This window comes from Dyella flava, assembly GCF_016904955.1.
In the GTDB taxonomy this organism is placed as follows: Bacteria; Pseudomonadota; Gammaproteobacteria; order Xanthomonadales; family Rhodanobacteraceae; genus Dyella_B; species Dyella_B flava.
The window spans coordinates 115,344-172,813 of sequence record NZ_JADIKE010000027.1; the positions used below are offsets into that span (position 1 = coordinate 115,344).

Annotated in this window: 52 protein-coding genes; 17 read left to right on the plus strand and 35 right to left on the minus strand. The window is 59.2% G+C overall.

Annotated features, from left to right (window positions below; genetic code table 11):
• Positions 1 to 532 precede the first annotated feature (532 nt).
• Positions 533 to 1,804, minus strand: a complete 1,272-nt coding sequence (locus tag ISP19_RS03935) for an epoxide hydrolase family protein (RefSeq protein WP_204680037.1) — start codon at positions 1,802 to 1,804, stop codon at positions 533 to 535.
• Between the two features lie 218 nt (positions 1,805 to 2,022).
• On the minus strand, positions 2,023 to 2,520 hold the full coding sequence (locus ISP19_RS03940) for a universal stress protein (RefSeq protein WP_204680038.1): 498 nt from the start codon (positions 2,518 to 2,520) through the stop codon (positions 2,023 to 2,025).
• A gap of 372 nt (positions 2,521 to 2,892) precedes the next feature.
• Between ISP19_RS03940 and ISP19_RS03945 the strand changes: the two genes are divergently transcribed.
• On the plus strand, positions 2,893 to 3,906 hold the full coding sequence (locus ISP19_RS03945; RefSeq protein WP_204680039.1) for an alpha/beta fold hydrolase: 1,014 nt from the start codon (positions 2,893 to 2,895) through the stop codon (positions 3,904 to 3,906).
• Positions 3,907 to 3,916: 10 nt separating this feature from the next.
• Here ISP19_RS03945 and ISP19_RS03950 read toward each other — a convergent pair whose 3' ends face one another.
• The 17 genes from ISP19_RS03950 to ISP19_RS04030 form a co-directional block, all read right to left on the minus strand.
• Positions 3,917 to 4,591, minus strand: a complete 675-nt coding sequence (locus tag ISP19_RS03950) for a response regulator transcription factor (protein ID WP_204680040.1) — start codon at positions 4,589 to 4,591, stop codon at positions 3,917 to 3,919.
• Between the two features lie 108 nt (positions 4,592 to 4,699).
• Entirely contained in the window at positions 4,700 to 6,064 is a 1,365-nt protein-coding gene (locus ISP19_RS03955) for a sensor histidine kinase (protein ID WP_204680041.1), read from the minus strand.
• Between the two features lie 81 nt (positions 6,065 to 6,145).
• Positions 6,146 to 7,045 carry a BMP family ABC transporter substrate-binding protein gene (locus ISP19_RS03960; RefSeq protein ID WP_204680042.1) on the minus strand — a complete coding sequence of 300 codons (900 nt, stop codon included), beginning with the start codon at positions 7,043 to 7,045 and terminating at the stop codon, positions 6,146 to 6,148.
• A gap of 244 nt (positions 7,046 to 7,289) precedes the next feature.
• Positions 7,290 to 7,898 (minus strand): hypothetical protein, encoded by a 609-nt coding sequence (locus ISP19_RS03965; protein ID WP_204680043.1) that lies wholly within the window; start codon positions 7,896 to 7,898, stop codon positions 7,290 to 7,292.
• A 176-nt stretch (positions 7,899 to 8,074) separates the two neighbouring features.
• A complete protein-coding gene (locus ISP19_RS03970; RefSeq protein ID WP_204680044.1) occupies positions 8,075 to 8,377 on the minus strand; it encodes a GCG_CRPN prefix-to-repeats domain-containing protein in 303 nt (100 codons plus the stop codon).
• 404 nt (positions 8,378 to 8,781) lie between these two features.
• Complete coding sequence (locus ISP19_RS03975) at positions 8,782 to 9,828, minus strand: alpha/beta hydrolase (protein ID WP_204680045.1); 1,047 nt, start codon at positions 9,826 to 9,828, stop codon at positions 8,782 to 8,784.
• A 28-nt stretch (positions 9,829 to 9,856) separates the two neighbouring features.
• Positions 9,857 to 12,871, minus strand: a complete 3,015-nt coding sequence (locus ISP19_RS03980) for a sensor histidine kinase (protein ID WP_204680046.1) — start codon at positions 12,869 to 12,871, stop codon at positions 9,857 to 9,859.
• Positions 12,872 to 12,966: 95 nt separating this feature from the next.
• A complete protein-coding gene (locus ISP19_RS03985) occupies positions 12,967 to 13,917 on the minus strand; it encodes a D-2-hydroxyacid dehydrogenase family protein (RefSeq protein ID WP_204680047.1) in 951 nt (316 codons plus the stop codon).
• A gap of 72 nt (positions 13,918 to 13,989) precedes the next feature.
• Positions 13,990 to 15,111, minus strand: a complete 1,122-nt coding sequence (locus ISP19_RS03990; protein ID WP_204680048.1) for an HlyD family secretion protein — start codon at positions 15,109 to 15,111, stop codon at positions 13,990 to 13,992.
• Entirely contained in the window at positions 15,108 to 16,712 is a 1,605-nt protein-coding gene (locus ISP19_RS03995) for an MFS transporter (protein WP_204680049.1), read from the minus strand. Before ISP19_RS03995 ends, ISP19_RS03990 begins: the two co-directional genes overlap by 4 nt.
• A 129-nt stretch (positions 16,713 to 16,841) precedes the next feature.
• Complete coding sequence (locus tag ISP19_RS04000; protein ID WP_204680050.1) at positions 16,842 to 18,290, minus strand: efflux transporter outer membrane subunit; 1,449 nt, start codon at positions 18,288 to 18,290, stop codon at positions 16,842 to 16,844.
• A gap of 3 nt (positions 18,291 to 18,293) precedes the next feature.
• Positions 18,294 to 19,697: an alginate export family protein gene (locus ISP19_RS04005; RefSeq protein WP_204680051.1), complete on the minus strand. Its 1,404-nt coding sequence runs from the start codon at positions 19,695 to 19,697 to the stop codon at positions 18,294 to 18,296.
• A gap of 58 nt (positions 19,698 to 19,755) precedes the next feature.
• Positions 19,756 to 20,676, minus strand: coding sequence for a VOC family protein (locus ISP19_RS04010; protein ID WP_239556480.1), 921 nt, complete (start codon positions 20,674 to 20,676; stop codon positions 19,756 to 19,758).
• 64 nt (positions 20,677 to 20,740) lie between these two features.
• Entirely contained in the window at positions 20,741 to 21,190 is a 450-nt protein-coding gene (locus tag ISP19_RS04015) for a DoxX family protein (protein WP_204680052.1), read from the minus strand.
• A 2-nt stretch (positions 21,191 to 21,192) separates the two neighbouring features.
• A complete protein-coding gene (locus tag ISP19_RS04020) occupies positions 21,193 to 23,070 on the minus strand; it encodes an amidohydrolase (protein ID WP_204680053.1) in 1,878 nt (625 codons plus the stop codon).
• Positions 23,067 to 23,348, minus strand: coding sequence for a DUF1427 family protein (locus ISP19_RS04025; RefSeq protein ID WP_204680054.1), 282 nt, complete (start codon positions 23,346 to 23,348; stop codon positions 23,067 to 23,069). Before ISP19_RS04025 ends, ISP19_RS04020 begins: the two co-directional genes overlap by 4 nt.
• A gap of 63 nt (positions 23,349 to 23,411) precedes the next feature.
• Positions 23,412 to 24,065, minus strand: coding sequence for a hydrolase (locus ISP19_RS04030; RefSeq protein ID WP_204680055.1), 654 nt, complete (start codon positions 24,063 to 24,065; stop codon positions 23,412 to 23,414).
• A gap of 460 nt (positions 24,066 to 24,525) precedes the next feature.
• Between ISP19_RS04030 and ISP19_RS04035 the strand changes: the two genes are divergently transcribed.
• Entirely contained in the window at positions 24,526 to 25,179 is a 654-nt protein-coding gene (locus ISP19_RS04035) for a response regulator (protein ID WP_239556482.1), read from the plus strand.
• Here ISP19_RS04035 and ISP19_RS04040 read toward each other — a convergent pair.
• On the minus strand, positions 25,172 to 25,996 hold the full coding sequence (locus ISP19_RS04040; protein WP_204680056.1) for a sensor histidine kinase: 825 nt from the start codon (positions 25,994 to 25,996) through the stop codon (positions 25,172 to 25,174). The two genes, ISP19_RS04035 and ISP19_RS04040, sit on opposite strands and share 8 nt — an antisense overlap.
• Before the next feature lie 408 nt (positions 25,997 to 26,404).
• Here ISP19_RS04040 and tehA point away from each other — a divergent pair, with 408 nt between their 5' ends.
• A complete protein-coding gene (gene tehA, locus ISP19_RS04045) occupies positions 26,405 to 27,382 on the plus strand; it encodes a dicarboxylate transporter/tellurite-resistance protein TehA (RefSeq protein WP_204680057.1) in 978 nt (325 codons plus the stop codon).
• Between the two features lie 95 nt (positions 27,383 to 27,477).
• On the opposite strand, the gene ISP19_RS04050 is transcribed toward tehA, so the two are convergent.
• Positions 27,478 to 29,988 (minus strand): TonB-dependent receptor, encoded by a 2,511-nt coding sequence (locus tag ISP19_RS04050; protein WP_204680058.1) that lies wholly within the window; start codon positions 29,986 to 29,988, stop codon positions 27,478 to 27,480.
• A 255-nt stretch (positions 29,989 to 30,243) separates the two neighbouring features.
• Here ISP19_RS04050 and ISP19_RS04055 point away from each other — a divergent pair, with 255 nt between their 5' ends.
• Positions 30,244 to 30,876 (plus strand): Pr6Pr family membrane protein, encoded by a 633-nt coding sequence (locus ISP19_RS04055; RefSeq protein ID WP_204680059.1) that lies wholly within the window; start codon positions 30,244 to 30,246, stop codon positions 30,874 to 30,876.
• A gap of 36 nt (positions 30,877 to 30,912) precedes the next feature.
• On the opposite strand, the gene ISP19_RS04060 is transcribed toward ISP19_RS04055, so the two are convergent.
• A complete protein-coding gene (locus tag ISP19_RS04060) occupies positions 30,913 to 31,515 on the minus strand; it encodes a LysR family substrate-binding domain-containing protein (protein ID WP_204680060.1) in 603 nt (200 codons plus the stop codon).
• Positions 31,512 to 31,823, minus strand: coding sequence for a LysR family transcriptional regulator (locus ISP19_RS04065; RefSeq protein ID WP_204680061.1), 312 nt, complete (start codon positions 31,821 to 31,823; stop codon positions 31,512 to 31,514). Before ISP19_RS04065 ends, ISP19_RS04060 begins: the two co-directional genes overlap by 4 nt.
• Before the next feature lie 105 nt (positions 31,824 to 31,928).
• Between ISP19_RS04065 and glaH the strand changes: the two genes are divergently transcribed.
• The 6 genes from glaH (at position 31,929) to ISP19_RS04095 (ending at position 36,667) form a co-directional block, all read left to right on the plus strand.
• The gene (gene glaH / locus ISP19_RS04070; RefSeq protein ID WP_204680062.1) at positions 31,929 to 32,852 is read left to right on the plus strand and encodes a glutarate dioxygenase GlaH; all 924 of its coding nucleotides are present in this window, start codon (positions 31,929 to 31,931) and stop codon (positions 32,850 to 32,852) included.
• The gene (gene lhgO, locus ISP19_RS04075) at positions 32,849 to 34,129 is read left to right on the plus strand and encodes an L-2-hydroxyglutarate oxidase (protein WP_204680063.1); all 1,281 of its coding nucleotides are present in this window, start codon (positions 32,849 to 32,851) and stop codon (positions 34,127 to 34,129) included. Before glaH ends, lhgO begins: the two co-directional genes overlap by 4 nt.
• Before the next feature lie 73 nt (positions 34,130 to 34,202).
• A complete protein-coding gene (locus ISP19_RS04080; RefSeq protein WP_204680064.1) occupies positions 34,203 to 34,988 on the plus strand; it encodes a hypothetical protein in 786 nt (261 codons plus the stop codon).
• A complete protein-coding gene (locus ISP19_RS04085) occupies positions 34,972 to 35,337 on the plus strand; it encodes a hypothetical protein (protein ID WP_204680065.1) in 366 nt (121 codons plus the stop codon). The genes ISP19_RS04080 and ISP19_RS04085 overlap by 17 nt, the downstream gene beginning before the upstream one ends.
• A 54-nt stretch (positions 35,338 to 35,391) precedes the next feature.
• Positions 35,392 to 35,835, plus strand: coding sequence for a hypothetical protein (locus ISP19_RS04090; protein WP_204680066.1), 444 nt, complete (start codon positions 35,392 to 35,394; stop codon positions 35,833 to 35,835).
• The gene (locus tag ISP19_RS04095) at positions 35,753 to 36,667 is read left to right on the plus strand and encodes an MFS transporter (RefSeq protein WP_284385142.1); all 915 of its coding nucleotides are present in this window, start codon (positions 35,753 to 35,755) and stop codon (positions 36,665 to 36,667) included. Before ISP19_RS04090 ends, ISP19_RS04095 begins: the two co-directional genes overlap by 83 nt.
• 62 nt (positions 36,668 to 36,729) lie before the next feature.
• Here the strand turns inward: ISP19_RS04095 and ISP19_RS04100 are convergent, their stop codons facing one another.
• From ISP19_RS04100 to ISP19_RS04120, 5 genes are all read right to left on the minus strand, one after another.
• The gene (locus ISP19_RS04100) at positions 36,730 to 38,112 is read right to left on the minus strand and encodes an FAD-containing oxidoreductase (RefSeq protein ID WP_204680067.1); all 1,383 of its coding nucleotides are present in this window, start codon (positions 38,110 to 38,112) and stop codon (positions 36,730 to 36,732) included.
• Between the two features lie 60 nt (positions 38,113 to 38,172).
• Positions 38,173 to 39,054 (minus strand): hypothetical protein, encoded by an 882-nt coding sequence (locus tag ISP19_RS04105; RefSeq protein WP_204680068.1) that lies wholly within the window; start codon positions 39,052 to 39,054, stop codon positions 38,173 to 38,175.
• A gap of 134 nt (positions 39,055 to 39,188) precedes the next feature.
• Positions 39,189 to 39,566 (minus strand): hypothetical protein, encoded by a 378-nt coding sequence (locus tag ISP19_RS04110; protein ID WP_204680069.1) that lies wholly within the window; start codon positions 39,564 to 39,566, stop codon positions 39,189 to 39,191.
• Positions 39,567 to 39,573: 7 nt separating this feature from the next.
• On the minus strand, positions 39,574 to 41,007 hold the full coding sequence (locus tag ISP19_RS04115; protein WP_204680070.1) for a hypothetical protein: 1,434 nt from the start codon (positions 41,005 to 41,007) through the stop codon (positions 39,574 to 39,576).
• Positions 41,008 to 41,860: 853 nt separating this feature from the next.
• Complete coding sequence (locus tag ISP19_RS04120) at positions 41,861 to 42,760, minus strand: LysR substrate-binding domain-containing protein (RefSeq protein WP_204680071.1); 900 nt, start codon at positions 42,758 to 42,760, stop codon at positions 41,861 to 41,863.
• A 182-nt stretch (positions 42,761 to 42,942) separates the two neighbouring features.
• On the opposite strand from ISP19_RS04120, the gene ISP19_RS04125 reads away from it, so the two are divergent.
• The 3 genes from ISP19_RS04125 (at position 42,943) to ISP19_RS04135 (ending at position 45,040) form a co-directional block, all read left to right on the plus strand.
• On the plus strand, positions 42,943 to 43,791 hold the full coding sequence (locus tag ISP19_RS04125; protein ID WP_204680072.1) for an alpha/beta fold hydrolase: 849 nt from the start codon (positions 42,943 to 42,945) through the stop codon (positions 43,789 to 43,791).
• A gap of 84 nt (positions 43,792 to 43,875) precedes the next feature.
• Positions 43,876 to 44,262, plus strand: a complete 387-nt coding sequence (locus ISP19_RS04130) for a DUF427 domain-containing protein (protein WP_284385331.1) — start codon at positions 43,876 to 43,878, stop codon at positions 44,260 to 44,262.
• Between the two features lie 31 nt (positions 44,263 to 44,293).
• A complete protein-coding gene (locus ISP19_RS04135; RefSeq protein WP_204680073.1) occupies positions 44,294 to 45,040 on the plus strand; it encodes an SDR family NAD(P)-dependent oxidoreductase in 747 nt (248 codons plus the stop codon).
• Between the two features lie 102 nt (positions 45,041 to 45,142).
• Here ISP19_RS04135 and ISP19_RS04140 read toward each other — a convergent pair whose 3' ends face one another.
• Positions 45,143 to 45,994: a helix-turn-helix transcriptional regulator gene (locus ISP19_RS04140; RefSeq protein WP_204680074.1), complete on the minus strand. Its 852-nt coding sequence runs from the start codon at positions 45,992 to 45,994 to the stop codon at positions 45,143 to 45,145.
• A gap of 99 nt (positions 45,995 to 46,093) precedes the next feature.
• Between ISP19_RS04140 and ISP19_RS04145 the strand changes: the two genes are divergently transcribed.
• Positions 46,094 to 46,996, plus strand: a complete 903-nt coding sequence (locus tag ISP19_RS04145; protein WP_204680075.1) for an SDR family oxidoreductase — start codon at positions 46,094 to 46,096, stop codon at positions 46,994 to 46,996.
• A 195-nt stretch (positions 46,997 to 47,191) separates the two neighbouring features.
• On the opposite strand, the gene ISP19_RS04150 is transcribed toward ISP19_RS04145, so the two are convergent.
• Positions 47,192 to 47,431, minus strand: coding sequence for a hypothetical protein (locus ISP19_RS04150; RefSeq protein ID WP_204680076.1), 240 nt, complete (start codon positions 47,429 to 47,431; stop codon positions 47,192 to 47,194).
• A 507-nt stretch (positions 47,432 to 47,938) separates the two neighbouring features.
• Between ISP19_RS04150 and ISP19_RS04155 the strand changes: the two genes are divergently transcribed.
• Together ISP19_RS04155 and ISP19_RS04160 are read left to right on the plus strand one after the other, a co-directional pair.
• Positions 47,939 to 48,760 carry a ferritin-like domain-containing protein gene (locus ISP19_RS04155; RefSeq protein ID WP_204680077.1) on the plus strand — a complete coding sequence of 274 codons (822 nt, stop codon included), beginning with the start codon at positions 47,939 to 47,941 and terminating at the stop codon, positions 48,758 to 48,760.
• A 489-nt stretch (positions 48,761 to 49,249) separates the two neighbouring features.
• Positions 49,250 to 49,798, plus strand: a complete 549-nt coding sequence (locus tag ISP19_RS04160) for a class I SAM-dependent methyltransferase (protein ID WP_239556485.1) — start codon at positions 49,250 to 49,252, stop codon at positions 49,796 to 49,798.
• A gap of 315 nt (positions 49,799 to 50,113) precedes the next feature.
• Here ISP19_RS04160 and ISP19_RS04165 read toward each other — a convergent pair whose 3' ends face one another.
• The gene (locus tag ISP19_RS04165; protein ID WP_204680079.1) at positions 50,114 to 50,395 is read right to left on the minus strand and encodes a hypothetical protein; all 282 of its coding nucleotides are present in this window, start codon (positions 50,393 to 50,395) and stop codon (positions 50,114 to 50,116) included.
• Between the two features lie 121 nt (positions 50,396 to 50,516).
• Between ISP19_RS04165 and ISP19_RS04170 the strand changes: the two genes are divergently transcribed.
• On the plus strand, positions 50,517 to 50,792 hold the full coding sequence (locus ISP19_RS04170) for a hypothetical protein (RefSeq protein WP_204680080.1): 276 nt from the start codon (positions 50,517 to 50,519) through the stop codon (positions 50,790 to 50,792).
• A gap of 912 nt (positions 50,793 to 51,704) precedes the next feature.
• On the opposite strand, the gene ISP19_RS04180 is transcribed toward ISP19_RS04170, so the two are convergent.
• The 4 genes from ISP19_RS04180 to ISP19_RS04195 all read right to left on the minus strand — a co-directional run.
• Complete coding sequence (locus ISP19_RS04180; protein ID WP_204680082.1) at positions 51,705 to 52,139, minus strand: hypothetical protein; 435 nt, start codon at positions 52,137 to 52,139, stop codon at positions 51,705 to 51,707.
• Between the two features lie 2 nt (positions 52,140 to 52,141).
• Positions 52,142 to 53,452 carry a hypothetical protein gene (locus ISP19_RS04185; protein WP_204680083.1) on the minus strand — a complete coding sequence of 437 codons (1,311 nt, stop codon included), beginning with the start codon at positions 53,450 to 53,452 and terminating at the stop codon, positions 52,142 to 52,144.
• A complete protein-coding gene (locus tag ISP19_RS04190; protein WP_204680084.1) occupies positions 53,440 to 53,874 on the minus strand; it encodes a hypothetical protein in 435 nt (144 codons plus the stop codon). Before ISP19_RS04190 ends, ISP19_RS04185 begins: the two co-directional genes overlap by 13 nt.
• 51 nt (positions 53,875 to 53,925) lie before the next feature.
• On the minus strand, positions 53,926 to 57,470 hold a 3,545-nt coding region (locus tag ISP19_RS04195), incomplete at its 5' end, for a hemagglutinin repeat-containing protein (protein ID WP_204680085.1).

A 57,470-nucleotide genomic window follows, 5' to 3' on the forward strand; every position in this document is an offset into this window, starting at 1 on the left:
CGTTGGTTGGCGACAACGTGCCGCTTTTTCGGGATGGCAAACCACTCCACATGCAATACGCAGGCTGGGTTAGCGCAGCGTAACCCAGCGAATCATCCATCCCGAAAAGCAAAAATCACACACCAACACCGCACGTCGTAAAACCGCCCCACCCAGCACCGGATCCTTCGACCATATGGAAACCGCCGTCGATTCGCTGGGTTACGCTGCGCTAACCCAGCCTACGACCATCGTCATTATCGCCAGCCACTCAAGGCGACACTTGCAAAGCAAAAAGTCAGACACGAATGCTCTTGGCAAAACGACGCAGTTGCGTAGGCTGGGTTAGCGCAGCGTAACCCAGCGAACCCCCATCCCGAAAAGCAAAAATCACACACCAACACCGCACGTCGTAAAACCGCTCCGCCCAGCACCGGATCCTTCGGCCATATGGAAACCGGCGTCGCTTCGCTGGGTTACGCTGCGCTAACCCAGCCTACGGCAGTCGTCGTTATTGCTTGCCATTCAAGGCGACTGACTTGCAAAGCAAAAGTCAGACACGAATGCTCTTGGCGAATTGGCGAAGTTCTTGAGCATACGCATCGGGCGCCTCCCAGGCCGGGAAATGCCCGCCATGCGCCTGCATGGAATACTGCTGCACGTTGTAAAAACGCTCCGCCCATTCCCTGGGTGCTTTCACCAGATCCTTGGGCCACATGGAAACCGCCGTGGGAACCGTCACATGGTCAGTCGCCTTGAGCGGCTGGCGATAATGACGGCTGTCGTAGTAGTAACGCACGGATGAACCGATGGTGCCGGTCGCCCAATAGATCATCACGTTGTCGATGAGCACATCCATCGGAAATGCCTTGAGCAGGTCACCGCCGTTGTCGCTCCAGAAGTAGAACTTCTCCACAATCCAGCTCGCAAGGCCCGCTGGTGAATCGGCCAGGCCGAATGCCAGGGTCTGTGGCCGGGTGGACTGCAGGTGTTCGTAGGCACCCTCATCCACTTCCCATTTCGCGAGGTCGGCCTGATACGCCTTTTCGGCATCGGTCAGCGGACGCGCGTTTGCAGGCAGCGGCATATCCACCACGGTCGAGACATGAATACCTTTCACGCTGGCGGGATATTTCAACGCGAGCCGTGTGGCGACGCCCGCCCCGATATCCGTTCCCGACGCGATATATCCGCGATAACCTAGCTTCTCGGTCATCAAGCGGTGGAACAGGTCTTCCGTAATCACTTGATACGGCCGCGTGGGCCGTTCCGACAGGCCAAAGCCCGGCAGCGTGGGGATGACAACATCGAATGCATCGTCCGCCGATCCACCGAATGCCGCAGGATCGGCCAGCCTGGGGGCGAGCATGCGGTACTCCGCAAAGCTGGACGGCCACCCGTTCATCAGCAGCAGCGGCTTGGGATGGGGGCCGCGACCGCGCAAATGGATGTAGCTGATACCGAAGCCTTGAATTTCAGCGCGCTGATGCGGCAACTCATTCAAGCGCTTTTCGGCCGCGTCGAAATCGTAAGTCGTGCACCAGTACTGGATGAGCGCCTTCAGGAAGGATTCGTTCATGCCATAGCGCCAGTCGTCGCTGACGGCATCGTTCCAGCGGGTGGCGGACAGGCGGCGCAGAAGGTCCTGTCTGAGCGTGATATCGAACTGGATGCCGGAGCTATCGCCAGGGGTGATGTTGGAACCCGTCATCGTGGCCTTACCGTCCGCGGCTGACTCATTGAGCAAGGTGCGAGCACGCAATGAGTTTGCACCAAACAGCGCCAGGGCGCCGCCTAGCCGACTCAGGAACTGGCGTCGAAGCATTCTTGGAGCCTCCCGGTGGCGCGAAAGCACGTTTCAATCTGCGTAGAGCCATCGATGGCAACCTGCATCGATATTAGCCGGCCCGCGCGGCTCAAGGTTTGCCCTGAAAGCCGGCGCCAAGCCTTCTGCTGACAGCGTATGTCAGCAGCCTCTCTACAACCAGATCCGCGCCCTAGCCCCTGGCCCCATCGATCAACCGGCGGCCGTGGCGAGCCGGCTTACTGCGACACCGCCAGCCGGGCAAACGGCCGCCAGATGGACCGGACAGCACGCTTGGCGTTGGATCCGGTGACATGCAGCGGCGTCACGGCATGCTGGCGGACTTCCGAGGAAACATCCTCCTGAAACCAGCGCCAGAAGCTGGACCTGGTCTGGCCAAGCACGATCAGGTCGGCGTCCACCTTGCGGGCAAAGCTGGCAATCGCCTTGCCAACGGTGAATTCCTGGACGGACAGCGTGATCATGTGCGCTTCGCCGCGGCAGCCGCTTTCATTGAGCTTCTGCGTAACCTCGGCAACCACTTCACGACCCTGCTCTTCCAGGCAGTTGATCAGCGCGCCAAAGTCCTGCGATTCGGCCAGGATAAAGCGCGGCATCCAATCGACCACATGGACGACCGAAATATGTGCGTTGTTTTCACGTGCCAGTTTGATGGCCGATTGAAGTGCCTGGCAGTTGGCGTCGTGACCGACGGCGACGAGAATGTGCTTGATCATTTTGAATTCCTCCCGGTGATATGAAGTGTGGTCAGGCACACCCCGATGTGCCTGCGATGGTGAAATCTTGAGGCACGAGAATTAGGGAAGAATGAGCAGGCTGGTGAAGGGGCGACTGGAGGAAATCCGGCCAAAAATGGCGCTCCGGGGCGCGATTTGCGAGGGGTGAGCCTATAGGCACCGCCGTGTTTTCCGAGGAATTCCCGCGTTTCCTGAGCCGTCATCCCCGCTTTCGCGGGGATGACGGCTCTGAATTTGCGGGGATGACGGCCACGCAAGATTGGCCTCTTTTAACGCAGGCCGCACCGACGTAATTTTCGGCTAATAAACCGGAATTAGCGTCCCGGCATCACGATCCAGAGATTCCAGGCGATGTTTAGGCGTTCGACACTGACAACTTCTCTTATTCGCCGCCGCACGAAGCACAGCGCGATCACCTCGGTTGCGAAGGCGCTTGCCTGCGCCGGATGGCTGGTCTGGCAGGCACTTCCCGTTGCCCAGGCCACGCCGGTCGTCTATCGCGAGGAGATGTTATGCGGCAGCGACCCATTGCGTCCGGATCGCCACATCGCACTGCAAGAGCAGGTGCTGACGACATCCACCGGCTCGATTGGCTATTTCAGGTTCGGCCAAGGCAGCCCTATCGTGCTGATCACCGGCTACCGTGCCAGCATGGCCGAATGGAACGCGTACTTCCTCGAAGCCTTGGCGAAGCACCACGAAGTCATCATTTTCGATAACCGCGGCATCGGCCTTTCGCAGACACGCGCCGCGGCTTACGGCATCAAGGATCTGGCGAACGATACGGCCTCGTTGATCAGGGCACTCCAGCTCAAGGACGTCACCGTCCTGGGCTGGTCGATGGGCGGCATGATTGCGCAGCAACTGGCCATCGATCAGCCTTCGCTCGTCAGTCGACTCGTGCTTATGTCTTCCATGCCACCGGGGAAACTCGCGTTGCCCGTGCCTGCAAGCGTTGACCGCACCCTTTCCGGTAGCGGCGACGAACACTTCAATCGGGTTATGGCGGTGCTGTTCCCCGTACCGGTGCAACAGCAGGCGATTCGCTGCTTTGTTGGCGATATGTTCACGCCGCAAGGATATGCCGGACCATCCATTTCCCCGGCCGTCACCCTTGCACAAAGCAAGCTGCTTCAGCGCTGGGAACAGGACGATCAGGCTTTCCGCGCGCTAAGTCGCGTAACGATGCCAGTGCTGGTCATGACGGGCATGGATGATGAGGTGCTGACACCTCGAAATTCGATGCTGCTGAGCCGAAGCTTGCCGCACGCGGAGTTGGTGGAAGTCGCATCGGGCGGTCACGCGATGATGTACCAGTATCCCTATCGCCTGGCCGATCGCATTAGCGCATTTATCGGCAAGTGAACCTGACGGCTCAATCCTTGCCTGATTCACTGGCGGACACCGTCCAGCCGAGACCGCGCACATTACGGATCACGGAGGTACCGAATTTCTTGCGCACCGAATGGATAAGGACATCGACGGCGTTGCTCTCCACTTCCCTGCCCCAGCCATACAGCTTGTCCTCCAGCTGTTCGCGCGAAAGGATCGTGCCCGGGCGTTCGAGAAAGGCATGCATGAGCGCGAATTCACGCGCGGATAAAACGGATGACACGCCGTGACAGGTCAGTGTGCGCTTGTCCAGATCGAGACTGATCGCTTCATTACCCAGGCACGACACCGCATGTCCCGCCTTGCGCCGCAGAACAGCACGAATGCGCGCCAACAGCTCGGGCACCTGGAAGGGTTTGAGCAGATAGTCGTCCGCGCCGATATCCAGTCCCTGCACCCGGGCCTCAAGATCATCACGCGCAGTCAGGATCAGCACCGGCACCTGATTACCCGACGTACGTGCCTGTCTGAGCAGTTCCAGGCCGCCCATCTTGGGCAAGCCAAGATCGAGCAGGACGACGGTGTATTCGGCGGCGGCGATCGCGCGCCATCCCGCGGCGCCATCGCGCACCCAGTCCACGCTGTAATTGGCATCCTTCAGCGCGTGCAGCAGGCTCTGGCCAATCTGCAAGTCGTCTTCAACCAATAGCACCCGCATGGTCGCATCCCCCGACAAATGCCACGCTTTCGATCGCTGTTACCCCGCAACAGTAGCGCGTCGCCTTCACGATGATAACCGCCCTGCCCATCCTGCCCGGGCGAGGGCCTACACCTCCCCGGCCACAGTCTCCTCACGTTCCGCCTTTTGCGCGACCTCGATGCCGGGCAACACGATCGTCGCCTTGAGTCCGCTCACGCCATCGGTCCGGTTCTCTAGGGTAACCGTCCCCTGGTACTTCTCGATCACCGACTTGACGATCGAAAGCCCCAGGCCACTTCCTTCGACATGGTCGGACTGCAGCCGATAAAAACGATCAAACACGCGCTCGATCGATGCTTCCGGAATACCGGGACCGGTGTCGGTGACGCGCACAACGACGTTGCCGGCCTGCTGGAACACATCGATGTCGATGGTGCCCCCATCCGGCGTATAACGCAGCGCGTTTTCCACCAGGTTGCGCACCGCCATGCGTAGCTCGCCCTCGCGGGCTTGTACAAACGCCGGCTCGAATTGCTTGACGCCAAGATCGACCGCACGGGAATCGGCCACCGGCCAGAGATCGGCCACCAGTTTCTGGATCAGCTGACGAACATCGACCGACTCGGTAGCTCCAGGCTCAAACTGTGCGTCGGCACGCGCGAGTGCGAGCAGTTGCCGGATCATGGTGGAGCTGCGCACGATGGCCTCGCGCAGCTCCTGCTCCCGTTCCGCCCGGGTCGCCGCATCTGGCGCGTTCGCCATGTTGTCCACCCGCAATTGCAATGCCGCGATCGGCGTGCGCAGTTCATGCGCGGCATCGGCGATGAACCGTTTTTCGGCATCAATGCCAACCTGGAGCCGCGCGATCATTCGGTTGATCGAATCGGCAAAAGGCTTAACTTCCTGTGGTGCGTTCGATACATCGATGGGTTGCAAGCGCCCGACGCCTACCTTCTCTGCCCGCATGGCTGCACGTGATAGCGGCGCAAAGGCGGTATTGACCACCAGCGGAATCGTCAGCCAAATCAAGCCAAGCCGAAGCAGGGTTGGCAGCAGGCTTTCCAGGCCCGCCTGTTTGGCGGTGTCCTCGCGAAATGCCACGGGCTGGCCCACCTGGTAAACCATTTCGCCCTGATCCTTGCGCAAGGTGTAGACCCGATAGGGCTGCCCGTTGATGTTCTGCACCGAATAGCCTTGCTGGGCCTGGCGATTGAAGATCACTTCCGGATCGGTGTTGTCGGTCGGGTCGGCGAGGCCTCGCACCCATATCTGTCCCACAAAGCCATCGAGCGAATGTTGCGGCGGTCCATGCGAGCCGATCGCACCGACCTTGCCGGCGGACAGCCACACGGCTGCACCTTGCAGATGCGTATCGAGCAACTCGTCAATGTGCTTGCGCGCAAGCCAATAGGATGAAAACGCATCGATGGTGATGCCGATCACCCACAATACCGTCAGCCATACGATGATTCGTGTCTTCAGTGATTTCATGCCACCCGACCTGCACATGACCGGCCTAATGGCCAGGGTTTCGTCGCATTGCCGCAGAAACGCATCGCAGCTACGGCAGCCTTAGTAAGACTGCTGCGGCCACACAATCACCCAAACCTTGTCCGCTTCGTCGACCGCGTAATTGCCGCCTTTGAATTGGCCCGACGCCACGGCATCGATAAAGCGTCGAAAAACGACATCGGTATGGATTATCACGCAGGCTGCGACGTTTTTGTATTGACGCGAAGCATCGGTCATCCAGCTGATCACTTTAACGCGCGGATAACGACCGGCAGCAGCCAGCACCGCAACGTTGGCATCGCCGACCACCACATCGGCGCCTGCCGCTATCTGCTGATCCGTCAATTGCTCGGCCCGTTGACGATCGGACCAGTTGCCGGTCCAGTCGACAAGCACCTTCGCATCGGGTGCTTCGCGTAGAACGGTCTGCTTGAAGCGGTCTGCTTCGCCCCCGTCGACTGGCATGACGCCCCCGACAAAGCCGACGACCTTCGATTGAGATAGCCGCACGGCCGCCTGACCGGCGAGCAAACCGCCGATCTGCCGACAATCCAGGCAATAGTTGATCACGTTCGCGCCGCTGGCGTTGCCCGACAAGGTGGCGAAATAGGCGTCCGGGTGTCGTTTGGCTGCCGCGGTGGCCAGTGCACTCATTTCGGCGCCGGCCAGAATGAAGCGGCGTACACCCATCGTGTAATGGCGATCGATGATCGCCAGCATCTCCGGCGCGCTCCGTTGCGCGGCATCCTGGATCACACTGATCGCGTAGCCCTCTTCGCGCAAGCGTTCATAGCCACGGTACGCCGCTTCGCTGAAAGAAAGATCGTCGCCGCGGTAGGGAATGAACAACAATGTGCTGCCGGGGCGTGCAGATATCGCATGCGCATGGCTAACGGACGAAAGCGCCAAGAGCGCAAGTAGCGCAAAGCGCCAATGCCGGAAAAAGGTGCGCAGCCTCATATCATCAAACTCGTATCCTGTAACGTGACAGAGCAACAAGTTCTTTGGCGTTGCGTGACGCCTTGCCGAACCGCACATTTGAAACGACGAAGACACTCGTGAAAGAACCCGCGCACTCACACGATGATGGAGGCGCGGGCAAGATTTGTCTTCATAGGTCTACGGGCGAGCTTAATGGATTCAGTGGAGCCGTCAATCGTCGCGCCCACGATCCGTGTTGTACCAACCGTGCTGCTCAAGAACCTCAGCGAGCGCGCTTCGGGTCCAGCGAAACGGCCAGCGCTTCCACATAGGTGACGCGTACCAGATCGCCCACCTTGAGCTGGGCAAAATCATCGCGCTTGTCCAGGTCGCGGACATCGATGATCCGCGTGTGCCCGTCGGCGCTCGTCAACGTCACCGTATCGTGGCTCATGTCGATGGCCGACAAGGTCGTCGTTACGGTCTCGCTGTAGTGCGATTGAACGACGGAATCATCCGCGTCGCCCGAAGCCGTCGTGCTCCCCGCATATTCAATACCCGGCTGATCGCTGCTGGCCGGCAGAATCTGCAGGGCGGTGGCGCGAAGGTAGTGTGCATCCACCTGATCGCCTGGCTTGAGGTTATCCAGTTTGCGCGCGGCAGCGCCCACGTGGATGGTCTCTTCCTGCCCCTCGGGGCTCCTGATGGTGACCGTGTTCTTGACCGGATCCACATTCAGGATGGTGGTTTCAAGGGCGATTTCCTGCCGATCCAGCCCGTAGGCAGTCACGGATACGCCCGGCAGATCCGTGACGTCGAGACTGGGGGCCGCCCAGGCGGTGCTGATCGACAACAACGCCAGGCCGGCGATGGCTATAAGAGTGCGTTTCATGATCTTTCCTCGTGATGTTGAATCATTAGGGCCCGCGACACGCGCGCCGCGTCGAATTTCAAAAGACCCATCAGAAGGAATGAGGGGTGATGCCGGCCGCTGACGGATGACCAGGCTCACTTTCGATCGATGACTTCGTAGCGCCTGGCGCTACGCCCTCCCCCTTCCAGTCCGGCTTACTGCCATTCACCGTTCGGCAGGCGGCCGTGGTACGGGGTATCGCGGCAATGACCCCAAGGGCCATACCAGTAGCCGGCGGGGCACGATGGCACGGCGGCGACCGGTGTACCGGTGTAGACCACCTGAGGCGCTGCGGTCACGACGACCGGCGGCACGTACTGAACATAGGGGTGCACGAAGTGGCAGTGACCCCAGGTGCCGCGCCAGCCGTTCGGGCCGCAGCCATCGGCTGCGTAGGCGGCTCCAACCGAAAGAGCACTCGCCGCCACCAGGGCGACAGTCAGAATGCAGCGTGACATGGACATGGTCTTTTCTCCTCCACAAAAGATTTAGTAGTCGACAGGGCTTGTTCTGCCGTGGAGAAAAGTATGGAAGTCGAAAATTAGGCGAGTATGAGCACCCCAGATCCTTCGGCCGCATGGGCGCCGCTGCCGATATGATTGGCAGTTGCGTAAGGATGGGTAGGTTGGGTTAGCGCAGCGTAACCCAACGGAATTCCATCGAAGCGACAAACACCGTTGGGTTACGCTGCGCTAACCCAACCTACCCATCCGATTACGCCTGTTGCACGCGTTACCCATCTGCCCAGTCCGTACGGCGGCGTAACCCAACGAATCAACCCCAAAGCATCCATCTTCAAACACGAGCACTCTCAGCAAACCGGTGCAACTCCAGCGCATAAGCATCTGGCGCCCCCGGGGCCCTATTCCTCTGTCATGTGGCCGCTCAGCCATGCATCGAGGAAGGCCGCGATATCCAGGCTGTTTTCTTCCAGCATCAGCATGTGGCCATTGCCGGTGATGCCTACGTCCTGCAGACGAATAAATTGGACGGAAACGCCAGCCTGACTCAGGTAGCGGGCCGTGCAATGATCAAACATCGCGTGATACGAAGCTTCAGCGGTGAGCACGAGTACCGGAACATTTGCCAGATTCACCAGACGCCGGGGCGTACCTTTTTGCAACCAGCATCGAGCCAGTTCCGGCGCATCAGGCTCGGCCTGCTGTTCGAATTGCAGCGGCGATGCAACCGATACCGGCGGGTCATAGGTGAGCGGTTCCGTCGTGAGCCCAGAGATTCTGTCGGCCCCTGATTTATACAAGTCGTCCTGGTAAGGCGGACCGCCAGGTTCCACCGCCATGATCGCCATGACTTTACCTGGCCGCGCATCCGCCATCAGCCAACCGAATAAACCGCCCTGCGAATGAGTCAGCAGAATGGCCGGGCCTATTTCATCCAGCAGCGCAGCGCCGGCAGCCTGCATAAGCCGCTCGCTTTCGGGATTGTCCAGTGACGCAACCTGGCTTGCGTAGAACTGATCAAAGACAGGATCGCCTGCATGCCCCTTGTGCTTGCCGCCGGGCCATCGGGTGTGCAATTGGGCCTGCGGATAGCTCCCGCCATCTTCCGGTGCGGTGAACAGATTCTCGACCAACGGAACCGGAAGGGGCTTCACTGCTCCGTTCCATTCCGGCTGCCATGCGGAACGGCCACGCGCCGGCTGATCGACCACGCAAACACGCCAACCATGCTCGGCAAACCACTCGGCCCAACCTTGCCGGCCGTCGGGCGTCGTCATCCAGCCAGTCGCGGTTTGCGCCTTGCCGCAGATCAGTACCAGCGGATAACGATGCGTGACAAGGTCGGGCGTAAGCATCTCGACATGCATTTGCCCGTGCATCACGCGCGATCCGGGCGGTCCTGCATAGGCTCCGCCTACGAAGAAGTTTCGACGATGGATGGATGGCATGTAATCGAAACTCCCCGCATATCACGCGTCAGCGCCCACCGGCGTAGACGGCATTAGCCGGTATCCACAACGATACTTCTGTTCCCTGCCCCACTTTTGATTTGATCGCAAACTCGGCTCCGATGGATGACGCGCGCTCGCGCATGCCCACCAGTCCCCAGCAACGGGATTGCGGCGACGAAGGTTTGACGTCCGCATTGAAGCCACTCCCATTATCGCGAATGACCATGGATATCCCCTTCCCACCATGACCCACCTCAACGCTTATATCGCTTGCATGGGCGTGCTTGAATGCATTGAGCAAGGCTTCGCGGGCAATTAAAAACGCTTCTTCGCCAACGACTGGATCGATGGCCTGCTCACTATCGTTGGCAATGACGTTGACCCTGGCCGGATAGTCAGCACTACACTGCTCGGCAAACCCGGTGATGCGCGTGACGAGTTCATTGATGCCAGTCATGCCGAGTCGCAAATCATGCAATCGATTACGCCCCTCCACCAAAATATCCTCACCCCGTTCCAGTGCTCGCTCGATCGAAGTGGAAACCGGGTGTTCCGGCGAAAGTTGGGATGCCGCGGCGTGCACCCGAAGTATCAAGCCCTGCACACCTTGCAGCAGGGTGTCATGGAGGTCACGCGCGATGCGCTCCCGTTCCGCATGACGAATCTGCACGCGTGCCAGCAAACGTTGATTGGATAGACGGGTATGCCGCCGGGTTATCAGCACGACGCCGATCAGCAATACCAAGGCGCACACGATGCCGAACCAGATCGTCTGATAGAACGCCGGCGCGATCGTTATCGGCAATACGGAAGGGCTGGTCCATGGTGATCCATCTTCGGAAGCTTCGAGCTCGAATCGATAATGGCCCGGCCCCAACCCGGCAAAGTTTGCGACCCGATCGGTGCCCACGAACTGCCAGTCACTGCCGGCGCCAACCAGTCGATAGCGGAAGGTCACACGCTCCGGAAGATAGGCAGCGAGTGCCGTATAAGCGATACGGAAACTGTGCGTGCCCTCCGGCAGGCCCACCCGCCCGTCGACGGGGATGGCTCCCGCCTTACTGACCAAATCAAGCATGACCACGCGCAGGGGCGCGAGGGACATCGGAACCTGGCGTGGATCCATCCATGCCAGCCCCGACATTTGCGCAAACCACAAACGGCCATCCACTCCTTGCGTGAGGCTGGGTAGCGGCCGAATCCGCTGCGCACCTCCTGGCATCCCACTCAATGCGTCCACCAGCTGGAACGGCATTTTGAAGTTGACGTCTTGCATGGCACGGCGCAGGTCTTCGGCACGGATACGTACTGCGCCGGCCTGCGTGTTGAACCAGTAACAATCGTCACTGGCCAACACGATGCCGGTAATTCCCGCCAATGTGCCGGGGACATTGGTTTGCAACATGCGAAAGCGATCGCCTGCGAGCGCGGCAAGGCCAAGCTCCCCGCCCACCAGCGTTGGACTCCCGGGCCAGATCGCCGTCACACTGCCCGTCTGCACGCCTTCACGGCGGGTGTAGCGAGTGAGTTCGTTTCCTCGCAGAACGAAAACCTTGCTGTCGTCATAGCCAAACCACGCGCTGCCGTCTTTGCCGACGGCCGTGGATATGGGATGCCAATCCGGAAGCGCGCTGATATGGCCTTTGCTGATCCAGGTGTTGCCGTCGAGCTGATCAACCGGTGCGTTTCGAAACGCAATCCATAATCGCCCCTTGCCGTCGCGCAGAATCGACTGGATCTTGCGGTCCTGCATGGCATCGGGCACAGCGATGGACGCCATGGCCTTGCCATCAAATCGACGCAGCCCTGACTCGCCGCCCAACAGGATGCTTCCATCCTTGTCGCGAAACGAGGCGGTGGTATCGGCGATGAAATCACCCCAGGCATGCGGCGCGTTGTAACCATCCACGAGCCACCACCGATCCGTGTATCCCATCGATGCCGTGCCTACCCATACCGAACCGTTGGGGTTGGGCACGACCGAAAAATAGACCAGGGGCTGCGGGAAATGGACGACCGTAACCAGTGGCTTTCGAAATCGGTCAAGGCCCGCTTTCGTCCCGACCCAAATATCGCCATTCCGGTCCACCATGACGGTCATCGACAAGCCCGACATGATGTTGTCGTCGAGGGTCAGCTTGTCTGCGTCACTCACCTTCGGGTCAATCAGGCCCCGCTCGTCTTTCGCATGGGGGTAGCGACACAAGATGGCGGCGTCGCAATCGATAAACCACATCGTGCCGTCGCGATCGATGACACGAATCGATGAACTGAACTGGAAACTTACCGCCGTCGCGGTTCCCGGATCAGGCCCATCCGGCAGGTTCAGCCAACGCTCCCCTTCGTCGTCAGCCACCCAGATGCCGCCATCGTTTGTCTGCCACATCGCCCGTTGCGGACCTTTTGGAAAGGCCGCCATGGATTTCTCAAAGCGGACCTGCCCTCGGCGCAGGCGAAAAACATCGGTGTCGGTAAAAGCCCATACCGTTCCCGCCGCATCCACCAGCAGGTCATCGAGGGGAGCCTCCGGAAGCCCAGCGCCGCTCTTGGCGACGAGCTGCCATTGATGTCCATGCAGGCGATATAGCTGACCCGCCACGAGCGCCCACAGGTCATGCTCCGCATCTTCGGCGAGCGCATCGGTTGCGGCATTGCTGGGAAGACCTGGCGGCGTGACCACCTGCGAGTGATCCTCGCCGGTGAGTTCCAATGCACCGCCGTAGGAAAGCGTGACCCAGAGATCGCCGCGACGGGTGACCAGCAAGGACGCAACGCTCTGTGATTTATCACTCTCGACGGGAAACAGCGACCGCTTCTCGAACTTCACGCCGTCGAACCGGTACAGCCCCATCGACGTGCCAAGCCAATACCAGCCATCAGGGGTTTGCGCCAGGGCACGGATATCGGCCGGAGCCCCTTCCCGCTGCGTCCAGGAGGTGTGCACATAGTCCTTGATGGATGCCGGGACGGCAGCCGCACCGGCAGCGCCCCACCCGATCAAGGCGGCGATGGAGACCATCCAGGATAGCCACCTTGACATCGACGGACGCTCCATCGCACAAACGGGATGACCTGAACAGATTAACCAAGTTCAGAACGCGAAGCGAAACACTCGTCATTCACTGAATCGGTGGATCAGGGCATCTGGTCCAGCCACTCGACGATGTTGCGCACGGTATCGCCGTAGAACGTCTGGTACATCTCCAACGTCACATAGCCGATATGCGGCGTGGCCAGCACGTTGCCCAGCGTACGCAGAGGGTTCGTCGGTTCGAGCGGCTCGGTGTCGTACACATCGATGGCCGCACCGGCGATCTGCCTGCCCTCCAGTGCGGCGAGCAGCGCCGCGGTATCGATGATCGGGCCACGCGATGTATTGATGATGCGGCCCGTGGGTTTCATCCTCGCCAATTCCGCAGCGCCGACCAGGCCTCGCGTCCGCTCGCTCAGTCGTAGATGGATCGACAGAAAGTCAGACGTTGAGAATAACGTGTCCTTGTCAACTCGCTTCACTCCCTTCGATTCCGCGCGCTCGTCGGTCAGGTTCTCGCTCCAGGCGATCACATTCATCCTGAAGGCGCGGCCGATCACGCCGACCGCCGAACCGATATGGCCAAGGCCAAGTAGCCCGAGAGTCTTGCCGGCCAGCTGGGTTCCGAGCATGAGCTGCCAGCCGCCTTCGCGCACGGATTGATTCTCGATAGGGATATGGCGGGCCATGGCCAGAATCATCGCCCAGGCGAACTCAATGGTCGGCGTGGACGAATATCCGGTGTGGACGACCTTGATGCCACGCTCAGTCGCCGCATCCGTATCAATCGAAGCGTTACCCGCACCGGTCGAGGCAATCAGCTTGAGATGGGGAAGTTGCTCGATGATGGCGCGCGTGAGTGGTGTTCGCTCGCGCATCACGCACAAGACGTCGAATGGCTTCAGGCGCGCAACGATATCCGCGGTTTCCGCCAGATGGTCGTTGAAGACCGTGATTTCCGCGCGGTCTTTCAGCACCGACCAATCCGCCAGCTTGAGCGCAACGTTCTGGTAGTCGTCGAGAATGGCGATTCTGATGGCGGAGGAGCTGGACATGGGTTGTTACCTTCGGAGGTGTTGATTCCTTGGGTTACGCTGCGCTAACCCAGGCTACGCGATCACGAGCGATCAGTTGAAAAGCCATCCCAGCCCCCACGGTGGCCGATGGACGATAACGTGTGCGATCACCGACATCCCCGGTGACAAACGCGCTCCCGCGCGGGATTGATCGAGCACGATTTTGACGGGCACGCGCTGAACCACCTTGACGAAGTTGCCGGTGGCATTTTCCGGCGGCAGCAAGGCAAAGTTGGAACCGGTGCCCCGTTGAATGCTGTCGACGTGGCCATGGAATACCACGCCAGGAAGCGCATCGACGCGAACGTTCGCCGGCTGCCCCGGACGAATGCCGCCAAGCTGTGTTTCCTTGAAGTTGGCGATGACGAATACCTCGTCCGGCACCGCTGAAAACAGGCTTTGCCCGGGCTGGACGTAGTTGCCCACCTGCACACTGCGATTGGCTACGGTGCCGTCCGCGACGGCGTAGATATGCGTGTAGGACAGGTTGAGCCGCGCCTGATCCAGGACGGCCTGTTTGGCGGCGATGGCGGCGTCAGCCTGGACCACCTGGCTTTCCAGGACCGTGACCTGCGCCTTCACCGCAGCGAGCGTTGCGGTGTCGTGTTCCATCGCGGCGCGTTGCTGCTCCACCTGCGAGGTCGCCAGCTGCAGCCGCTCCCTGGTATCGGCACCGCTTCGCGACAAGGCGCCATAACGAACCAGTTGCTGGTTGGCAAACGTCAGTGTTGCCTGATCGCTATCCACGGCCGCCTTGGCCGCGGCGACCTTGTGTTTCTGCTCGTCAATCTGCGCGATCAGGTTGACCTTGAATGCTTTCGCCGAGGCCAGATCGGCCACGGCGTTGTTGACCGCGACCTGGTAATCCCGCGGATCCAGTTCCACCAGCAGCTGGCCCTTCGAGAACGCCGTGTTGTCGCTGACATGCAAGACCCTCACATAGGCCGGCACTTTGGGCACCACCGTCACCGTATCGGCTTCGACGTACGCATCATCGGTCGCCGCCACGAACAAATAGGGAAGGTAAATGCACAAGGCGACAATCAGCAGAGCCACCACCAGCGCGATGATGCCCCGGTGCTTGGTGATCGCAGGACGTTTTGGCGCAGGTGCGGGTGCCGGCGCGGGCGGCGTCGTGGGCTGACCGGTGGGGATGTTCGCTTGATCGCTCATTGCTTCGCTACCGGAGAAGGTGGCATCAGGGGCACCACGCAAAGCGCCACGACGCCAATGGCCGCCATGAAATAGAAAACATCCGCATAAGCCAGCGTCGAGGCCTGCCGCGCACCTGCTTCGCTCAACATCTTCAAGGCCATCAGCCTGGCGTCAATCGGCGAGGTCCCGGCCCGGCCCACGATCTGTTCCGCGACGCCACCGGTCCAGGCCACGACCGGTCCATGCGTGGCATGCAGATGCTCGTAGAGCCGTGACGAATGCAGCGTCTCGCGTCGATGCAGCACGATCGAAGCCAGTGTCACGCCCAAGGAAGCTCCCAACTGGCGAAAGGTCATGTAGATGGACACCGCATCCAGCTGACTGGTGGCCTCGACCTTGCCGACGGTGCCGCTACCGATGCTGGACAGCATCGGCGCCAGGCAGAAGGCATACATCGCCAGGGGAAGCGCGTAGTAGATCTCGGGTGTGCCGGTGGTGATCAGCCGCGCAAACACCAGCATCGATAGCACCAGCATGGTGAAGGCAAAGGCAATCGTTTTGCGCTGGCCGTATCGGGCAATGCCCGTCACCACGAACGGACGGATCGCTGCGGCCGTCAGCGCATAAACGCACATGAGGCGCCCGGTATCGGTCGCATTCAACCGGTTGGGATCCACGCCACGCAGGTATTCCGGGAGTGCATACAGACTCCCCGAGAGAATGGTGCCGGCAAAGATCCCTAAGAAGATGGCCGAGAGCACCGGCCGGGTGCGAATCAGCTGCAGGCGCAGCAACGGATAATGATTGCGCTCGCTCATCTCCCAACCAATGAACAGCAACAGGGCCAGCACGGCGATCCACGCGAACCAATGGATATGGGGCGATTCAAACCAGCCATCGATCTCCCCGCGGCTCAACATCACCTGCAATGAGATCACCGCAATGCCGATCAGGGTGATGCCGGGTTTATCGACATTGACGATGCGCGCGTCCGATGATGGCGGCACGTCCGGGTAGTAGCGAAGCAGCACCGCAATCGCCGCGATCGCAAAGAGCACATTCGGCAGGAAGATCAGACGCCAGCTGATGTGGTCGGTCACCAGGCCGCTGTAAAGCAACCCGACCGTGGTGGCCAGGTAAAGCATGACCGACACGCGCATCAGGGACGTGCTGCGAGACTTGCGATCCACCAGCATGTAGATGCTCGCTCGCCACCACATGGTCAGGCCTGAGCCGGCAAAGCCCTCGATCGCACGCCAGAACAACAGGCTTTCAAAGCTTGTGCTGAGGGAACTGCCGATCGAGGCGATCGCAAACAGCACCACCGAGCCGATGATGTAGCGGCGGTAATGCAGGTGCGCCGCCAACCAGATCGAGAGCGCCACGCCGAAGAACATCGTCGAGCTGTAGGTCGTGAGGATCCAGCTTGCCTGATCGCGCGAAATGCCGAAGGAACCTGCCATGTCCGGCAGCACCAGGTTCACCCCGTCGAAGGTGTAGAACTCGGCCGCCGTCGCCAGGCCCAACCCGAACAGCAACATTTTGGCGTCCGCCAACGACAGCGGCGCCTGGACACTTCGTGCAGGCGGATGGGTAACCTGGCTGGACGATTCAGTCATGCGATCACATCGGATGGATGAAGCCGGCCTGCTGATCAGGCCATGGGAGAGAAGCTGTGCTGGACATCGGAACCTCCGCGTCGTCAAAGGATGAAAACCGCTGGCATGACACCCTGCCCGTTTGGGGCATCATCCTCCGCCGCCCATGGCACGGTAGAAAAAGATGGCCGAGCGCAAGGCGTTGACGCGGGCGTTCACCGCTTCATCTTGCGCAGCGAGCAACTGCCGCTCCGTATCCAGCACATCGGTCAACGACACCGAGCCGGCTTCATAGGCCCGTTCGGACGATGCATTCGCGCGCTGGAGCGACACGGTCTCCGCATTCAATTGCCCCGACTGGGTGGCGTATTGCGCCTGCGCGGTCAACGCATCCTCCACTTCCTGGGTGGCGCGGAGCGCCGTCTGGCGGTAGTTCGCCAGCGCCTCGGCGTAAGCGCCCTTCGCATCGTTGACTTCCGCATCCACGCGCCCGAAGTCGAACAGGCGCCAACGCAGGCCAGCCAGCAACTGCGGTTGAAACGACGCCGCGGAAATCAGGTCATCGGAACCGAGACTTTCAAAGCCCAGCAATGCGCCCAGGGAAACGTGGGGGTAGTAATCGGAGATCGCCACACCGATGCGTGCGTTCGACGCCGCCAGGTGGCGCTCGGCCGCGACGATGTCGGGCCGACTGCGCAGCAGTTGCTCGGGCTGCACACTGACGTTGACGGTGGGAATGGTCGGTATCGGCTTCTGCGTGCGCAGCTCGGATGCATAGGTGCCGGGCTGGGCTCCCATCAACACGTCCAGGCGATTGAGCTGCGCCTGCAAGGCAATTTCCAGCGGCGGTACGGTGGCCAGGGCCTGATCGACCAGCGCCCTGGTCTGGTCCAGTTCGCGGTCGGACGATGCGCCGTATTCGTTGCGCTGCTGGATCAATGACAGCAGATGCGTGTCGATGTCGATCTGACGCCGCGCGATCCGCAGGCGCTCCTGATTGCCGCGAATTTGCACATATGCGTCCACGGCATCGGCGGTGACCGAGACGCGCGTGCCCAGATGGCCGGCTTCGGCAGCCTGCGCTTCGGCCTTGGCCGCTTCCTCGCCCCGGCGCAGCCCACCGAACAGATCGGTTTCCCAGCTGGCGCCGATACCTTCGTCGTAAAGCACCTCGTTGCGCAGGTAGCCCGGCTCCACACTGGCCAGCTCACCGATCGGGCTGCGCAAGGATTGATGTTCCGCATCGGCCGAGACGGCGAGCTCGCCCGACGGAAGACGCCTTGCACCCGCTGCTTCAGCCACCGCTTGCGCCTGCGTGACGCGGGCCAGGGCGGCCGCCAGATCCAGGTTTTGACGGCGCACCCGGTCCACGATTTGATCCAGCTCGGGATCCTTGAAGCCTTGCCACCAGGTATCGAGCGGCAACGGCGGCGCCGTATCGGCCGGCGCAGCGAGCGGGTTCGAAACAGGTTTCAGGTCGAGCTTGGGTGGCTGGTAGTCGGGCCCGACTTCGACGCAACCGGCCATCACCAAGCCTACGGCGAGCGCACTGGCCCCCAGTAGCACCGTCCAATGCGATCGCGTTACTTCTGCGGTCATCCGTCACCAACCCCAGCGCAGCTCTATGCCTAGATAATCCGAGTCTTCCCCACCGGCACGACGAAGCGCCGTCGCGACAAAGTACCGGTCCGCTTCGAGCCCGAACGACAGGCTTCGCGTAGCGTTCCAGTTGACCTGCAACTGCCCATAGTTGGTGCTGTGCTTGCCTGGTTCGCCTGCCGTTCCCGGTACCGGGATATCCGGTTGCGCATAGATCGCATCACCCGTGGTCTCCCGCCAAAGCATCCCGAAGCCAGCAACGACTTTCACCTTATCAAAAGGCGACACAGTGAGCGAAGGCTTGAAGTGGATGAAGTTCGTGTAGCCGGTGTAGCCCGACAGCGTTTCATAATATCCGTTAGGAAACAGCGGGTTGAAGGTGCCAACCGTTGTGCCGTCCAGATGATGGGTGCCGGAGGCCGCATCCAGTTGCACGCCAAAGCGCGGCGTCCAGGCGACCTGGGTAAGCGTCAATCCGGTAAGCGAACCAAACGCCCATGCGTCAACGTTCTTGCTGCCGATACTGCCGCCCTGCTTCATGCCTTCAACATCCCAGTCGAAGACCTGGATGTTGCCGTAGTAATGGACATCCACGTTTTGGCGCTCTTCATTGCCGGATGCCGCAAGAAACTGGACGTTGTCCTGGCGGAAATCGGAAAAACTCACGCTGAGCTGACTGTTCGCGCTCATGCGTCGCTGCGCGCGCACGCCCCCGAACACCAGACGGCGATTGCTGAAATCGTCCCAATCGGTTTGATTGCGATATTGCACGGGCTGGCTGACGAAGCCGGTAATGCGCCATTGCACCGTTTCATAGTCCGCCCAGATCGCGTCATACGCCTGGCGCACATTCGGACCGTCGCGGACGGACACGAAGCGTTGCAAGTCGAAGGCAATTTCCTGCCGGCCGATGCGCAGCTTCCATTCACCGTTACCGAACTTCTTCTGCCAATCAAGGAAAGCGAGCCGCAAATCCAGTTTGTTCGCATCCACCGGGGTGGGATTTTGCAGCCAGGGAGCCAGCGCATTTTCGATCTGCACAAACACCCGGGTGCTGTCGGTGAGATGCGCATCCGCATGCACTTCCAGGCGATGCAGCAGGTAGTCCTGGCGTTTGCCACCCACCGTGCCGAACAGCGCCGGATCAACACTCACAAAGCGCTCGCGCAGCGTCACGCCAAACGACAGGTAGCGCTTCGGATCGCTCTTTGAAAATGGAATGTATTTAAGCGCATCGCCAAACTCCCTTGGCACGCGCGGATCGGCCAATACCGACCAGTCTTCCTGCCAGCGATAGAAGTCGATGTTCGGGCGAACCGGCGCAGGTGTGTCATCCGTCGTTTGAGCATAGCTACGGCCGGCGGCAACGCACACAATTATCAACAGTAGCCCGCAGCGTGCCCACATGAGTTTCCTTGAACCTTGACCTGGATGCCGTCATCGATGAGTGTTTGCATCCAACGGATTACTGTTTCGCGCTCGCGTGAATTTCAGCGATGTAGCCGCCGGGAAATTGAACGATTGCCGCGGTCCGGCCGTCGGCCGTGTACGGGGCGACCAGAACCTGGGCACCGGCAGCCTTGGCCTTCGCCAGGGTGCCATCGAGGTTCGAGACCTCATACCCGGTCATCTCGTGACCATATGGAAACGGCAGATGACCGTCGGTGACGAGCACCACCATCTTTCCGAACCCCGATTCAATGCGAATGCGTCGATAGGTGTCGGAGGGACGCCCGATCTCGACGCCTGAGGCACGCGCATCGTCGGAAACGACTTTCCCGTGCGCAAACGTGACGAAGCCATGCACAAAGGCATCAACAGCATCCGGCGAGACGTAGACCCGGTTCTCGGGAACGGTCTGCAACGGTTGGTAATGGGGCGTCGTGGTGTGCCAGTAAAGCTGCATATTGACGCCGCCGGGCCATTGGATCACCACATCCCGGCCGATCGGATCGGGAAAGATGCCGACCACCACGTTGGCACCCGCTGCACGGGCCGCAGCGACCGCGGCATCCATGTCGGTCACCAGGTAACCCGTACGCTCTGCGCCAAAGGGCCACGGTATCGGCGTCTTGAAGCCAAACACCGACAGCGTGCCGGCCGGCGTCAACACCAGCTGCGACATCGTTTTGCTGGGCGTTGGCGTCACCGTGAATACGCCTTGCTTGCTGGTCGTGCCACCGAACGTCGCCTGGAAGCTGCTGACGAAGCGGTCGAAGTCTTCCGGCGCAACGTAGACGTGCGTGGTGTCGTATTGCGGGCCAACGGCGAACTTGGCGGAACTGCTTTCCTGCGCGATCGCCGATGCCTCCGGCAGCAAGAAAAAGCCGCCGACTGCGAAGGTGAACAGCACGACGGAAAGCGTGAATGACGAGATGGTGCGCATGCCGGGCTCCTTGAATCGACGTCGAACAACATGGCTTTGCTTACGGTTTCGATGAGCAATGAAACTATCGATCGCTCTCCTTCACCTCGTGACAATGCAAGGCGGCGAACACCATCCCGGCAATCAGCGAAATGTGTTCCAGGAAATCGTTCAGCTCGGCAAAACGCGCCGGCCCTTGCAGCTTCCAAAAAGCGTGGGCCATGTAGGTCACGATGGCGGTGAACACGCCCAGCGCGCCCGCACCCAACCAGGCAAAGCGATTGAAGATGATGGCCAGCGAACCACCCAGCTGGACGATCAGCAGAAGTCCGTAGAGCAGCCACGACGGCGGCAAACCGAGGCCCTGGATTTCGGCCAGGGCCGCATGGGGATGAACCAGCTTGTCGATGCCGCTCCACCAGAAAGGCAGCGTCAGACACAGGCGCGCCAGATAGACCGTCACCCGCGCCTCGAGGATCTGCACGATCCACGCAGGCGTGTCGTCATGAATATCCGGTTTGGTGGCAACGTCCATCGCTACACCGCCCAACACGAGCAACCGAGCGCGCCCCAGAACGATTTGAGATCGGCTTCGGCGATCGGCAAATCGGAACCCCATGCCTTCGCATGCTCATGTCCATGCAAGGAGCAACCGCCACAATCGCAAGCATGTACCTGCATGGCGGCTGGCTTGAACTCCTTCCACGCGGCGTACCCGCCGTAGGTCCGCACCGGCGACCACTCCGGCAGCGCCGGAGGCACCGAGGTATCGTCGAACTCGCGAAAACCGTTGGCGCCATAAACCACCTTGCCGCCGACGATCGTCAGATCGGAGGTGATGTCCGCGATGTCCTGCTCCGAACAGGCAAAGTAGTCGCAGCTGGGCACGATAAGGTCGGCCAGCTGCCCCACCTTGATCTGGCCCTTGTTGCCCTCTTCATTCGAGAACCAGGTGACATACTGGGTCCACATGCGCAACGCGGTTTCGCGATCGAGACAGTTGGCCTGGGGATACAGGCGCATGGCGGCCACGGTTCGGCCGGTCACCAGCCAGGCCAACGACACCCACGGGTTGTAGGACGCCACCCGCGTTGCATCCGTACCGGCGGATACATGCACACCCTTCTCCAGCATGCGCGCCACCGGCGGTGTCGCCGCGGCCGCCGCCGCGCCATAACGCTCGACGAAATACTCGCCCTGATAAGCCATGCGATGCTGCACGGCGATACCGCCGCCGAGCGCCGCAATGCGGTCGATCGAGCGCTCGGAAATGGTTTCAGCGTGGTCAAAGAACCAGTTGAGACCTTTGAGCGGGATATCGCGGTTCACACGCTCGAATACGTTGAGCGCACGTTGAATGGTTTCGTCGTAGGTCGCGTGGAGACGCCAGGGCCAGCGGTTCTCGGCCAGGATCCGCACCACATCTTCCAGCTCCGGCTCCATCGACGAGGGCATGTCCGGACGCGGCTGCCGGAAGTCTTCGAAATCCGCCGCAGAGAAAACCAGCATTTCTCCGGCACCGTTGTGCCGGAAATAGTCGTCACCCTGTTTGTATTTGGACGTCTTGGTCCAGTTGAGAAAGTCTTCCTTCTCGCCCTTTGGCTTTTGGGTAAACAGGTTATAAGCGAGGCGAATCGTCAGCTGCCCATCCTCGGAAAGACGACGAATCACTTCGTAGTCTTCGGGAAAGTTTTGGAAGCCGCCGCCGGCATCGATCGCACCGGTTACGCCCAGGCGATTGAGGTCGCGCATGAAATGCCGGGTGGAATTGAGCTGGTAGTCGAAAGGAAGCTTGGGGCCCTTGGCCAGGGTGGCATACAAGATGGCCGCGTTCGGCTTGGCCAGCAGCATCCCGGTCGGGTTGCCCGCACTATCGCGCTCGATCTGGCCACCCGGTGGTTCCGGCGTGTCCTTGGTGTAGCCTACGGTCCGCAGCGCTGCCGCGTTGAGCAAGGCGCGATCGTAGAGGTGCAGGAGAAACACCGGGGTGTCCGGCGCCACCGCATTCAACTCGTCGATGGTTGGCAAGCGCTTCTCGGCGAACTGATGCTCGGTGAAGCCGCCAACCACGCGCACCCATTGTGGCGAAGGTGTGATGGCAACCTGGCGGCGCAACATTTCCATCGCGTCTGCCAGGGAACGCACGCCATCCCAGCGCAGCTCCATATTGAAGTTCAAGCCGCCACGAATGATATGGAGATGGTTATCGATCAATCCTGGAAGGACGGCACGCCCTTTCAGATCGATGATGCGCGCCCCTTTTGTGGCATGCGGGAGGATATCGCTGTCGCGGCCTACGGCGGTGAATCGGCCATTGGTGATTGCCACGGCGGTGGCGGTCGGGTTGGATTTGTCGAGCGTGGTGAACCGCCCGCCACACAGAATGAGCTCGGGAGAGGACGATGGAGCGTTCATGACTTGTCCTGCTTTTCTTTAGGGAGCGGTGCACAGGGGAGTTGCCCGCAGGGAAGCTCGCCAAACACATGCGGCTTGACCTGTTGCCCCACAAACGCCGAGGTCGTGGTGGTCTTGCCGATCATCTGTTTGACGTAGGGCGGGATCTGCTCACCGAGCAAAATGCCCAGCAGCCCGACCAACGCCACTACGGGTGGCGCCGGCGAGCGCACATGGATGAGGCCGTAGATCACTCCAATCAGGAGACCTGCAGCAAGCGAGAGCAAATACGGCTTCATGTGCACACCTCAGAACTGACGTGCAACCTCGGGGCCAGGATCGATATGGCGCTGGTTGCCGGATCAACCGCCCTCGGCATGAAACATGGTCTTGGCGTAGATCAAACCCAGTCCATAGGCGCCGCCAAAATTCTTGGCGATGCCGGTGGTGCTTTCATACGTCTCGGTGCGGGCCCAGTCGCGCTGGAGTTCAAGCAGGTACTGCAGCGCAGTCATCGGGCGAGCGCCGGCTTGAACCATGCGGTCCATGGCACGGTTATGCGCTTCGGCCGACACGTCGCCGCAAGCATCGGCAACCACATAGACTTCAAATCCCTGCTCGATCGCCGAAAGCGTGGGGCCGACGATACACACCGAGGTCCATAAGCCACCAAACACCAGGCGTGTCTTGCCAACCGCGTTGACCTGCTTGATGACGGCTGCGTCCTCCCAGGTATTCATGGATGTGCGATCAATCAGCGCCTGCCCCGGGAAGGGCTCGGTCACCTCACCGAACATCGGCCCGGAGAAACTTTTCTCGGCAACCGTGGTGAGAATGGTCGGCACCTTGAAGCTGGCCGCCGCACGCGCGATCAATCCTGCGTTGTTGCGCAAGGTAATCGCATCGATGGAGTGGGTGGCGAAGGACATCTGCGACTGGTAGTCGATCAGGATCAGCGCATGATCTTTGGGGGTGAGCAGCTGTGAACCGGGTGTGGGTTTAGCGGTGATGGTCATGACGGCATCTCGTAAGCAGGGGGATGAATATCGACGTGGGGAAAGCAGCCAATCAGTCTTTGAAAAAAGTCAGAAGGTCCTGGTTGATCACATCCGCTCTGTAGCTCATGTCAGCGCTTCCGTTGGGTGCATGCGGGAATGAAGTCCCTGTGCACTGACTGCCGTGGACAGGATCGACCACGCATTGGTGATTTGGATTGAATGCGCCACACATTCAGGGCGGGGATGATTGCGGCACGCAATATGCTTAACAGTTCGATCGCGATCCCATTGCGGCGACTCAACCTGAAATGCACGGCCCTACTTCAGCGCGGTAACGTCATCGCAACAAGCCTAAGTGAAGGGAAAAACATCTCACTCGAATGGGGGATACACATTGTCCCGAGCACCGACTTGTGTTTGACTTACAAAGCTAGGAAGCGCGCTTGGTGGCGGCATAGCCATTCTTGGAGGCTTGCCCATGAATGCAGAAGAACGGCGGATTCGAATCATGATGGTCGATGACCATCCCCTTTTTCGAGAGGGGGTTTCGGCCGTACTAGGCACCCAGCCGGACATGGAGCTGATCGCAGAAGCGGCAAATGGTGAGGACGCCATCCAGCAGTTCCGCAGGCTGCAACCCGACGTTACGCTGATGGACCTGCAACTTCCCGGCATGAGCGGGCTGATTGCCATTCGAAGCATCCTCAGTGAATTCCCGACGGCGCGCATCATCGTCCTGACGACGTTTCAGGGCGACATGCAGGCGACCCGTGCATTGCGAGCCGGCGTTGCCGGCTACCTGATCAAAAGCACCCTGCGCAAGGAACTGCTCTTCACGATCAGGCAGGTATCCAAGGGCCATCGGCACGTTCCGCCTGACATAGCGCGCGCCATTGCCGAACACGTGGCCGATGAAGCCCTGAGTATTCGCGAGCTGCAAGTGCTCGGCCACGTTGCGGGCGGTTATTCGAACAAGCGCATCGCCACCCACATGGGCATCTCGGTTGAAACCGTAAAGACCCACATGAAAAGCATCCTGGCGAAGGTAAAAGCCAAGGACCGGACGGAAGCGGTCGTTATCGCCATGCGTCGCGGCTACATCGACGCTTATCTCGATACACCCATCATTTGAACCTGCTATGGCTCGACGAGAACGGTGTCGGCGTCGCCCGCCGCGTCGACCGCTTCGCGGCATAGACAACATGCGACGGAACCACTAATTCGACGAGGGTTCCCTGCCCCGGATTCGAGGATATCGAAAGGTCGCCGCCTATGCATTGGGTACGTTCACGCATGCCTCTCAGCCCCCAATGCCCCGGCTTGTGGCCTATTTGAAGAATGCCTGGATCAATGCCAATCCCGTCGTCTTCCACTCGCAGCAAAAACTGTTTGGCTTCAAAGAAAATATTGAGCGATATCGTTTCCGCGTTGGCGTGACGAAACGCATTGAGCAAGGCCTCCCGGCCAATAAGATAAATTTCCTCGCGAATGATGGGCTCGATGTCACGTCTCGTGCCATGCGGCAGCAAACGAAACTCCGCTGAGCTTTCAGACTCCAGCTCCTGACCGAGTATTTCGAACGTCACCACCAGATCTTTGGTAGCCCCCTCGCTGACGCGAAGATCGTGAACGCGATCACGTCCGTCCACCAGCACCTCATCGGCACGGGTAAGCGCCAGATCGATCTTGGCACGAACAGGATCTCCTTCCGGAAGGCCTTCGGCGATCGCCTGGAAACGCAGGATCAAACCCTGGATGCCTTGCAGCAGGGTGTCATGCAGTTCACGCGCGATGCGTTCACGCTCTGCGTGTCGAACCTCCAGCCGGTCACGGATTTTTGCCACCATCCGCCGGTAGCGAATGGCCACGAAGCCGATCACGGCCGCTATGGCCAAGGCGAGATACCCCATCCAATGCCATGTCGCGAGATGCTGTGTCGCCGCAGCCATGCGTGAGCTCCTGTCGCGGGTACTCCGCCATACTCAAACTTCCGATCCAAATCAGACTCCCCCATGTGAGGGACGTCATTTGGTTACCTGGAGGCTCGTCGGTATGCACCGATACGCGGGGCCGGCCATCGGTCCCAATCCAGCCTGCGCAGAGGCCGTTTTTATCGGCGCCATCGCCAACACCGTCAGGCCGACGATCGTTGAAATAGCGCCCATTTTCAGCATCTTTTCTTGCCATTTGGACAATATGTCAAGGATGGACAATATATCCAGATGGCGTAGAAACAAGGCATCCCATGCTTCTCTATGCCGAAAGCCATGATCATGATCAAAAAAAGCAAACGCTCTGCGCTTTCCGGTTTCTTTCCTATCGCCGCCGCTTAGAATGCGATGGAAACGGGAGGGTGCGTGGTGACAACCGCAAATCACGTCATGCCGGCATCGTTCTTTGGCATCGTACTTGGCGTCGTCGGCCTCGGCAGCAGCTGGCGTGTAGCGACCAGGTTATGGGGTCTTCCATCGGCCATAGGCGAATGCGTCATGGCGGTCGCGGCTTCCGTCTGGATCCTGCTGGTCGCCGGTTATTTAAGCAATTGGATCCGGCATCGCGATGCCGCCATGGCGGAGGCCAGACATCCCATCCAGTGCTGCTTCATCAGCTTATGTCCGATATCGACCACGCTGATGGGCCTGGTCCTGTTGCCCTATGCGCACACCTTGGCCCTGCTTGCCTGGGCCGCCGGTTCATTGGGTCAGCTGGCCTTCGTGGTGGCGCGCGCGGGAGGCATGTGGCGCGGGGAGCGCGATATAACCAACATAACGCCGATACTTCTGCTTCCAACCGTCGCCGGCAACTTGATCAGTTCCATCGTCGCCGGTGCGTTGGGCCTGCATGCCTTCGGCATGCTTTTCCTGGGAATAGGCTTTTTCAGCTGGCTGGTGATCGACTCGATCATTCTTTTCCGTTTGTGGACGGGACCGGCCATGCCCGCGGAGCTTCGGCCAACCCTCGGCATTGAATTGGCACCTCCGGTTGTTTCCTGCATGGCTTATCTTGCCAACACACAGGGGCACGTGGACCTGTTCGCACAAGCAACGTGGGGATACGGTTTATTCCAGCTCCTTGTGCTGTGCCGCTTGTTGGCGTGGATCATGAAGCAGCCGCTCTCGCCGTCTTATTGGGCATTTAGTTTCGGCCTGACTGCCCTTTCCACCGGCGCGCTGCAAATGACTTTGCGTGGTGAGGAAGGCGTCATTGCTGCCCTGGCCATGCCCATTTTCATCATCGTCAATGCCGTCATTGTCGTGCTCGCCTTGAACACGCTATGGCATCTGTCGAAAAACGGATTGCCGGCGGGCATCGACGCATCACCCGCCTCGCGATGAATCGCTGCATGCAAGCGCGATGCGATCGTTAGTCAAAACAGAACCGGTTCGCCCGCACGGGACTGACGAACCGGTTCGCACCGCTACGGCCAGGTTTAGAAGTGGCCGGAAACACTCACGCCGAACGTACGCGGCGCACCTGGGATATAGGTTGGCAGATCGAATTCCGCACCTGTGTTGCCGGCATCGATCAGGTACTTCTTGTTGGTCAGGTTGTCCGCGAACAAGCCCGCATCCCAGTGCTGATGATCGAAGGTCACGCCGATCCGCAGGTTGAGCAAGCCGAACGCGCCCTGCGTCAGGGTTTCCATATTGCCGCCGTCCTCAAACCACGTCTTGGAGCGCCACGTGTAGCTCGGACGTACATATCCCAGGTAATCGTTGTTGAGCGGGATGCTCCAGTTCATACCCACCGCAGCTGTGACATCCGGTGCAAGGCGCAGGTGATCGCCTTCGAAGTCATCCACTGCCGGGGTGCCCGCTGCCGGAGTGCCATAGCGCGCATGCTCGTAGGCAGCGTTCAGGAACACATCGAAGTTCGGTGTAAACGCTTCCTGCAACGAGGTTTCAAGGCCCGGTGCGGTGGCCCGCCCCGAATTTACCGTGAGGTACTGGGCATCCTGGTACACCTGGCTCTGGAAGTTGGTGTACCGGTAGTAGTACGCAGACACGTCATAGGCGAACTTGCCCTGATCGGCCGAGCCCTTGATGCCGGCCTCATAGTTCATGAGGATTTCCGCCGGCAGGGTGGTCTTGGTGTAGCCGAGTTCCGGCGCCGCATTGACGTTGAAGGTGAGATCTTCCGGACGACGGCCACGCGACACACTGAGGTAGGCATTGGTATCGTCGTTGATGTGGTAGCTGCCGATCAAACGTCCCACCACCGAGTTGTTGGTGACGGAATTGGTCAACAGGCCATTGGTGGGCGCGAAGATATCGTTCGGCGCGGTAACGCCATTGAGACCGAGCGGACCAAGACCAAGCAGCTCGCCCAGCTCCGCAAACGCCGGACCGATCACCGCCGCGTTCGGGCCAGTCGCGTTGTACACCTGATAACCGGCCCAGATTTGCTCATGCGTGGCGCGCAGACCGGCGGTGATGTCGAAGCTGTCGGTGACGTGGAAGGTACCGTCGGCAAAGAACTCATACGAGCGGGAGCTGCCGTAGTTGGTATAGCCCTCGCTCTCATTCGGATTCAGCGGCGTACCCAATACCGGGAAAGTCGTCTCCGACAGATTCGGCTGGTAATTCGAGTTCAGCAGCGATGGACTGCCGAACAGATCGTCAACCAGGCCGAGGTACTTGCCACCATCGAGACCTTCGGCCAATTGCTTGACCAGCGGGGTGATGGCCACCAGCAAACTGCTCTCGTTGGTGTTGAACGGCACCGTCTGGTGACCGCTCTCATAGAAGAAGTTCACGCCGAAGAAGCCGGTGAAGCGGCCACCGTCATCGTAATTCAGGCGCAGCTCCTGGCTGATCTGGTGCTCGCCCTGACTGTTGCCGAATTGCAGTACCGGCGCCTGCGTGCCCGACGCATTGAAGTTTTCATCCGAGTCGTAGCGGCGCAAGCCCGTGGTGCTGGACAAGGTCCAGGCATCGTTGATGACGAAGTTGCCCAGGCCGGTGATGCTGCTGATCTTGCGGCGAATGCCGAGTTCGTTGCCGCCATACAGCGAAGCGGCGCCATAGATGTTGGTCGAGCCATACACATTGGGCAGCGCGCTGCGGAAATCGGTGCCCGGGGGCGCATCGCGTTCGTAGTTGGCGATGATGTCGTAGTAACTGTTGCCGTTGATCTTGATGTGCACGCTGGCGCGCACGGCCTTGGTATCCGCACCATCGAGCCGACCGCCTTCCGTATTCGGGATGTAGCCTTCGTGCTCGTTGTCGTACACCGCGATACGCGCATCCACGTTGGAACTGACCGGCGTATTGAAATAGCCGGTCAGCAGGTGGCTGTCGTAGTTGCCCACCTGCGCGGTGAAACCGCCCGAGGTGGTGTCATCGGCGCGATTGGAATTGAGCGCGAAGGCGCCGCTTTCCGCCGCACGACCGAACAACGTTCCCTGCGGGCCACGCAACACTTCGACGTCCGCCAGGTCGTACAGGGCGACGATCGAGCCACTCTGGCTGCTGATGTCCACGCCATCCTGGAATACCGATACGCGCGACGGTGTGTTGGCGGCGGTGTCGTCGATCGTGATGCCGCGAATCGACAGGCTCGGCGTATTCGGGCTCTGCACCTGCACCTGTACACCCGGCACGTAGCGGCCGAGGTCTTCCATGGTGGTGATGCCGAGCTTTTTGAGGAAATCGCCGGACAGCGCCGTAATGGCGGTCGGCACGTCCAGCACCTGCTGCTCACGCTTCTGTGCGTTGACCACGATGGTGTTGAGGTTGACGACGTTCGACGATGCGGACTGCCCCACTGACACACCCGCCGTTTTCGACTTGGCAGGTGTCTGCGCATTGGCATTGGTGCTGCTGTCGGTCTGTTGCGCATGGACCGCCAACGGCGTTCCCAACAGAGCCATCTGAATCGAAAGTGCAAGCCAACGACGGCCTGCCACTGGTGCCTTGCGGCAAGTGGCCTGGTTCGACATGTTGCGGATTCCCCCTAAGTTTTTGCGTTTGAAACGCATTGAAAAGCCAGGACTTTTCATCCTCCCCAATGGTTATGACACGCACATGACCGGAGTACAACTTTGGCTAGCAAAGCGCTTGCCCCGGGAAGCATCAGCGTGTTTGGAACACAACTCAGCATCGATTTTTTGCGACACCCCACCGTCGCATGCTGCTGTGCAGAAATCACACATAGGCCCTAAGATCGACCCATTCTTGCATGAGGCAACTTCAGCATGAGCGTGACGAATGGCAGGGCCAGAGGCCTGCCCGCCTTGATCGCGATAGTGAGCGGTTTTGCGCTGCTGTTGCGCTTGTACTTGACGCTGCGCGACGGCACCAGCGTAACCGGCAGCCTGATCGACTATTTCGGCTTTCTCACCGAATGGACCAACTGCCTGGTCTTTCTGACGATGGTGCTGCCGCTGCTGGTGCCGGCTTCGGCGGCCGGTCGTTTTTTCATGCGCAAGGACGTCACCGGCTGGGTAACCGCCAGCATCACGTTCGTGGGTATCGCCTACTTCCTGCTGCTGAGCCGGGATGGGCCGAAACACGGTCTCGGCTGGCTGGCCAACGTATTGCTGCATTATGCGGTGCCGGCCCTGGTGGTGATCCATGGCTTGATCCGCCTGCGCGGAACGGCGTTGCCCTGGGTGACGCCGTTCTGGTGGGCGCTGTATCTGCTTGTCTATTTCATCTACGCGCTGATTCGCGGCGCGCTGATCGACAAATATCCGTATGGTTTTATCAACGTGGACCGGCTTGGCTACGCGGTCACGGTGCGCAACGGGCTGATGCTGCTGCTGGCATTCTTGCTGCTGTCGTATGCGTTGCTGCTGATCTGCCGCCTTATGAAAGCACGGTTATAGGCCAGCCCGGATACCCTAGAAAATCGGTCGCGGTGGTTACCCACGCCCTTCGGAAACCTTGTACAAGGACAGCACAGAACTGACAAATGCCTTGACGCAAGGTGAGCGTTCGCGCGCCCGATATGCCAACGCAAGTGGCGCTTCGTCATCGAAATCGCTGATCTTCTTGAACGTCAATCCGAGCGGGGCGAAGGCTTTGATGGATTCGGGCACCAGCACGACGCCATAGCCGGCCGCCGCCATGCTGATGGCCGTGATGAAATCGATCACTTCATATTCCGGTTTGCCGTCGAAGCCGCCGATGCGCCCTAGATGGGTGAGGTATTCCGCAAAGCCGCCCATTTCACTGAACTGCGGAGAGATAAACGGCTGCCCGCGTAACTGGGCCGGCTTGAGCGTCTTGTGCCGGGCAAGCGGATGATCCGTCGCCAAGGCAATCATCAAGCGCTCGCGCTGGACGATCCGTGCGATCACGCCATCGGGGTAATAGGTACGAGAGCGGATCAGCCCGACATCGATCACCCCATCCCCCAGGCTCTGCAGCTGCCTCGGGGTCTCCATCGCGGTTACCCGCATCCGCACATTCGGCTGCACCGCCCTGAACGACTTCAGCACCGCGGGGAGCAGTCCGGCCGTCACTGCCGACCCGACGTAGCCAAGCGCACCATCCCCGCTTCGCCGCGCGCCGCCGCTCTTCCGACCTGATCGGCACGCTCCAGTTGCCGGAGGGCGGCCAGCGCCTCTACCAGGAAAACCTCGCCTGCGTTCGTGAGGCTGATGGCGGCGCGTTTGTTCCGGTTGAACAGTTGCACGCCCAGGTGCCGCTCAAGCTTCTGGATGAGCACGCTGACGGCCGATTGCGAGATGCCCATCCGGTCCGCTGCCCGCGCGAAGTGCAGGTCCTGGGCCAGCGTGACAAATGCCTTGATCTGTCGGTTTTCGATCATGAGCCTTTAATCTCATAATTTGATCAAAAATTACTTTTTTTGCTATTTATCAAATCAAAACAACGGCGTCAAATACATGCACTCATCTTGTTTTGGAGCCTATCGATGAACACCTCCCTGGCTGCCCATTCTGCTACCGCCCCCGCGTTTCGCATCAGCCGTCATCCGCAGCACAAGCGCTTGCGGCACATCTCGATCAATCAAGAAGCGCTGGAGGCTTTCTTCGACGCGGTCGCGAACATCGACGTGCAGAACCTGGAATATGTGCCTTATACGCGCTTTATCCTCGCCGAGCAGCTTGAGCGCACGGTGGGCAAAGGTTTTGGCGTGACGCTGTGCCGGATCATGCATGATCGCGCCACGGGCGGCTTCACGCTCGGCGTACAGGGCATCGCGTCCGATAGCGAAAGCTACATCAAGTTCGGGACGGCCGTGGGACACCTGCTCGGCGCCAGTAATCATGACGCCATGTCCGGCACTTATTACGCGCGCTTCCTGGTGAAGGACACGGACAGCAGCGACTCCTACTTGCGTCAGGCCTATCGACTGTTCACGCTGCACAACGATGGCACGTTTGCGGAGGAGAAGACGGAATGGGTGCTGATGATGAAGTTCGACGAAGCAAACGCCGTCGGTGGTGAATCGCGCCTCATGCACCTTGATGACTGGCCCGAATGCAGCACCTATTGCGCTCATCCGCTAGGTTCGGCGCCCTTCCTCTATAAAGCGCCGAGCTCGAAAAATGTCCATGCGCAAGTCGAACGGCCGGTGTTTTTCCTCAATGAATATGGTCTGTCCATGTCGTTCATCGACCAATTCGCGCAACCTCGATCGGACGCCGAAGCGCGCTATCTGCACGACCTGTCAGCATCCATGGAAGCCTCGCCCGCGGTGCACGAGGTTCCGCTCCCGGTCGGCGACCTGGTGGTGATCAACAACTATTTCTGGTTGCATGGCCGGGCGCCGTTCAAAAAGCATCCGGGACTTCATCGTGAACTGATGCGTCAACGTGGAACTTTTTCCCGGTGAACAACGTGCCTGCCCAGTGCGAATACGACGCCGACGTCCTCATCATTGGTGGTGGCATCGTCGGCGTCTCCACCGCCATGCAGCTCACCGAGCGCCATCCGGGCCTGCGTGTGCTGCTGCTGGAAAAGGAGCCCACTTTGGCCGCCCACCAGACCGGCCACAACAGCGGCGTCGTCCACGCCGGCGTGTATTACGCGCTGGGTAGCCTCAAGGCGGAATTCTGTCGCCGTGGTGCCGCGGCGACCTACGATTTTGCACGTCGCCACGACGTGCCGATCGAGCGTTGCGGCAAGTTGATCGTCGCGACCAACGACATCGAACTGGAACGTCTGGGTGCGCTCTACGGCCGGTGCCAGCAGAATCAGCTTGAACCGCAATGGCTTGGACAAGACGAGTTGACGGAGCTGGAGCCGCGCATCGTCGGGCGCGCGGCGGTGCGTGTCGGCATGAGCGGCATTACCGACTACCCGGCACTCACGCAAGCCATGGCGCGTGTCGCCCGGCAGCAAGGTGTCGATATCCGGCTGGGAGAACCGGTGAAAGCCATGTTCGAACACCGCACCGGCGTGGGCGCGGAGACGCCGTCCGGTCTTTTTCGAGCGAAATACGCGATCGTCTGCGCCGGGCTGATGGCAGACCATTTTGCCCGGATGTGCAAGGTAGAGCTCGATTTTCGAATCATTCCCTTCCGCGGCGAATATTACCGATTGCCGGCGTCGAAGAACGATATCGTCAAGCACCTCATCTACCCTGTTCCCGATCCGAATCTCCCGTTTCTCGGCGTGCATCTGACGCGCATGATCGGCGGCTATGTCACGGTGGGCCCGAATGCCGTATTGGCACTGGCGCGCGAAGGATACCGCTGGAGGGATGTGCGCTGGAGCGACCTGTCGGAGATGCTGGAGTTCGGCGGCTTCTGGAAAATGCTCAAGAAAAACGGCGGCTCGGGTTTGACCGAGGCGCGCAATTCGTTATGGAAGCGGGGCTATCTGCAACTCTGCCAGAAGTATTGCCCGGAACTCACGCTGTCGGATCTGCAGCCGCACCCGGCCGGCGTACGCGCGCAGGCGGTGATGGCTGACGGAAGCCTGGTGCATGATTTTCTGATTCGCCGATCGCAGCACAGCCTTCATGTGTGCAATGCGCCATCTCCGGCTGCCACCGCGGCCTTGCCGATCGGCGCCTATCTGGTCGAGGAGTTCGGCAAGCATTTCGATCTGTCCGCGCGTACCCGTTCGGAGCCACACGATGAAGTGGATGGCCGAACCACTGAGTGACGCCGCGCTGCCCGTGAATTTCTCCTGGATACGCCAGGCGGTCAGGTGGAGAGCGCACGCAAAAGCCGAACCCATGCCTTCCGCCGCAACCGCTTTCAAGCCCCTTACGCCATTTCAATCCGCATTGGCGCGGCTCTCATGCACTGAAACGGCGAAATACCTGAGACTCACCCTGGGCCTTTGGATCGGCTTCGTACTGCCCTACCTTGCGGGCTACCCCGACACGGCCGTCGCGCTATGCGGCTCCGCCATGCTCACACTCGCGCTCGGCAACTCCATTTCTGCCGCGCGCGGCTACTTATATCGACGCGTCGTTTCGAACGTGCTGGTCATGCCGGTGGGTACCTTGGTGATCCTGCTCACCGCCCCCTATCTGTGGCTCGGAGTGTTGCTATTGCCGCTGGCGGTTTTCGCAATCGCTCGGCTCAGGCCGTCCTTGTTCCAGATGACCAGCGTTACCGTTCCGATGACCCTCGTGCTCTATTCCGGCGAGCATGTTCGGCTACTGGAGGAACGCCTGTTTGGTGTAGTCCTGGGTATGCCACTCGGCTTCATCATCCAGCAATGCGTGTTGCCGCCCGATCATGGTTATCGGGCGAACCGACTGGTCCGCGAAGGCAATCAACGGATCATTGATGCGCTCGCTCAGCTGACCGGCGGCACGCCCGAGCGCCATCTTGTCAGCGAGCACGCCGATCGACTGCATGCATCCAGCGCTGCGCTCAGGCAAGCCCATGATCTGTTCAAGCTTGACTTGCAGCAGGCCTGGATAGCACCGCATTTACGGCGCAATCGTCATCGTCTGCCGTTGTACTGGTGCCATCAGGAAATCTTTCGAGGCGGTGGCCAACCTGCTTGAGAGTGTCGATACCTTTCACGAGCCATTCGATGCGATCGATCCACGTTGGAAATCGCACTGGTGCGCGGGATTGGAACAGCTGGCTGCGAAACATCGTCGACTGGCCGATGCATCCGATCCACTCATTGATCGACCGGGCGGCGACATCGACGAGTCGCGCATCGACGTACTGCAGCAGATCGTGGAATCGCTGCCCGCGACCGACGTCGTCACGGCGATCCATCTTAGCCGCCTGACTGGATATGGGATTCTGCTTTGCAGATTGAGTGAACTCCTTTCACAGCATCACGCGCAGAACGGTGATGCCATGCAGAAGTCGCTCAGCCGCCCCTTGGCGGAGCGCGCGTGAACGTTTCAATACGCACGCTTGGCTTTAATCAGCACATCGTGATTTGGATGACGCATGAGTAAAAACAGCACATCGATCGGTGCTCGCGATGCACGTAGGGCATCGGGCGCACACGCGCCGGACGTCCCGCCATCGATTGGACGAGCACTCACCCTGGTCATGGCGGTGGCCTGTGGCACCTGCGTGGCGAATATCTACTACAACCAGCCGTTGCTTGCGCTGCTGGAGCGCGCGTTCGCCGGCCAGAGCGCCGTCGTCGAATGGGTGCCGACGATGACCCAGCTCGGCTATGCGGCCGGTCTCATCTGCCTGGTGCCGCTTGGCGATCGCATGGAACGCCGGCGGCTGATCGTCGCGCAGATCATCTGCTTTAACGCTTGCGCTGGCCCTGCTCGCGCTCGCACCCAACGCGGCCGTGCTGGTCGCGGCCTCGGCACTGGTCGGCATCACCGCGTCCGTTGCACAACAGATCGTACCGCTCGCGGCGGAATTGGCTGAACCGAAACGTCGCGGCAGCGTTGTCGGCACGGTCATGAGCGGGTTGCTGTGCGGGATCCTGTTCGGCCGTGCGTTGGGCGGTTATATCGGCGAACACTTCGGCTGGCGCGTGACCTTCTGGTGCGGCGCGGTGCTTGCAGTAGCGACGGGCAGCCTGCTCGCGGCGACGCTACCGCCTCGACCGCCTAAAACGACTGACAGCTACGCAACGCTGATGCGTTCACTGGGCTCCCTGTTCGTGCAGGAACCCGCCCTGCGACGGGCCATGGCGATCCAGGCGATGCTGTTCGGATCGTTCGTCGCGCTCTGGACCATCCTGGCACTGCGCCTCGCAACCCATTTCCATCTCGGTGCACAGGTTGCCGGCGCATTCGGGATCGTCGGCGCGGTCGGCGTATTGGTCGCGCCGCTGGCCGGCCACGTGGCGGATCGCCGGGGCCCCCATGCAGTCATCGGCATCGGCGCGGTGGTGATGCTGCTGTCATGGGTGATCTTTGCAGGCTGGACCAGTCTGGCAGGGCTTGTGGTCGGGGTCATCCTGCTCGACTTTGGCGAGCAGATCGCGCTTGTCTGCAATCAACACGTGATTTATGCCTTGCGCCCGGAAGCGCGCAGCCGCGTCAACACCATTTTCATGGGTGGTATGTTCGTCGGTGGTGCGGTTGGCTCATGGTTTGCCGGTATCGCCTGGCAAGCCTATGGTTGGCGGGCTGTCGCCGGGCTGGGCGTGGTATTCGTGTTGCTTGGACTTGGTATTCACGCCATCGGTGTCGCTGTGCGCGCCAAACGTCGCCACGCGGATGGAACGGCGGCAGACATCGAGTCACCGTAATACCCGGCGATTTCTTGCTGGTGACGTTCACGGCATGCGATCACCGCACTCGCATGCATGGTTTAACCCGACGGCACGCTCAAACTCTGCAGCGTGGTCGGCAGCAGTTCGGCGATGGTTGGATGAATGTGCACCGCGTGGGTCACGGTGCGATACGGTGCCTTGGCATACATCACGTCGAGCAGGCTATGGATGGCCTCGTCGCCACTGATGCCAAGAATCGCGGCGCCGAGCAGCTTATTGGTATCGCCATCGACGATCACTTTCATAAAGCCCTGTGTTTCCCCGCGTTCTATAGCTCGCCCGACGCGCGCCATCGGGCGCACTCCGACCAGCACCTTGTGTCCGTCCCGCAACGCCTCGTGCTCGGTGAGCCCGACCCGGGCCAGCGGCGGATCGATGAACAGCGCGTAGGCGTTGATGCGGTCTGAGATGCGCCGTGGTTCGTTGTCCAGCAGATTGGCGGCGACGATCTCGTAATCGTTGTACGAGGTATGCGTAAAGGCGCCCTTGCCATTGCAATCGCCCATGGCCCAGATGCCTTCGACGTTGGTGCGGCATTGGTCGTCGACGAGGATATAGCCATGTTTGTCGGTGGCGACGCCGGCCTTTTGCAGGCCCAATGAATCGGTATTGGGCCGACGACCGGTCGCCATCAAGATATGCGTGCCGCGTACTTCCTTGCGTGGCTGGTCGCACCGGGCCAGCACAGCGACATCGCCGGCCTTGCCATCCAATTCAATGCATTCCGCGCCCAGGTGAAGCGTTATGCCCTCTCTCTGGAGAATATCGACTACGGCTGCCGACACCTCGGGGTCTTCGCGTGGCAACAGCCGTTCGCTGCGCTCGACAATGCTTACCTCGGCGCCGAAACGACGGAACATCTGTCCGAATTCCAGACCGATATAACTGCCGCCGACAATGACCAGGTGGCGCGGCATCTCGCGCAAATCCATCATCCCCACGTTGGTGAGATAAGGCACGCGATCGGCACCGGGGAAATCAGGCACCACCGCACGCCCACCGACGTCGAGGAAAACCTGGTCGGTTTCGATTTGCGTATCGCCCACCCGCAAGGTTTTCGGCGATTCGAACACCGCATGTCCGCGGATCAGGGTGACATTCGGCATGCCGGCCAGCCATTTCTCCACGTTCTGCCGCGAACGCTCCGAAATGCCGCGCGTGCGTTGCCACACGCGTTCCACCTCTACCTTGATGTCGCCGCCGTTCTCCACGCCATAGTCCGATGCGCGCCGCGCCATGTGAGCGACATACGCGCTCGCCACCATGGCCTTGGTCGGAATGCAGCCGGTATTGACGCAGGTGCCGCCGACCAGATGCCGCTCGATCACGGCAACCTTGCGGCCCGCTTCCCCCAGGCGCGCCGCCAGCGATGGTCCCGCCTGCCCTGCCCCTACCACTACGGCATCGAATCGCTGGCTCATCGCGCCTACCTCGAAGATTGGCTGGAGGGCGAATATGGCATGGCAACGCGAAAAAAAACGTCAAGTGGTAGCGCTATCGGCCGGGGGCAAACGTGTATTGGGTGGATTCGGCTTCGCCCCTGCCCCACGCAGAACCGCTACCCGCTCGAGCAGCCCGAACCAGAACGGCGCACCGAAAAGCGCCGATGTCGCCGCAATGATCCAACCGGGAAGTGCGCTGAAGATGGCGGTGCAACTGTGATCCTGACCGTGGACCCATCCGATCGGCAGTTGCGCGAGTGACGTAAGCGCTCCATGCGGGCCCAGATCCATAGTGAGAACCTGCACATGAAGCATGCCGTGAGTAGAGACGGACCACAGCCTTGTCATGACCCGAAAGGCATCGATATTCAAAGCGACTGCCACGAAGAACGCAAAAATAAAGGTCATCAGCTGCGCCCGCCTTTTGTATACCCCGGAAACTCGTGCCATGGCGGAATCGAACCACTTGGCAATAGCCGATTCGAAGTTGCCGACATTTGCCTGGGCGCGATCGTACAAGCTGCAGAAACACTGACTTAGCTGCTGATCAGGAATCGCCTTGAGCGTGGCGCGAAAATCCTCACCCTGCTTTTGCCGTTTTTTCAACGCATCGACAAGCGCCTGCGCAAAATCCATGGAGTCGATGTAAGACGGCGTGATTTTCTTGGAAATGTCATCGAAGTTGACTGTCTTGCCATCACCGCGTGGATTGACCAGGGCATGGTTATAGATATCAACGATGAGGCTTTTCCCATCAGCGTCTTGCCCATTGAGAAGCTGGACGATGCCCGTCAAAAGCGTACTTGCACGCAGCCGTACCAATGATGCGAAGGCCTCCTGAAGACTGCTGGCGATCAAGGAAATCGAGGCGAAACACACGATCATGCCTATCGCGACTTCCAGCACATTACTGTCAAGCATGACTCCCCCTTTCTGATTGATATACGACCACAAAAATAGTGGCCGCTGCCATTGATTGTTTCGGAACGAGCGAACGAGTCACCACTTCCGGCTCCATCCGCGCAAGCAAAACGTACAACCAGGGATCCCGGCGATCATCCCTGCGTAGGCGGCCCATAATTAGCGATCGCGGGAATCGAATTCCATAACGCCTTTTCGGCCGCGGCGCAGGCGTTTTCGATGGCCGCCATAGTGGGCACACCGCCGCCCGCCGGAGCCACTACGGTGATAGCCGTCTTCACGGATTTAGTGGCATCTTGCACCGTCTTTTGATTGAACTCATTGGCCGAATAGTCACCAATCCGTTCAACGAGCATAGCGATGCGTCCTTGTTCCTGCTGGATGTCGCCCGCGTCATCCTGGGTCGTTTTACCGTTATCTGCCAGGTTGCCAAGCGCCGTCTGCAGAGCGGCCGCAGCATCCAGCAATGCGTTGATGTCAGCCTGGGTAGCGTTCACTTGAGTAGCATTCATAGGAACCTCATGCGATGGCCTTGTACAGCTTCACCAGGTCACCCACGATCGTTACAAATTCGCTGACCGTGTCCTTGGCCATGGCGAGCTTCTGTTTATCGGTTGGATGCTCGATCGCATCGACAAGCTGATCATGTGAGGACTGCGCCACCTCCAACAGTTGTGCGAACTTCGCCTGGATCGCCTTGCTCTGCTGCCCCTGGCAGGATAGCCGTGGCCCAGGAGTCGAGTCATCGGGACAAGAAGGCAGCTTTGACAAGGCATCTTCGAATGCCTGGCGGGCCGCATAACGTTGCTCATCCGTCCGGGCGCTGATGTATTGCTCGCGCAGCGCAACAAGGCGGCGGTTTGTGACCTCATTGCCGATGGCCACGTTCTGAATGATCGCGTCATAGATCAGGCTATTGGCGTTGCTGATGACATTGAAAAACGCGTTGTCTTGTTGCGTGACGAGAATCCGGATCTTCTCCGCATCCTGCTCTTGCGCCGCTGCCTGCTTCACGTCATCGATCAGCTTGTCCGCAGCACCCCCGGTATTGGTGTCATTGGTAACGGCTTTCTGCTCGGTTTTGGTTAACGATTTGCCCGCAGCGCTCGTGTATCCACTGACGATGTTTTTCTGCCATTTGGCAAAGTTGTCCGCAATGGGCATGACTGCCTTGGGATTATCGTCAGCCAGCGCACCCAGCGCCGACAGGTAGGCGCTCAATGCGTTCAAATCCAAGGCAAGCGCAAGATTGGAGCTTTTCTCACGCGGAGCCATCTCAATGAGGTCGAGCTTGGCAGTGAGCACCTGGCTCATATGTGCAAGTCCAGGATCGTCCGGCAACAAGCTGCCCGGCTTCGTCGCCTTGCTGATGCGAGTTTCCGCGCGCGTGCGAATAAGCTGGATGCATTCAACCTCGGGCTTGGTGTAGCACATGGTCCTGCAAACGGCAGCGGCAGGATCGTGCGCATCGCACTGCATAAGACGTTTGCAGGCGGGAAGCTCCTGCGGCGAGCCATCGCGCGTGTCGGCATCGGCATTGCCCAGTTCGATAAAGCTCGGATCCTTCCACTTTCTGTCGCTGCTATCCCATGGGTTCCAGAACCGCACATAGGTTGGCGCAGGCGACTGGCCGGGCGCGGGCATGACCGGATCGCATGAGTCATCGCGATGTGCCGCAGCTATCCGCTTGCCGCCCTTTGAAACGCCATTGCTGGTTTCGTTATCGCCCAGGCCGGCTTGCGGTTCCGCGGTGGTGGAACGGATGACCTTCAACGCATAAACATTGGCATTGAATTGCTGGTTGAGATCCTGGGTGGCGGCGTTGAGCTTGTTGCCGCTGTCGACAAAATCCTTTGCAGCGCCTTTGATAACGGGTGCTGTGTTGCAGCCGGCCGTCAATACTGCCAACGCAAAGGCGATGCCCCATTGCGCCACTGGCAATAGCCGTTTCATGGTATCCCCCTGGTTACCGTTCACGGGTTATAGCCCCTTTGTTGTAAGCAAAAGGTATAGACAACCGGCCAGGATTAACGAGGTGTCGCATACCGCTGTATTTTTGGCGTTTATTTGTTTGCGGGCAATACGGTTGCAAGTGCGAAATCGTGCGGGGTCTGGGCATCAACGAGTTTTCGTGCGGTTGTTTTGCACGAGTGTGTATTTCGTGGATTGAGACATTGCCTGCGGCGCTTTCGGCCTAAAGGCCGAGTCACTTTTCTTTGCTGGCCCAAAGAAAAGTAACCCAAAGAAATGGCCTGAAAGGCTCGTGGCGTAGGAGGGATAAAAGCTTGAGCGTTGGCGGCAATGGGATAGTTAATGGCCCATGGTTATGCGTCCCCGCTATACCGCGAGGCGTCGGGGCACTGAGGGCTTAAAGCCTGTGCACCGATAAGTCGAGCTTTGCCCGTGTTGTTTTTTTCCTCACCGCTTCGACGCCTCGCGGTATAGCGGCGTTGTGTAAGCGTGGCCCGTTAACCAGCAGGGCATGGCGTAATCGTTCAGGCTTGTAACCTGCACCGTGCCACGAGTTCTTGAGGCCATTTCTTTGGGTTACTTTTCTTTGGGCCAGCAAAGAAAAGTGACTCGGCCTTCAGGCCGAAAGCGCCGCAGGCAATGGTCCAACTAACGAAATGCACAACAATACGCCTCAACCTAAAGCACTAAAGCCGCACCAGCCAAACGAACATCAGCGCAACTGATAACTAAAAGAAAAATCCACACACGGTTCGCGATTCAGCGCATCAAGCAGCACATCCCCCTCCGACTCGGCCACGGCAAGGTCGAATGAGTAATAACGCCTGCCCGTCCATTACGAACCGGCTCCTGGCACGCGCGCAATCAGTTCATCCAGGTGCGACAGAAACATTTTCAACACCGGCGAGCTGTTCGATTTGCTATAGCCAACCGCGAGATCGACCGACGGCGCATCACCGGCCAGTGGGCGACTCACCACCGACCACGGCATCAGGTTCTGCACATAGGAAGGAATCAAGGTAACCCCGCGCGTCGATGACACCAGCGACATCACCATCGCCGGATTGTCCACCACCTGCTCGGGCTTGATCTCGATGCCGGATCGCACCAGGTAATCCTTGATGATGGCGCCGAGCACCGTGGCCTTGTTGCCCATGCCGATAAAAGGCTCGCCCAGCAGGTCCTGCGGGCGAACGCTTTCGCGCGAAGCAAGGCGGTGATCGCTGGGCATCAGCACGACCAGCGGTTCGTGCATGACCGGAAGATAGGTGAGGTCGTAATCGGGTTCCGCGCGCAGGAACGCCAGATCCAGTTTGCCGCGCGCCAGGGCGTCGGCGAGATCCGGCGAATAGTCGCTGGATACCGTTACATCGATATTGGGCAACTCAGCGCGCAGGATATGCATGGCCTGTGGCAGCCAGATCATTTCGTGGCCGGTGAGAAAGCCCATCGCAAAACGCTGCTTGCAGGGTTGCGCCGCCTTTCGCGCCGCTTCTATGCCGGCATCGACCTGGCTCAATGCCAAGCGCGCATGATCAAAAAACACCTTGCCGGCTTCGGTAAGCACAACGCCGCGTGCGCTGCGGATCAGCAGCTCCGCCCCGACCTGGTCTTCCAGGTCCTTGATCTGGCGGCTTAGCGAGGGTTGCGAGGTATGCAGGCGGCGCTCGGCGGCCACCGTCAGGCTGCCGGTTTCAGCGACCGCAATGAAATACCGCAAATGGCGCAGTTCCACGGACGCCTCCGATGGCATGCCTGACAGGCATGGCCACCAGCTTACAAAGTCTTTTTCAAGCGCGCCATAGCAGCCTAAATTGCGCTCCATCACGGCACGGAACGGCAGCTCAGCGATACCTCAAAGGTTTACCTGGATATCCGCTCCCGCCTCCTCAATATCCCTATGACCCGGAGTTCGCCATGAACGCTCACACCCATCAAACCGCGCCCACCCAATACGTGGAAGCCAACGGCATCCGTTTCGCCTTTCGCCGTTTCGGCAAGCCCGGCGGCGTGCCACTGGTCTTCAACATGCACTTCATCGGCACCATGGACCACTGGGATCCGGCCATCACCGATGGTTTCGCCAAGGATCGTGAGGTGATCCTGTTCAACAACGCCGGGATCGCCAGCAGCTCCGGCGAGGTCCCCACCACCATCGAGGGCATGGCCGTCAACGCCGCCGCCTTTATCAAGGCGCTGGGTTTGTCGCAGGTGGATGTGCTGGGCTTTTCACTGGGCGGCCTGGTCGCCCAGACGCTAGCCCTCGACGAACCGCAACTGGTGCGCAAGCTGATCCTGGTCGGCACCGGCCCGCGCAGCGGCGAAGGCATGGCCTCGCTCACTCCCGAAGCCCAGCAGGTTTTCGGCGCCACGTATGCCGAGCCCGATCACCTGTGGCTGAAAGTGTTCTTCACCGATTCACAGGCCAGCCAGGCCACCGGCCATGCCTTCCTGAAGCGCCTGCGCTCGCGTACCGAACATCGCGATCCGGAAGTCAGCGACAGTGTGGCTCCGGCGCAAATCGAAGCCTTGTCCAAGTGGGGCGCGCCGCGCGAGAAGCCGTACGATTATCTTCAGAACATCACCCAGCCGACGCTGGTGATCAACGGTAGCAGCGACGTGATTATCTACACCGTGAACTCCTACATTCTTCAGCAGCACATCCCCAACGCGCAGCTGATTCTCTATCCGGATGCCAACCATGGTTCGCAGTACCAGTATCCGGAGCTTTTCGTGCAACACGTTTCGGGCTTCCTCGCGCAGTAATGCCTGCGGACTGAAACGCCCTTGTCCACTTTTCAGAACGTGGCGCGAGCCACCACCGGCGTCATCCATCAAGGAGATAAGACCGTGACCTCCCCTTCCACCGCCAGAACGATCAAGCAACCCGGACCGGATCACCCCATTACGGTCGAACACAGTTCGCAGCACATCGTGGTGAAAGTCGCCGGACGCATCGTCGCAGACACGCGCGACGCCCTGGTTCTGAAAGAAGCGAACTATCCGGCCGTGCACTACATCCCGCGCAAGGACGTGGATATGGCGCTGCTTACCCGCACCGATCACGCCACGTACTGCCCGTACAAGGGCGAATGCGCCTACTACAACATTCCTGCCGGCGGCCAACGCGGCATCAATGCAGTCTGGAGCTACGAACACCCTTATGAAGCCGTCGCCGTGATCAAGGATCACCTAGCGTTCTATCCGGATCGCGTCGACGCCATCGAGTTTCACTAATTCCCTCCTCACTTTGATTTGGAGAACGATCATGAACCATCTCGCCGGCAAGACCGCCCTGGTGACGGGCGCATCCCGCGGCATCGGCCGCTCCGCCGCACTTGCGCTCGCCAAGGCCGGCGCGCAAGTGCTGGTTCACTACAGCAGTGCACAGAAAGAAGCGGAAGCCGTGGTGGAGGAAATCCGCAACGCCGGTGGCCGCGCCGAAAAAATAGGTTCCGACCTGAGTGCCCCGAATGGCCCGCATGAGTTGGCCAGGCAGGTGCGCGGCATCGTCGGTGATCGCCTGGATATCCTGGTCGCCAATGCGGGCGTCTCGAAATCCGCGGCTATCGAAGACACCACGCTGGAAGATTTCGATCGCCTGTTTGCGGTGAATGTGCGTGCACCTTTCTTTCTGGTGCAACAGCTGCTGCCGACCTTGCACGAAGGCAGCAGCATCATCTTCACTTCTTCGCTCGCCGCCCGCGCCGCGGTCGGCAACATCTCGGCCTATGCGTCGACCAAAGGCGCCATCGACACGCTGGTAAAACACTTTGCAGCCGCACTCGGGCCACGCGGTATTCGCGTCAACGCGGTAGCGCCGGGCGTGGTGGATACCGACATGTCCAGCTTCACCAAGACCGAGGAAGGCCGCGACATGGCCCTTGCCATCCAGGCACTGAAACGCGTCGCGCAGCCCGACGACATCGCCGGCTCGATCGCCTTCCTGGCTTCGGACGACGCGCGCTGGATTACCGGCGACACCCTGCGGGTGGATGGCGGATCGAGGGTGTAACGAGCCAGCCCTGCCTTCGCAGGCCGGCTGCGAAGGCATCGGCGTTCATGCAGCTGATCGAGCACGTATCCACCATCCGTTACATCGCGCCAACGCGGCACGCTATGGCTGATGGGCAACCTCGCTGGACGCCTTCGACTCGATCAGCAAACGCACTTTGTCCGCATCCTCCGGCGAGGCCGGGTTGTAGACCACCATGCCGAGATCGGGGCGTCCGTCCACCGCAAAAGCCGAATATTCCAGAGAGATCAAGCCAAGCGCTGAATGTCGCAGATGCTTGGTGCCTTCTCCATACGAACGGACATCGTGATCACGCCACATGGCCGCGAATTCGGGGCTGGTCCGGCTCAGCTCATCGACAAGTGCCTCCACTTCGCTTGACGCACCCGCCCGCGCCGCATCGGCCCGAAACGCCGCGACGACAAATCGCGCAACGCTTTCCCAATCCACTTGATGCTCTCGCACGCGAGCGTCGCCGAATATCAAACGAAGTACATTCCGCCGCTCGACTGGAAGCGCCGCATAGTCACCAAGCACCGCTGTAGCAGCACGGTTCCACGCGACGATGTCCCAGGTGGACGTTTTCACAATGGCCGGACTGATGGCGAATGCATCGAGCACGCGTTGCAAGCGAGGCGTTACTCCTTCGGGTGCGCGGTAACGCACTTCGGGCGGACGCCCCAGGCCAAGCAGGAAAATGTGTTCGCGTTCGACGTCTGTCAGCATCAAAGCACGCGCGATGCGATCGAGCACGTCGGCGGAAGGTGCACCGCCTCGCCCTTGTTCAAGCCACGTGTACCAGGTCGCGCTGACGTTGGCGCGCTGAGCGACTTCTTCCCGCCGCAGGCCTGGCGTTCTTCGGCGCGTCGTGGAAAAACCCAAGGCCGCTGGATCAAGTTTCGTGCGGCGGTCCTTCAGGTAGGCTCCAAGCGAGTTGTCACGAGTAACTGGCATGCGGATCCTGTTAGTCGTTATACCCGTATAAAGTCACTACTTTACCCGGATAAGTCGTAAGCCGAGAGTAGCCTACGACCAAACCCGGAGGATTTCACCATGCGTGTTTTTGTTACTGGCGCGACAGGATTTGTCGGCTCTGCCGTGGTCGCAGAACTGCTTGCCGCTGGGCACAAAGTGCTTGGCCTTGCCCGCTCGGACAAAGGTGCCAAGGCGCTTGCCGAGGCGGGCGCCGAGGTCCATCGCGGCGACCTCGAAGACCTGGAAAGCCTGCGCGGCGGCGCCGCCAAATCGGATGGGGTGATTCACACCGCCTTTATCCACGACTTCTCGAAATTCGCCGCCAATTGCGAGATCGACAAACACGCTATCGAAGCGCTTGGCGCCGTGCTGCGTGGCTCGGACCGTCCGCTTATCGTCACGTCAGGAACTGGCGTGCTTGCCTCGGGCCAACTCGCCACCGAAGACACCGCCCCACCCGCAAACAGCGCAATACCCCGCGTTTCGGAGCAAACGGCGCTTGCCATGGTACCGCATGGCGTGCACGCGTCGGTCGTACGGCTTGCGCCTTCCGTGCATGGCGATGGTGACCACGGCTTCGTTCCGCGGCTGATCGACATGGCGCGCGAAAAGGGCGCTTCCGCCTATATCGGCGACGGGCTCAACCGCTGGCCCGGCGTGCATCGATTCGATGCGGCACATCTCTATCGCCTGGTGCTTGAAAAAGGTTCTGCAGGCGCGCGCTATCACGCGGTTGCCGATGAAGGTGTGCCATTTCGAGACATCGCAAACGTAATCGGGCGGCAACTGAAAGTACCGGTGGTCAGCAAGACGCGCGAGGAAGCTGCCGAGCATTTCGGCTGGTTTGCGCATTTCGCCGGCATCGACGTGCCCGCTTCGAGTCACCGCACCCGTGAACTACTTGGGTGGGAACCGCAGCGAGCTGGATTGATTGCTGATATCGACCGACCGGCGTATTTCGAGCAACGCGAGTTTGCGTAAGGCAGTTGCGCGCGCGTAATGGCTGGTGTCGCGTGGCGGGCACCGGCCATTATGAAAAATCGAAGCATGGCTCTTATGAGGGTTAAGGCAAGCCATGCCCCCTCACCCCAACCCTCTCCCCAAAGGGGAGAGGGAGAATAACTTGACCCCAGCCCCCTGTCCTACAGGGGAAAGGGGAATAACGTGCGTCGCTAATTAATCACTCGCCACACATACATGTGGCTCATAGCGATGATTCTTCACCTGCGAAGCATCTACTTCGATGGGTTTTGAAAAATCAGCCACGAGTGAACCGTGCGGGTTGAAATGCTCGCGTTCGATGCCTTCCCAAGTCATCCACACGCCGCCTTGCGCATCATCAGCATCTGGCGTGGTTGTGTGCGAACGATACCGGCATGGATATACGGTCTTCGTGGGTTTGATGCGGGTGTACATAGATTCTCCCGTGCAATAAGGGGATCGTCCCGGCGCATCCATGCAGCAGGACGTGCTCTAACGCATCTGCATGTTCTTGAGCTGCTTTGCAGCTCGAACACATGCTCGCCAATCATGTCACTTTTCGGAGCGGCAAGCTTGCAGCCACCTGACACGACAGCTCAATTATTTGATTTCAATGTGAAAATTTCATAGAAAAATGAAACAAAACAAGCTAGTCACGAAGATTCCGGAGCATTCACCTGAGCTGCTGAGGCATAATTCCGGATTATCTGGATAAATAGTCAACGGATATCGCCGCATGTTCCCTGCCCGGCATCGCCGGGAATGGTTACCCCAGCCATCGTAAGAACAACGCGAACGCGCAGGCGCGCTGAGCGCTTCGCTCGGACATCCGCGTGCGGCTTTGACAACAACCTCACTGCAGCCCCAACGAGATAGGTCTTCATGACAACGAAAATCAAAGCAGGCTCAGAGGCGCACAAGGCGCTCTTTTGCAAACAGTTCATGGACACTTACCAGGACTACAACCCGGAAACACTACCGTGGCCGGAGTTGAGCGATGCCGATCTTGAGCGCTTGCGCGGCGTACCGTTCTGGCAGGAGGTGTATCACACCGAGCGCAGGGCCGGCGCCATCGTCGATGCGTTCACGCCACACGTCACCGATCCCGTCGTCCGTGAAGCCATCGCCCTGCAAGGTTTTGAGGAAAGGCGGCACGCGGATTTGATCCGGGTGATGATCGAACGCTACGGTATCGACGCCACGGCCCAGCCGATGGAAGCGTTCCCCGACGATCTGGAAACCGCGTTCATTGATTTTGGTTTCGGCGAATGCCTTGATGCGTTCCTCGGCTTCGGCGCCTTCAAGTCGGCTCGGCAATCGGAATTTCTCCCGGCCAGCCTGTTCGACATCTTCGACACGCTGATGTTTGAAGAAACCCGCCACATCGTTTTCTTCATCAACTACATGGCCTGGCGCGAAAGGCAGCGCGGCCTGGGCTCGATCCGTCGTGCGATCAAATCGACACGGTTCTATATGCGCGCCGGCGGACGCCTGATGGGCATGGTCAAGCGCGGGCAGGAACCGAATGACGGCAAGGACTTCGCCGTCACCCAGGCCAACCTGTTTCTCGACGGCTTCTCGTTCGGCGGTTTCGTGGAAGATTGCTATCGCGAAAACGCGCGACGCATGAGCGCGTTCGATCCCGATTTGATGCAGCCACGGTTGTTGCCTGCCATTGCAGGACTCGCACTGCGTGGCTTCAAGGCGTGGGAATTCGCACGCTCGCCATTGCGCAAGGCGCAGCGCGCCGAACAATCGGTTTGATTGCATAGCAAACCCGGTTGCATAGATCGGGTTGTTACGCGGTGCGCCGCTGCTTGAGTGCCCCCATGCAACATACAAAAGAGCCAAGGAGGAAACCCTTGGCTCTTCTTTTTTGACCGTTACCGCTGAGCCGCTACTGATTCCGCTTCCGAATGGCGACATGGCGAATCGCCCCCGACCCTGAATCCCCGCATTTTTGCCCGTCGCCCCGGCGAAGGCCGGGGCCTGGTGACGTGGATGTAACAAAGGCGCTAGATCCCGGCCTTCGCCGGGACAACGGTGAGGCGATTTGAAAAGTCGCGGATGACTTGGACGGCTCCCAGGTTCCGTTGGTGTCGGTGAGCAAAAACGTGGGGAAACCTCAGCCCCTGACCTATTCCGCGATTGCGGCAAGAGCCGTTCCAGACTTGACGGTTGTGCAGCCCTATCGCACAGTTTTCCGTCCCAAACAGACGGGAGTGGCATCTTTTGAAATGCCGGGAAAGTGGAATGCCCGACGAGGCGCTATGGGCGACTTTTTTTGATGCAGAAGCCGCGCTGGCCAAACTATGGCCTGGACCTCATGGTGATGCCGTGGAATTGGGCAGCGGCTTCGGCACCTTCACGCTGGCCGCCGCTCGCCATACCGCCGGCATCATCACCGCACTCGATATTGACCCGGCGATGATCGCGAATGTTCGCACGAAGGCCAAGGCGCTTGGCTTATCCAATATCCACCTACAAGAACATGACTTTGTCGCCGGCAATCTTGGTGTTCCGCCAGGCAGCCAGGCACATGTCATGGTGTACAACCTGTTACACATGGAAGATCCGGTGCCCTTGCTGCGCAAAGCACATCACGCACTTGCGTCCGAAGGGTCTATTTCGATCATGCATTGGCGTTGCGACATATCCACGCCACGCGGCCCGTCGATGGCGATCCGCCCAACGCCGGACGATTGTGCGGCGTGGCTGGCCGAAGCTGGCTTCGAGCTGATCAAGCATGTCGATCTAAGCGACTGTTGTCCGTTTCACTATGGGCTGACTGCCCAATACTGATGTACTAGGCATGTATCCAGGATACGTGAAGCAGCCGTGAGTCCCTCATCGCCCCCCCTGCACGACCCTGAAAGAAAACACGCATACACGCACGGCGAGATAAGACATTACGCCTGCAATATGCGATAAAAGCGCTGCCGGGAAGTCAGGCGCCGAGGAGGGGCCCCTCCTCAACATGGATGACCGATGCCCGACCGAGCCGCCGCCAAGGCGGCTCGTTTATATCCGGCCTTCAAAAACCTGATGCATTGATGGCTGGCCATCTGGCGCAGCCATCCTCGCCCGAAGTATTCGAAGTGCGACCCGCCTATCCCTTCAAGCCGGATCGGTGGAGAGCATCACCTTCAGGCGCGCCATTTCCGCATAGAGCACATCCAGCTCCTGGCGCAGCGACTGATTGGCATCCATCAGCTGCCTGATCTGCTCGCACTGCGTCACCACCGTGCGCAGCACTTCCGTATTTACCGTGACATGCCGACTGCGATAAGCGCGCATGCGCTCCGCAGCCGACTTTGCCTTGCCGGTTGGTGGCCGCCCGCGCCGTGGGCGCAGCGGAAAAGTCATAGCGATGGTGCCGGGATCGCGCGGGTCAACCATGGGAGTCCTCCTGTCGATAAGAGCATTTTATCGTAACGTTACGATAATTGCAAGTGTTTTGAGCGGTATTTCGAGATCCATATTCGTCTCTAGAAATCCGCATCACCGCGCAGGAAGAGGCGTGCGCACAACGCCTTTGCGCCGTGTTCAACGAACAGCAAGAGGAAAAATTGGTCATCCGCCAAAAATAGGAGTGACCAAAACTCCGCGCTTAGTCGGCATCAAGGACTATGAAAAGTACTTCTGGCTATCGCCAGATCTGGATGCTGCAGCATCGTGCCCAGCGGCATCGGCGGCCTGCCTTCGGGTAATGAGGCTCAATGATCGTTTCGAGCAACGACCATGGAATTTTATTCATAATCACTTCCATCCAAATGAAGCGAACTCATGCAATTGATGAGTTGCCCCCTTTATCAAGGAGGTGAAACTGACCCGCTTTTTTTCAAGAATGTTTCATGATATTTCCAACCGAATGGCCTCTTTGTTGGAGCATAGCGAGCGTTTGTCTCAGCCGATGAGTGACATGACTACGGACCGTTCAGAACGATCTGTTTGGAAAACCAATGCCGGCAGCACATTCTGACGAACCAAACATTAGATCGCCTGCACCGTTGCTGGCAAACGATGTGATGTTTGCGCAGGGGTCACTATCGGCGGCCTGTTCAGTCATTGCCGGAATCTGTGATCAGTTGCACCGGAATCCGCAGTCACCACGCGAGTAGCGCTGTAGGATAAGGTGGTAGTAATCCTTAACTAGTCCAAAAACAAATTGTGGCCGATAGCTAGGATTCCCCGATGGTCTTTTTAAGGCGTCTTTGACACGAGATATGGTTTTCTCAGAAAACGCAACCGTGCCATCCCAATATGCCAAATCGCCCAGTGTCACCCGAATCATTTCACACCTTTATAACTCTGGATGCTTACCCTGGAATCAGCAGAACACCAATTAGAACTGTGTATTCGCCCACGTTTACGAAAGTCGCCCCTTGTATCGAAACAGCGATAGATCACTGCTTAAACTGATAGGCAATGCCACACACAATAAGAAAGGTAGCAAAAAACAGCACAGTTATTAGCGTCAAACCCCCCTCATCCCCGCACCTGACTGAGCGACATATCTCAGACAGAGAAACATTTGACAAGGGCTTGGTATAGAAAACCCACGCGTATTCAAAAAATCCAAATGCAGTAAGGCTCGACCCGGGCACTCTCATCAGTAAGAACGCCCCGATCCCGAAGATTACACAAATCCCCGCCCATACCTTTTGCCTTCTACCAACATCAATAGTCGCCGTCATTTTTTTGTGAGCTAAATACCACAGTAATGAATTGACCTAGCACTGTAATCCATATCAAGTTTGATTACTTCGCCACCTTGAAAGCTAACAGGCCTTCTATCGAAACGAAGCAGAACTCCATCTTTACAATATGCGCCATTACCCTTGGAAGCCCATCCATTAGCGACCAAACCATCGATATCTTTCGTGTATGCGGCATCTGATAGCGATACAAACGATATTCCTCGCAATAACGATGCAACCCCATACTTTGCCAAATCATCCCTGTACACGACCTGCCCACCATTTTGAAGCAAAATAGAAGCCTGCTGCTGCATTTCTCGCAATTTTGATTGCGTTACGGTTACTGATGGATTGATGTAGAGAGCATAAGACAACCCCCCACACCAGATCCCTATCAGGCAAAATTTTAAGATTATTGAGATCTTTCGCTTTGAAGTTTTCATAATCATTGCTGCAAATTCGGTCCTGTGCCTGGAATGGGAGCCGTAAATCCTGTTCCTCCGCTGCCAGAGACTTTATCTCTCACCCCCAGACCCCATCCGATTTCAATCGCAGTTGCTCCACCGAATGAGTGATTAAGACCAACGCAAAGTAAATAGCAACCTGCACCGGAGATACTCCCACCACCTAGGAAGTTATTTGTATCTCTCCCAGGATCAAGCACATTTGAACCACGATTCATAATCCATCCAAACATAAAACCAGCGCCAGGTGTAACGGGAACACTTCCACCAAATGACCCATACGTCTGGCCATCATGCAAGTTCATTGAAAATGAACCGGCGGCCCCCAATCCATTACCACCAACTGAAACATAATCCGGAGGCGGCAAGTTATAAATTTCATTTTCAGGATATTTGTATGGTTGAGGTGCCGCCATTACAGGTAGTCCCGATCCGTCAGTCTCGTTGATCAATTGAATCGTCGGCGCGTTGAGTGGACCACCCATCAGATTTATGGCTTGATTGAGCAACGTCACATACGTCGGACTCGACGGATCAGTGTCATGCAGTTGATTTACGAGCGATGATGGTAGCGACCCAGTAGCTACGGCCCATTTACCCATTGCTAAATTTTGGTCGGCGCTGACCTTGTCCCACTTGGCATTAGTGCTGTCGATACACTGCTGATCCTTGCACGCAGCGAGCTCTTGCGCCTTCTGATCTCGTTGCGGGTGGTTCAAATAGTTGTACGTCGTTCCATCCAACGCCGTCGCCGCTCCCGTGCCACCACCCACCGCCGCACCCACGGCTGTGCTGGCAAGCTTCAGCATGGTCGCAAACTCCGGCGTACCCGGTGTGTAACCCAGGCTTTCCAGGTATTCGGCCATCTTCTGAATCACCAGCTGATTGGCAGACGCGCCGAGTGCGCCTTGCAGTGCATCGCCACCACCAAGTGCCGCGATGCCCGCACCGACCACACCATGCAGTATCGTGCGTTCCGTACTGCCTTCAGCCCAGCCCATCTTGGTCGCAAGATCACCCGCAGCAGTCATGCCCACTTGCCCTGCGACTTGGCCCATTTCGAGTTTCTCTTGCACCTTCTGCGCATCGAAGATCGGTGCGAGCGCCTGATTGTCGAGCGTCGGATTACTGTCGAGACCGCTGAGGTCCTGGCTCGGGTTACCACGCACAATGATCGTGCCTTGCGCAATCCATGCGTTGGTATCGCTGTTGCTGCTTCCCTTCTGTGGAACACCTAAATTCAGTACGCCACCGAAGCCACTTCCGCAAGCGAAGTTAACTACCTTTGACACTCTTTCGCTTTATCTAAAGAACCCTCCAGGCTTTGCAATACAGCTTCGATTTGGGCAGGTGACGACCTCCTGAGCTGATATTCCGAAATAACAGGCCATCCTGTTGGGCTTCCGTCAAAATCAAACATGACTCCTTGATTAGTCGTCACCCGAAGGACTCCGGAATAGACCCCCTTATCGGCGTAAAGCCTCACTCTAACCGACCAAACATCTTTAGGATGATTGGCAATAAACGTATCGGCACCATTCCATATCGCCAAAAACCTATTTAATTCATCGCAACTATTGATCCTGATAGATCTACCAATTGGTGAAATGCCGGATTTAGGCGTCAATTCAACGTATCGAACTTTTTGTTCGCGCAAGTTCTGAAAGAACTTCTTTCCGTCGCTCGCAGCGGGGTTGAAGATCTTGTATGCCATCAATGAAGCCCACACCACAACAAAGCAAGTTAGAAACCGATGTTTCATACTTTATTTTTCGCCTTTGTCGCCGCTGGTGAACGGAAGGCTAAAAATGGGAGCCATTACCCCAGTCGAGATTGCCCCACCCTTTGCAGGGACTTTAATCCCGCCGCCGAGTTCAATAGCCGTATCGCCACCGTAAGCATGGTTAGCGCCCGCACACAGGATCGCGCACAGCGACGTATTGAAACTTGCCCCTGTCAGAAAGTCCCTAGTGTTTCCAGCACTGGTCGCGGATGACTCACCGAGATTGCTCGGGAGCCAGCCTGCCGCAAAACTGGCTCCGGGCAATACGGGTGTATTCCCTGATCCACCGGCATAAACCTGCCCCGTGTGTACATTTAGCGCAATAGAGCCACCCAAACCAAGTCCACCACCACTTACCGAAATATAGTCTGGAATTGCAGCAAGATAAGGAATGTAGGGTTCTTTAGGTGTGCGCATACCCAGTTGCTCATTAGTCCACGAATAGGGCGAGCTGGCACCACCAGTACTCGACGAAATGAAGTTAGCCAAGTCCGGACTGATCTGTGTTGATAGTTGCTGCATAAGAAAAATCTGCTTCCCGTCCGGGCTCTTCTCAAGGATCCATCTGGCGCTCGTATCATAGATCCCGGATGCATCGTTCGAATCAATTAGAAAGCCATTGAAAGCATCTTCTTTGAGCGTATTGTTTCCACTGATCCGCAGCGCATCTTCGATCTGCTCTTGCGTGTAAAGACCTCCACTTTCGCCTTCTAATTTCTTGGCAAGAGTAATTTCGTCTGGATGCAACTGTCGGTTGTATACATCCCCCTGTAGTGCTGTGGAGGCACCTGTACCGCCACCCACGACATCACCAATGGCCATGCTCGCCAATTGCATCAACGCATTGCGCTGGACTGGATCGGTTATTTTGTTGTCATCGAGGTAGCGCTGCATGGCACCACTGGCCGCTTCGCTTGCGACCGCACCCAGCGCGCCCTGCAGCGCATCACCACCGCCAAGTGCCGCCGTCGCCGCACCAACAAGGCCATGCAGCAAGGCTTTATTAGTACCGCCGTCGCTCCACGATGCCCGCTGTTCCGGTGTCGTCGCATGATTGGCCATGTAGCTGGCGAGGTCGCCGGCCGCTGTCATGCCCACCTGCCCTGCGACCTGGCCCATTTCCAGTTTCTCTTGCACCTTCTGCGCATCGAAGATCGGTGCGAGTGCCTGGTTGTCGAGCGTTGGATTCCGATTGAGTCCGCTAAGATCCTGGTTCGGGTTGTCGCGCACAATGATCGTGCCTTGCGCAATCCCTGCGTGGGTATCGCTGCTGCTGCTTTCCTTCTGCGTAATACCTGGGTTCGGCGCACCACTGAAGCCACTACCGCCATACCCACCGCCACCGGAGCTGTAGCCACCCCCAAAGCCAACGCTGCTGGCGCTGTAGTTGGCGTCGTTGTGAATGCTCTCGTAGGTGAGGCTGCCGGTGTTAAGTACGTTGTTGCCGGGATCGGCACTGCTAGCGATGACGCCGCCGATGAGGTGGGTATTGCCGCCCACGGTGATATCGAAGCCGTCATCGCCGGCCTGGATGCCACTGACATCCGTGACGCTGGCGTAATGGCTGTTGACCTTGCTTTGGTTGTAACTCAGGCCGCCGCCACTGCTCATGCCACCGTAACCGATCACTACCTGCCCGCTGGCTTGCCATTGCTTGCTGGCGTAGTCGTCGGTGTCCTGTTCGCTTTGAATCAGCAGGTTGTTGCCAATGCTGGCAATGACCTGATTGCCGGCGAGCTGGGCGCCCTTGATGGTGGTGTCGTTGCCGCTGATCAGCGTGAGGGTGCCATCGGCGTTGATGGTGCTGTCGGTATGGGTGACGCCGTTGCCATGGGCGTTGCCTCGGCCCGCGGCCGCTTGGGCATAGATGCCGAAGCCGCTGGTGCCGAACAGCACGCCGACGCCCGCGCTGGTGTTTTGGTTGTTGCTTTGAAGCGTGTGTGTTTCTTGTTGGCTGAGCATGTTGAGGTTGTTGGCCGCAGCGAGTGCCACGTTGTCGCCACTGATCTGGCTGCCGATGATGTCGAGATCACCCCCGGTGGCGGCGATGGTGACGTTGCCGTTGCTGCGGACGGTGCTGCCGTAGGTGGTGTCGTCATGGCTGGTGGTGGTGCTGGATGCACTGCTGCCACCGATGCCGATCTTGAAGTCGATGCCGGCTTTGCCTTGGGCGGCGTTGGCAATGGCGTCGGCGCCGGTCTGACCAGGATTGAGGCCCATGCCTTGGCCGGCGCCGGACGAGAACAAGGTTTGCGCAGCTTGTGCGGCGTAGAGCGCCTTGAGGCGATCGTCATGCACTTGGCTGCCGCGTTGCGCGCTGTAGTAGACGCTGTTGGCGACATTAGCGGCGGTGCCGCCGATACCGAAGTTGATGCCGCCCTGACTCACCTTCTGCGTCTGCGTGATATCGGTCGTGCCCACGGCGGCATCGATGGTGACCTGCTTGCCGACGATGGTGGTGGCGGTATTGCTCAGCACATCGCTGCCGGTGATGTGCACGTCGTTGCCGGCGCTGAGTGTCACGCTTCCGTTCACGCTGCCCACCGTGCTGCCGTTGTAGCTCACGTCGTGCACGGTGGTGGTGTCCTTGGTGCTGCGGCTGCCGATCAGTACGCTCAAGCCACCGTTGTTCATCAGGCCAGAGTGGCTGCTGCCGTCGGCTTGTTGGTAGTCGTAGGTGTTCTGGCCGGCGTTGAGGGTGAGGTTGTTACCGGCGGCCAGCAGCACGTTGTCGGTGCCAACGATTTGCGCGTTGGTGGCGGCCAGGTCGTGGCCGGCGGCGACGGTGACGCTGTCACCACTCAGCACGCTGCCGACGCTGGTGCTTTGGGTGATCTGGGTGCTGCTGCTGTGACTGCGCCATTCCGGGTCCACGGAACCAAAGCGTTTGCTGCTGGTGCTGAAAAAACTGAAGCTTTTGGTTTGTGTCTCGTGCGCTTCGCTATGCACGTCCTGCGCGTCGGTGAGGTGGATGTCGTGGCCGGCAGCCAGGGTCAACGCGTTGCCGGCGTTGAGATAGGCGGCTTGTGCATGGAGGTCGTTGCCGGCGGCCACGCTGAGGTTGTTGCCACCGAGGTACGTGCCCACGGCGTCGGTGTCGCTGCTCGTATCCTGCGTAATGGTTTTGCTGCTGCTGAGGAAACCGCTCTTGGCGGTCACCGTGTTGCGCGAGGTGCTGTGGGTTTCCTGCCCCGCCATGAGGTTGATGTCGTGGCCGGCCATCAGTACGGCGTCGCCGTTGGCACTGGTGATCGCACCGGCCACACTAGTGAGGTTGTTACCTGCAGTGATCGCCACGCCGTTGAACGCATCAATGCTCGTGCCGTGCAACGTTTCGTCGTATTGCCCCGTGCTGACCAGGGTTTTGCCGGCATAACCCATGGTGGCCTGGGTGCGCTGATCGGTGACGGCGTTGAGGGTGATGTCGTGACCGGCTGACAATGCAAGCTGGTCGCCCGCGCCGAGCTGTGCACCCTGGCTGATGAGGTCGTTACCGGCCACCAGTTGCGCACTGCCGCCCACCGTGA

Coding starts and splice junctions, on each gene's coding strand:
- ISP19_RS03935 (WP_204680037.1), bottom strand. CDS start 1,804: ATGCTTCGACGCCAGTTCCTGAGTCGGCTAGGCGGCGCCCTGGCGCTG.
- ISP19_RS03940 (WP_204680038.1), bottom strand. CDS start 2,520: ATGATCAAGCACATTCTCGTCGCCGTCGGTCACGACGCCAACTGCCAG.
- ISP19_RS03945 (WP_204680039.1), top strand. CDS start 2,893: ATGTTTAGGCGTTCGACACTGACAACTTCTCTTATTCGCCGCCGCACG.
- ISP19_RS03950 (WP_204680040.1), bottom strand. CDS start 4,591: ATGCGGGTGCTATTGGTTGAAGACGACTTGCAGATTGGCCAGAGCCTG.
- ISP19_RS03955 (WP_204680041.1), bottom strand. CDS start 6,064: ATGAAATCACTGAAGACACGAATCATCGTATGGCTGACGGTATTGTGG.
- ISP19_RS03960 (WP_204680042.1), bottom strand. CDS start 7,045: ATGAGGCTGCGCACCTTTTTCCGGCATTGGCGCTTTGCGCTACTTGCG.
- ISP19_RS03965 (WP_204680043.1), bottom strand. CDS start 7,898: ATGAAACGCACTCTTATAGCCATCGCCGGCCTGGCGTTGTTGTCGATC.
- ISP19_RS03970 (WP_204680044.1), bottom strand. CDS start 8,377: ATGTCACGCTGCATTCTGACTGTCGCCCTGGTGGCGGCGAGTGCTCTT.
- ISP19_RS03975 (WP_204680045.1), bottom strand. CDS start 9,828: ATGCCATCCATCCATCGTCGAAACTTCTTCGTAGGCGGAGCCTATGCA.
- ISP19_RS03980 (WP_204680046.1), bottom strand. CDS start 12,871: ATGTCAAGGTGGCTATCCTGGATGGTCTCCATCGCCGCCTTGATCGGG.
- ISP19_RS03985 (WP_204680047.1), bottom strand. CDS start 13,917: ATGTCCAGCTCCTCCGCCATCAGAATCGCCATTCTCGACGACTACCAG.
- ISP19_RS03990 (WP_204680048.1), bottom strand. CDS start 15,111: ATGAGCGATCAAGCGAACATCCCCACCGGTCAGCCCACGACGCCGCCC.
- ISP19_RS03995 (WP_204680049.1), bottom strand. CDS start 16,712: ATGACTGAATCGTCCAGCCAGGTTACCCATCCGCCTGCACGAAGTGTC.
- ISP19_RS04000 (WP_204680050.1), bottom strand. CDS start 18,290: ATGACCGCAGAAGTAACGCGATCGCATTGGACGGTGCTACTGGGGGCC.
- ISP19_RS04005 (WP_204680051.1), bottom strand. CDS start 19,697: ATGTGGGCACGCTGCGGGCTACTGTTGATAATTGTGTGCGTTGCCGCC.
- ISP19_RS04010 (WP_239556480.1), bottom strand. CDS start 20,676: ATGCGCACCATCTCGTCATTCACGCTTTCCGTCGTGCTGTTCACCTTC.
- ISP19_RS04015 (WP_204680052.1), bottom strand. CDS start 21,190: ATGGACGTTGCCACCAAACCGGATATTCATGACGACACGCCTGCGTGG.
- ISP19_RS04020 (WP_204680053.1), bottom strand. CDS start 23,070: ATGAACGCTCCATCGTCCTCTCCCGAGCTCATTCTGTGTGGCGGGCGG.
- ISP19_RS04025 (WP_204680054.1), bottom strand. CDS start 23,348: ATGAAGCCGTATTTGCTCTCGCTTGCTGCAGGTCTCCTGATTGGAGTG.
- ISP19_RS04030 (WP_204680055.1), bottom strand. CDS start 24,065: ATGACCATCACCGCTAAACCCACACCCGGTTCACAGCTGCTCACCCCC.
- ISP19_RS04035 (WP_239556482.1), top strand. CDS start 24,526: ATGAATGCAGAAGAACGGCGGATTCGAATCATGATGGTCGATGACCAT.
- ISP19_RS04040 (WP_204680056.1), bottom strand. CDS start 25,996: ATGGCTGCGGCGACACAGCATCTCGCGACATGGCATTGGATGGGGTAT.
- ISP19_RS04050 (WP_204680058.1), bottom strand. CDS start 29,988: ATGTCGAACCAGGCCACTTGCCGCAAGGCACCAGTGGCAGGCCGTCGT.
- ISP19_RS04055 (WP_204680059.1), top strand. CDS start 30,244: ATGAGCGTGACGAATGGCAGGGCCAGAGGCCTGCCCGCCTTGATCGCG.
- ISP19_RS04065 (WP_204680061.1), bottom strand. CDS start 31,823: ATGATCGAAAACCGACAGATCAAGGCATTTGTCACGCTGGCCCAGGAC.
- glaH (WP_204680062.1), top strand. CDS start 31,929: ATGAACACCTCCCTGGCTGCCCATTCTGCTACCGCCCCCGCGTTTCGC.
- ISP19_RS04080 (WP_204680064.1), top strand. CDS start 34,203: ATGCCTTCCGCCGCAACCGCTTTCAAGCCCCTTACGCCATTTCAATCC.
- ISP19_RS04090 (WP_204680066.1), top strand. CDS start 35,392: ATGAGTAAAAACAGCACATCGATCGGTGCTCGCGATGCACGTAGGGCA.
- ISP19_RS04100 (WP_204680067.1), bottom strand. CDS start 38,112: ATGAGCCAGCGATTCGATGCCGTAGTGGTAGGGGCAGGGCAGGCGGGA.
- ISP19_RS04105 (WP_204680068.1), bottom strand. CDS start 39,054: ATGCTTGACAGTAATGTGCTGGAAGTCGCGATAGGCATGATCGTGTGT.
- ISP19_RS04110 (WP_204680069.1), bottom strand. CDS start 39,566: ATGAATGCTACTCAAGTGAACGCTACCCAGGCTGACATCAACGCATTG.
- ISP19_RS04115 (WP_204680070.1), bottom strand. CDS start 41,007: ATGAAACGGCTATTGCCAGTGGCGCAATGGGGCATCGCCTTTGCGTTG.
- ISP19_RS04125 (WP_204680072.1), top strand. CDS start 42,943: ATGAACGCTCACACCCATCAAACCGCGCCCACCCAATACGTGGAAGCC.
- ISP19_RS04135 (WP_204680073.1), top strand. CDS start 44,294: ATGAACCATCTCGCCGGCAAGACCGCCCTGGTGACGGGCGCATCCCGC.
- ISP19_RS04140 (WP_204680074.1), bottom strand. CDS start 45,994: ATGCCAGTTACTCGTGACAACTCGCTTGGAGCCTACCTGAAGGACCGC.
- ISP19_RS04145 (WP_204680075.1), top strand. CDS start 46,094: ATGCGTGTTTTTGTTACTGGCGCGACAGGATTTGTCGGCTCTGCCGTG.
- ISP19_RS04150 (WP_204680076.1), bottom strand. CDS start 47,431: ATGTACACCCGCATCAAACCCACGAAGACCGTATATCCATGCCGGTAT.
- ISP19_RS04155 (WP_204680077.1), top strand. CDS start 47,939: ATGGACACTTACCAGGACTACAACCCGGAAACACTACCGTGGCCGGAG.
- ISP19_RS04160 (WP_239556485.1), top strand. CDS start 49,250: ATGCCCGACGAGGCGCTATGGGCGACTTTTTTTGATGCAGAAGCCGCG.
- ISP19_RS04165 (WP_204680079.1), bottom strand. CDS start 50,395: ATGGTTGACCCGCGCGATCCCGGCACCATCGCTATGACTTTTCCGCTG.
- ISP19_RS04180 (WP_204680082.1), bottom strand. CDS start 52,139: ATGAAAACTTCAAAGCGAAAGATCTCAATAATCTTAAAATTTTGCCTG.
- ISP19_RS04190 (WP_204680084.1), bottom strand. CDS start 53,874: ATGGCATACAAGATCTTCAACCCCGCTGCGAGCGACGGAAAGAAGTTC.